The organism is Fibrobacter sp. UWB3 (genome assembly GCF_002210405.1).
Taxonomy (GTDB): domain Bacteria; phylum Fibrobacterota; class Fibrobacteria; order Fibrobacterales; family Fibrobacteraceae; genus Fibrobacter.
In genome coordinates this window covers 170,480-228,150 of sequence record NZ_MWQJ01000004.1, presented here as the reverse complement: position 1 = coordinate 228,150, position 57,671 = coordinate 170,480, and the positions used below count along the sequence as shown (strand labels likewise).

The 57,671-nt window shown below is 48.9% G+C and carries 48 protein-coding genes and 1 tRNA gene (2 of these 49 running past the window's edge); 13 read left to right on the top strand and 36 right to left on the bottom strand.

Features of this window, described 5'->3' with window-relative positions; all coding sequences use genetic code 11:
• A protein-coding gene (locus tag B7991_RS06695) for a histidine phosphatase family protein (protein WP_088630133.1) crosses the window boundary here: on the top strand, positions 1-2,191 show its 3' portion. Its footprint begins 275 nt before the window's first position; the window shows 2,191 of its 2,466 coding nt (coding positions 276-2,466); its start codon lies off the left edge, out of view; it ends in the stop codon at positions 2,189-2,191.
• A gap of 195 nt (positions 2,192-2,386) precedes the next feature.
• On the opposite strand, the gene B7991_RS06690 is transcribed toward B7991_RS06695, so the two are convergent.
• The 3 genes from B7991_RS06690 to dinD form a co-directional block, all read right to left on the bottom strand.
• The gene (locus tag B7991_RS06690) at positions 2,387-3,370 is read right to left on the bottom strand and encodes a MoxR family ATPase (RefSeq protein WP_088630132.1); all 984 of its coding nucleotides are present in this window, start codon (positions 3,368-3,370) and stop codon (positions 2,387-2,389) included.
• Positions 3,371-3,434: 64 nt separating this feature from the next.
• Positions 3,435-4,349 carry a hypothetical protein gene (locus tag B7991_RS06685; RefSeq protein ID WP_176421771.1) on the bottom strand — a complete coding sequence of 305 codons (915 nt, stop codon included), beginning with the start codon at positions 4,347-4,349 and terminating at the stop codon, positions 3,435-3,437.
• A 232-nt stretch (positions 4,350-4,581) separates the two neighbouring features.
• Positions 4,582-5,418: a DNA damage-inducible protein D gene (gene dinD, locus B7991_RS06680; protein ID WP_088630131.1), complete on the bottom strand. Its 837-nt coding sequence runs from the start codon at positions 5,416-5,418 to the stop codon at positions 4,582-4,584.
• 507 nt (positions 5,419-5,925) lie between these two features.
• Between dinD and B7991_RS06670 the strand changes: the two genes are divergently transcribed.
• On the top strand, positions 5,926-7,119 hold the full coding sequence (locus B7991_RS06670) for a YhcG family protein (protein WP_088630129.1): 1,194 nt from the start codon (positions 5,926-5,928) through the stop codon (positions 7,117-7,119).
• A 34-nt stretch (positions 7,120-7,153) separates the two neighbouring features.
• Here the strand turns inward: B7991_RS06670 and B7991_RS06665 are convergent, their stop codons facing one another.
• The 7 genes from B7991_RS06665 to B7991_RS06630 form a co-directional block, all read right to left on the bottom strand.
• Entirely contained in the window at positions 7,154-7,489 is a 336-nt protein-coding gene (locus tag B7991_RS06665; protein ID WP_088630128.1) for a TfoX/Sxy family protein, read from the bottom strand.
• Positions 7,490-7,500: 11 nt separating this feature from the next.
• Entirely contained in the window at positions 7,501-8,667 is a 1,167-nt protein-coding gene (locus tag B7991_RS06660) for a hypothetical protein (RefSeq protein WP_217898044.1), read from the bottom strand.
• A gap of 48 nt (positions 8,668-8,715) precedes the next feature.
• Positions 8,716-9,783, bottom strand: coding sequence for an acyltransferase (locus B7991_RS06655; RefSeq protein WP_088630126.1), 1,068 nt, complete (start codon positions 9,781-9,783; stop codon positions 8,716-8,718).
• A 21-nt stretch (positions 9,784-9,804) separates the two neighbouring features.
• Positions 9,805-10,449 (bottom strand): hypothetical protein, encoded by a 645-nt coding sequence (locus tag B7991_RS06650; protein ID WP_141099848.1) that lies wholly within the window; start codon positions 10,447-10,449, stop codon positions 9,805-9,807.
• 231 nt (positions 10,450-10,680) lie between these two features.
• Positions 10,681-11,697 carry a BatD family protein gene (locus tag B7991_RS06640; protein WP_088630123.1) on the bottom strand — a complete coding sequence of 339 codons (1,017 nt, stop codon included), beginning with the start codon at positions 11,695-11,697 and terminating at the stop codon, positions 10,681-10,683.
• A 78-nt stretch (positions 11,698-11,775) separates the two neighbouring features.
• On the bottom strand, positions 11,776-13,266 hold the full coding sequence (locus B7991_RS06635) for a glycosyl hydrolase family 8 (protein ID WP_088630122.1): 1,491 nt from the start codon (positions 13,264-13,266) through the stop codon (positions 11,776-11,778).
• A gap of 191 nt (positions 13,267-13,457) precedes the next feature.
• The gene (locus tag B7991_RS06630) at positions 13,458-14,411 is read right to left on the bottom strand and encodes a T9SS type A sorting domain-containing protein (protein WP_088630121.1); all 954 of its coding nucleotides are present in this window, start codon (positions 14,409-14,411) and stop codon (positions 13,458-13,460) included.
• Between the two features lie 429 nt (positions 14,412-14,840).
• Here B7991_RS06630 and B7991_RS06625 point away from each other — a divergent pair, with 429 nt between their 5' ends.
• Positions 14,841-17,084: a cellulase family glycosylhydrolase gene (locus tag B7991_RS06625; RefSeq protein ID WP_088630120.1), complete on the top strand. Its 2,244-nt coding sequence runs from the start codon at positions 14,841-14,843 to the stop codon at positions 17,082-17,084.
• 134 nt (positions 17,085-17,218) lie between these two features.
• Here the strand turns inward: B7991_RS06625 and B7991_RS06620 are convergent, their stop codons facing one another.
• The gene (locus B7991_RS06620; protein WP_088630119.1) at positions 17,219-18,955 is read right to left on the bottom strand and encodes a DUF4832 domain-containing protein; all 1,737 of its coding nucleotides are present in this window, start codon (positions 18,953-18,955) and stop codon (positions 17,219-17,221) included.
• A gap of 79 nt (positions 18,956-19,034) precedes the next feature.
• On the opposite strand from B7991_RS06620, the gene B7991_RS06615 reads away from it, so the two are divergent.
• Complete coding sequence (locus tag B7991_RS06615) at positions 19,035-20,654, top strand: FISUMP domain-containing protein (RefSeq protein WP_088630118.1); 1,620 nt, start codon at positions 19,035-19,037, stop codon at positions 20,652-20,654.
• Positions 20,655-20,877: 223 nt separating this feature from the next.
• Here the strand turns inward: B7991_RS06615 and B7991_RS06610 are convergent, their stop codons facing one another.
• From B7991_RS06610 to uvrC, 7 genes are all read right to left on the bottom strand, one after another.
• Complete coding sequence (locus B7991_RS06610; protein WP_014545945.1) at positions 20,878-21,687, bottom strand: ABC transporter ATP-binding protein; 810 nt, start codon at positions 21,685-21,687, stop codon at positions 20,878-20,880.
• Positions 21,677-22,675 carry an ABC transporter ATP-binding protein gene (locus B7991_RS06605; protein WP_085491708.1) on the bottom strand — a complete coding sequence of 333 codons (999 nt, stop codon included), beginning with the start codon at positions 22,673-22,675 and terminating at the stop codon, positions 21,677-21,679. Before B7991_RS06605 ends, B7991_RS06610 begins: the two co-directional genes overlap by 11 nt.
• Before the next feature lie 10 nt (positions 22,676-22,685).
• Positions 22,686-23,531, bottom strand: a complete 846-nt coding sequence (locus B7991_RS06600; RefSeq protein ID WP_073424752.1) for an ABC transporter permease — start codon at positions 23,529-23,531, stop codon at positions 22,686-22,688.
• A 2-nt stretch (positions 23,532-23,533) separates the two neighbouring features.
• Entirely contained in the window at positions 23,534-24,943 is a 1,410-nt protein-coding gene (locus B7991_RS06595; RefSeq protein ID WP_088630117.1) for an ABC transporter permease, read from the bottom strand.
• A gap of 17 nt (positions 24,944-24,960) precedes the next feature.
• Positions 24,961-26,778 carry an ABC transporter substrate-binding protein gene (locus B7991_RS06590; protein WP_088630116.1) on the bottom strand — a complete coding sequence of 606 codons (1,818 nt, stop codon included), beginning with the start codon at positions 26,776-26,778 and terminating at the stop codon, positions 24,961-24,963.
• A 408-nt stretch (positions 26,779-27,186) separates the two neighbouring features.
• On the bottom strand, positions 27,187-27,639 hold the full coding sequence (locus B7991_RS06585; RefSeq protein WP_088630115.1) for a hypothetical protein: 453 nt from the start codon (positions 27,637-27,639) through the stop codon (positions 27,187-27,189).
• Positions 27,640-27,699: 60 nt separating this feature from the next.
• Positions 27,700-29,574: an excinuclease ABC subunit UvrC gene (uvrC, locus tag B7991_RS06580; RefSeq protein WP_088630114.1), complete on the bottom strand. Its 1,875-nt coding sequence runs from the start codon at positions 29,572-29,574 to the stop codon at positions 27,700-27,702.
• A gap of 246 nt (positions 29,575-29,820) precedes the next feature.
• Between uvrC and B7991_RS06575 the strand changes: the two genes are divergently transcribed.
• The 3 genes from B7991_RS06575 (at position 29,821) to B7991_RS06565 (ending at position 32,423) form a co-directional block, all read left to right on the top strand.
• Positions 29,821-30,720 carry a glycosyl transferase family 2 gene (locus B7991_RS06575; RefSeq protein ID WP_088630113.1) on the top strand — a complete coding sequence of 300 codons (900 nt, stop codon included), beginning with the start codon at positions 29,821-29,823 and terminating at the stop codon, positions 30,718-30,720.
• A 45-nt stretch (positions 30,721-30,765) separates the two neighbouring features.
• On the top strand, positions 30,766-31,080 hold the full coding sequence (locus tag B7991_RS06570; protein WP_014545952.1) for a hypothetical protein: 315 nt from the start codon (positions 30,766-30,768) through the stop codon (positions 31,078-31,080).
• Positions 31,081-31,379: 299 nt separating this feature from the next.
• Positions 31,380-32,423, top strand: a complete 1,044-nt coding sequence (locus B7991_RS06565; protein ID WP_088630201.1) for a serine hydrolase — start codon at positions 31,380-31,382, stop codon at positions 32,421-32,423.
• Positions 32,424-32,559: 136 nt separating this feature from the next.
• On the opposite strand, the gene B7991_RS06560 is transcribed toward B7991_RS06565, so the two are convergent.
• The 12 genes from B7991_RS06560 to B7991_RS06505 form a co-directional block, all read right to left on the bottom strand.
• Positions 32,560-33,033 (bottom strand): TraR/DksA C4-type zinc finger protein, encoded by a 474-nt coding sequence (locus tag B7991_RS06560; RefSeq protein ID WP_088630112.1) that lies wholly within the window; start codon positions 33,031-33,033, stop codon positions 32,560-32,562.
• A 178-nt stretch (positions 33,034-33,211) separates the two neighbouring features.
• Positions 33,212-34,129, bottom strand: coding sequence for an MlaD family protein (locus tag B7991_RS06555; RefSeq protein ID WP_088630111.1), 918 nt, complete (start codon positions 34,127-34,129; stop codon positions 33,212-33,214).
• Positions 34,122-35,150 (bottom strand): HPr(Ser) kinase/phosphatase, encoded by a 1,029-nt coding sequence (gene hprK, locus B7991_RS06550; protein WP_073424744.1) that lies wholly within the window; start codon positions 35,148-35,150, stop codon positions 34,122-34,124. The genes B7991_RS06555 and hprK overlap by 8 nt, the downstream gene beginning before the upstream one ends.
• A complete protein-coding gene (raiA, locus tag B7991_RS06545; RefSeq protein ID WP_014545957.1) occupies positions 35,150-35,467 on the bottom strand; it encodes a ribosome-associated translation inhibitor RaiA in 318 nt (105 codons plus the stop codon). Before raiA ends, hprK begins: the two co-directional genes overlap by 1 nt.
• Positions 35,468-35,650: 183 nt before the next feature.
• Positions 35,651-37,282 (bottom strand): RNA polymerase factor sigma-54, encoded by a 1,632-nt coding sequence (gene rpoN / locus B7991_RS06540; protein ID WP_088630110.1) that lies wholly within the window; start codon positions 37,280-37,282, stop codon positions 35,651-35,653.
• Positions 37,283-37,290: 8 nt separating this feature from the next.
• On the bottom strand, positions 37,291-38,028 hold the full coding sequence (lptB, locus tag B7991_RS06535; protein WP_015731958.1) for an LPS export ABC transporter ATP-binding protein: 738 nt from the start codon (positions 38,026-38,028) through the stop codon (positions 37,291-37,293).
• On the bottom strand, positions 38,025-39,368 hold the full coding sequence (locus tag B7991_RS06530; RefSeq protein ID WP_088630109.1) for a hypothetical protein: 1,344 nt from the start codon (positions 39,366-39,368) through the stop codon (positions 38,025-38,027). The genes lptB and B7991_RS06530 overlap by 4 nt, the downstream gene beginning before the upstream one ends.
• Positions 39,368-40,147, bottom strand: coding sequence for an LPS export ABC transporter periplasmic protein LptC (lptC, locus tag B7991_RS06525; protein ID WP_254917872.1), 780 nt, complete (start codon positions 40,145-40,147; stop codon positions 39,368-39,370). The genes B7991_RS06530 and lptC overlap by 1 nt, the downstream gene beginning before the upstream one ends.
• A gap of 104 nt (positions 40,148-40,251) precedes the next feature.
• A complete protein-coding gene (locus tag B7991_RS06520) occupies positions 40,252-40,563 on the bottom strand; it encodes a helix-turn-helix transcriptional regulator (RefSeq protein ID WP_088630107.1) in 312 nt (103 codons plus the stop codon).
• A gap of 2 nt (positions 40,564-40,565) precedes the next feature.
• Positions 40,566-40,901, bottom strand: a complete 336-nt coding sequence (locus tag B7991_RS06515; RefSeq protein WP_088630106.1) for a type II toxin-antitoxin system RelE/ParE family toxin — start codon at positions 40,899-40,901, stop codon at positions 40,566-40,568.
• A 419-nt stretch (positions 40,902-41,320) separates the two neighbouring features.
• Complete coding sequence (locus B7991_RS06510; RefSeq protein WP_014545962.1) at positions 41,321-41,785, bottom strand: 2-oxoacid:acceptor oxidoreductase family protein; 465 nt, start codon at positions 41,783-41,785, stop codon at positions 41,321-41,323.
• 27 nt (positions 41,786-41,812) lie between these two features.
• A complete protein-coding gene (locus B7991_RS06505; protein ID WP_072829924.1) occupies positions 41,813-43,480 on the bottom strand; it encodes a thiamine pyrophosphate-dependent enzyme in 1,668 nt (555 codons plus the stop codon).
• 235 nt (positions 43,481-43,715) lie between these two features.
• Between B7991_RS06505 and B7991_RS06500 the strand changes: the two genes are divergently transcribed.
• Positions 43,716-44,201: a hypothetical protein gene (locus B7991_RS06500; protein WP_088630105.1), complete on the top strand. Its 486-nt coding sequence runs from the start codon at positions 43,716-43,718 to the stop codon at positions 44,199-44,201.
• Between the two features lie 42 nt (positions 44,202-44,243).
• Positions 44,244-45,422 (top strand): FprA family A-type flavoprotein, encoded by a 1,179-nt coding sequence (locus B7991_RS06495; protein WP_088630104.1) that lies wholly within the window; start codon positions 44,244-44,246, stop codon positions 45,420-45,422.
• Positions 45,423-45,697: 275 nt separating this feature from the next.
• On the opposite strand, the gene B7991_RS06490 is transcribed toward B7991_RS06495, so the two are convergent.
• Positions 45,698-46,045 (bottom strand): hypothetical protein, encoded by a 348-nt coding sequence (locus tag B7991_RS06490; RefSeq protein ID WP_088630103.1) that lies wholly within the window; start codon positions 46,043-46,045, stop codon positions 45,698-45,700.
• Between the two features lie 237 nt (positions 46,046-46,282).
• On the opposite strand from B7991_RS06490, the gene B7991_RS06485 reads away from it, so the two are divergent.
• Positions 46,283-47,875 (top strand): GGDEF domain-containing protein, encoded by a 1,593-nt coding sequence (locus tag B7991_RS06485; RefSeq protein WP_176421770.1) that lies wholly within the window; start codon positions 46,283-46,285, stop codon positions 47,873-47,875.
• Between the two features lie 81 nt (positions 47,876-47,956).
• Here B7991_RS06485 and B7991_RS06480 read toward each other — a convergent pair.
• Positions 47,957-48,045 (bottom strand) — tRNA-Ser (locus B7991_RS06480).
• A 177-nt stretch (positions 48,046-48,222) separates the two neighbouring features.
• Between B7991_RS06480 and B7991_RS06475 the strand changes: the two genes are divergently transcribed.
• From B7991_RS06475 to B7991_RS06465, 3 genes are all read left to right on the top strand, one after another.
• Entirely contained in the window at positions 48,223-51,642 is a 3,420-nt protein-coding gene (locus B7991_RS06475; RefSeq protein WP_088630101.1) for a transglycosylase domain-containing protein, read from the top strand.
• 162 nt (positions 51,643-51,804) lie between these two features.
• Positions 51,805-53,082, top strand: a complete 1,278-nt coding sequence (locus B7991_RS06470) for a hypothetical protein (RefSeq protein WP_088630100.1) — start codon at positions 51,805-51,807, stop codon at positions 53,080-53,082.
• On the top strand, positions 53,079-53,849 hold the full coding sequence (locus B7991_RS06465; protein WP_088630099.1) for a sulfite exporter TauE/SafE family protein: 771 nt from the start codon (positions 53,079-53,081) through the stop codon (positions 53,847-53,849). Before B7991_RS06470 ends, B7991_RS06465 begins: the two co-directional genes overlap by 4 nt.
• 12 nt (positions 53,850-53,861) lie before the next feature.
• Here the strand turns inward: B7991_RS06465 and B7991_RS06460 are convergent, their stop codons facing one another.
• The 4 genes from B7991_RS06460 to nhaA form a co-directional block, all read right to left on the bottom strand.
• Positions 53,862-55,115 (bottom strand): hypothetical protein, encoded by a 1,254-nt coding sequence (locus tag B7991_RS06460; RefSeq protein WP_217898043.1) that lies wholly within the window; start codon positions 55,113-55,115, stop codon positions 53,862-53,864.
• A gap of 39 nt (positions 55,116-55,154) precedes the next feature.
• Positions 55,155-56,099: a hypothetical protein gene (locus B7991_RS06455; RefSeq protein ID WP_088630097.1), complete on the bottom strand. Its 945-nt coding sequence runs from the start codon at positions 56,097-56,099 to the stop codon at positions 55,155-55,157.
• Between the two features lie 71 nt (positions 56,100-56,170).
• Positions 56,171-56,527 carry a GIY-YIG nuclease family protein gene (locus tag B7991_RS06450; RefSeq protein ID WP_254917871.1) on the bottom strand — a complete coding sequence of 119 codons (357 nt, stop codon included), beginning with the start codon at positions 56,525-56,527 and terminating at the stop codon, positions 56,171-56,173.
• Positions 56,528-56,615: 88 nt separating this feature from the next.
• Positions 56,616-57,671: the 3' portion of a Na+/H+ antiporter NhaA gene (nhaA, locus tag B7991_RS06445; RefSeq protein WP_254917870.1), read on the bottom strand. Its footprint extends 231 nt past the window's final position; 1,056 of the gene's 1,287 nt are visible here — the last part of the coding sequence; its start codon lies beyond the right edge, outside the window; the stop codon is at positions 56,616-56,618.

The following is a 57,671-nucleotide window of genomic DNA, read 5'->3' as shown; positions in this document are numbered from 1 at the left end:
CGGATTATCCTGCTACGTCACCGAAAACGAAGAAATCAACGGATACGACGTGTTCTGCGGCGATGAAAAAAACGGATCCATCGTAAACGGTAAAGATGGAGAAAAGGGGGCCGACGGCAAGGACGGTGATAAAGGCGAAAACGGGAAAGACGGCAAGGATGGTAAAGACGGAACGTCCTGCACGGTTGAAGTAAACGATGACATCGACGGTTTCGACGTCGTTTGCGCAGGCAAGAAGGTCGGCGAACTCCACAACGGCAAAGATGGTGAAAAGGGCGCTGACGGTACGAACGGCACCAATGGTAAGGACGGCAAGGATGGAACTTCCTGTACGGTTGAAGCAAACGATGACATCAACGGTTTCGACGTCATCTGCGGTGACAAGAAGGTCGGCGAACTCCGAAACGGTAAGGATGGTGAAAAGGGCGCTGACGGTACGAACGGTTCCAACGGCAAGGACGGTAAGGACGGAACTTCTTGCAGAGTTGAAGTAAACGATGACATCAACGGCTACGATGTCGTTTGCGCAGGCAAGAAGGTCGGCGAACTCCACAACGGCAAAGATGGTGAAAAGGGCGCTGACGGTACGAACGGCACCAACGGCAAGGATGGTAAAGACGGCTCTTCCTGCACGGTTGAAGTAAACGATGATATCAACGGTTTCGACGTCGTTTGCGCAGGCAAGAAGGTCGGCGAACTCCGAAACGGTAAGGACGGAGAAAAGGGCGCTGACGGTACGAACGGCACCAACGGCAAGGACGGTAAGGATGGAACTTCCTGCACGGTCGAAGTAAACGATGATATCGACGGTTACGACGTTGTTTGCGCAGGCAAGAAGGTTGGCGAACTCCGCAACGGTAAGGACGGAGAAAAGGGCGCTGACGGTACGAACGGTACCAACGGCAAGGACGGTAAGGATGGAACTTCCTGCACGGTCGAAGTAAACGATGATATCGACGGTTACGACGTTGTTTGCGCAGGCAAGAAGGTTGGCGAACTCCGCAACGGTAAGGACGGAGAAAAGGGCGCTGACGGTACGAACGGTACCAACGGCAAGGACGGTAAGGATGGAACTTCCTGCACGGTCGAAGTAAACGATGACATCAACGGCTACGACGTCGTTTGCGCAGGCAAGAAGGTCGGTGAACTCCGAAACGGTAAGGACGCAGTCCTTCCTTCCTCCAGCAGCATCGCTTCTTCAAGCAGTGCAGCACCTTCTAGCAGCAGCAAGGTTTCCTCTAGCAGCGCAACACCTTCTAGCAGTAGCGTTGCATCCTCCAGCAGCGATGCAGTTTCTAGCAGCAGTGAAATTTCCTCTAGTAGCGAAACCCCGTCCAGTTCCAGCGTCGAACAGCTCAGCGAAAAGTGCAAAACGCTCCGCGCCACAACGGACGTATTCAATTCCCTGTACGACGTTCTTGGTTGCACCCGCTCTGACGAAAAGGTAGCCATCATCCTGCGCCACGCCCAACGCGACATTCACAAATACGGCGATGACGATGGCCTCATCGAAGTCGGCAGACAGCAAGCAAAACAAGTCGGCGAGAAACTAAAGGAGCTCAAACTCGACGATTTCTATTATATGTACACGAACGTCAAGCGCACCGCAGAAACCGCACAAATCATCGCCATTAACAAAGGCGAAAACGTTTCGACAGACATCAACGACTGGCACAAACACAACATCGCAAACCTAACCGAAATCAACCAGAACCTGAAAGAATCTTGGTACGTCAAGCCCAATCAAAATGCAAGCAACTGCAAAGGTGGCGCTAGCTGGGGCTGGAGTTCTTACTCCAAAATCGCCTATCAAGAATATGACGACGACAACAACCGTCAAAACTGCGAAAACGCATTCTACCCCATCGACACAAGAATTGAAGCATTCATCGAAAACTACTTTACATACGAACAAATGCACAAGTACACTTTAGCCATTTCGCACGACCAATACCTCGTGCCATTCGTCATTACAATCAGCAACAAAAAAATCCACGATGACGTTAAAAATTCCAAATACGATCTCCGCTTCCACAAGCACGATCGCGACATTAACTGGCAACCAGATTTCAACTACTGGATCAACTACCTCACCGGTGTAGTCCTCATCGTTGATTCCGAAAACAACGTTATAAAGCTTCCCGTCAAAGCTCTCGACGACGGATTCCTGCGCAAATACGAAAATCCATAACATACAAGCTTCAAAGCCCCCGCTCGGGGGATTTTTTCGTAAGTACAAAAACAAAAAACAACGCCCCACAAGGCGTTGTTTTTCAATGTCAAAAAAGGAGATTCCCGCCTTTACGGCAGTTGCGCTTTTCAAGCGCACTGCCCGGCGGCTCGGTCATGGGCTTTCGAGCAAGCTCGACGCCCGCGACGCTCGCCTTTAAGGCACTTCCACAGAATCCAAAATCTTCTGCACGACGGTTTCGGCAGTGACTTCTTCTGCTTCAGCTTCGTAGCTCAGGATCACGCGGTGGCGGAGCACTTCCATTGCAACAGCCTTCACATCTTCCGGCGTCACGTAAGCGCGGCCCTGGATAAACGCATGAGCCTTCGAAGCCTGAGCAAGGCCAATAGAAGCACGCGGAGAAGCGCCCACTTCCACAAAGCCCACCAAGTCGCTACGCTTGATGCTACCCGGATCACGCGTTGCCAAGACCAGGTTCACGATGTATTCGCGCACACGTTCGTCCACATAAACCTGCTTCACGAGCTCGCGAGCCTTCAAGATATCGTCCTTCGTTGCAACAGCCTTCGGCTGGCGGAGTCCTGCACCCGAGACAGCATCGAGAATCTTCATTTCGTCAGCCTTGTTCGGGTAGCTCACCTTCACCTTCAAGAGGAAACGGTCCACCTGGGCTTCCGGCAGCGGATACGTACCTTCCTGTTCAATCGGGTTCTGCGTCGCAAGCACCAAGAACGGTTCGTCCAGCTTGAACGTTTCATCGCCAATCGTGATGTGGCGTTCCTGCATGGCTTCGAGCAAAGCACTCTGCACCTTTGACGGAGCACGGTTAATTTCATCAGCAAGCACAAGGTTCGTAAAGAGCGGGCCCTTGCGCGTTTCGAACTTTGCTTCGCGGGCGTTATAAATCGTCGTACCGAGCAAGTCTGCCGGCAGCAAATCAGGAGTAAACTGGATGCGCTTGAAGTCGAGCGAAACAGCATCGGCAAAAGCCTTCACCGCAGTCGTCTTGGCCAAGCCCGGGAGGCCTTCCAAAAGCACGTGGCCATCTGCCAAAATACCCGTCAGAATGCTTTCGACCATCGCCTTCTGACCAATCACCGTATCTTCAACTTCACGCAGCAAGTTCATGCAAAAAGAACTCTGCTGCTTCACCTTTTCCGAAAGTTCCTGAATATCCATTTATTTTACCTCTAAGTTTTCCACGCATTAAGATACTAAAATCTTTCAAAAAAAACAAATAAGATTAGTCTTCTTCGTCGCTTCGTCTGCTCTCATATTCTTCCAAAGATTCCAAATCACGAACTTTTCGCCGTTCTTCTGCCGCCTTTGTTTCCCTTTGCATTTTTTCTTGTTTTTCACTAGAAGATGCAATCGCCCTGGACGTACTTATAATACTTACCGTTATAGCAAACCTGTCCATATTTGAAATTTTTTCGTACTGTTCTGAATAGGAACTATATTCCCTCCGTTTATACGTCAAGTCTCTTCCATAACGGAATTCTACACCTATCCTTAGCGATTCATTGGGTATAAAAGAAATATATCCACCGCAACCAATTTCATCATAAAAAACCGGAGCCGATCGGCCTCTTCCAACAACCATAGCCCCCAATTGCGCCGTATTGGCTTCTCGCCCATTTCTGGACAAATGCTGAGTCAAACCTATTCGGAAATTATACCCGATTGGCAACTGTTCAATAAGCGATACACCTCCACCCCACTGCAAATACGCATGCTCCACCTTTTCCAATTGCCATACCCACAAGTTACTCCAACCCATTACACCGAAATAATCAGAGGCAAAGCCCGCCTGCACATAGGGCGTCAAAAAATCAAAACCAAAACCGTACTTGAAATACCCTTTATTTTTCTGAATAGAGAAGTTCGCCCCTATAGGCCACTCCTTGTTTTTATAATACCATTCGTCATGCCAATCATCCGACCGTTCCACTTCCTTAACGCCGTCTGCAACATAATTAACATACAATTCATCATCAACAAGATCTCCAAAAAAAGCCGAGACCGAAGCATTTGCCACAAAATTTCCGTCGCTCTTTTCCATAAACGTCGCTGCTGATGGCGGATGAATAATAGCAACGCTACACCCCGCAAGCATCGCCGTCACAATCAAAACAAGTAAACAAGCCAACCGATTCATCACGTATAAAATAGCTTTAATTCAAAAAGTTTCAACGTAATCCATCGTCAAATTTTAACCTCCCATCAGGCGATTTAAACAAGAAGGCGATTCCGCATACTTCGACTACGCTCAGCACAGGCTCCAGCAGGAATGACATTTGGGATGGGCATGACTATGCATAAAAAGACCATATTGCTGACGCCAGCAATATGGTTCACGCTATCATTTTCCCAGCGCCGGGAAAATGATATTACTTTTTCTTCTTTTGAACATGCAAAAGAAACCCATCAGTCCTTTTCAAACGACGCGCCACTTTCTTAACATCTTCACTTGCAGGCAAATTTTCGGGGACAATACCACGATCAAGAAGCATTTTGCGGACAGCGCGATTGTTATCCACATGTTCCTTCTCAATTTTCTTGTGTCCAAAAAGATTTTTTGTTTGAGTTTTGACAGAAGTCATTTCCGCAGCAAGATCCTTAGCCTTGATGCTTACCGTAGGCAAAAAATCCGCTAGCGGGCGACTCGCAGGAACATTATACTTACGCTTTAAGAGATTCGTATCAATGTTGAACAACGCCTGATCGCCCTTGGAACGGATAACGGCAAAGCCCTTGCTATCTACGCCTCGTTCAAATAATACTCCCGAGAGGACCTTTTCGGTAAGCGCAAGCTTCTCCCTCGCCTGCACACGTTCCAATTCGTGAATACGGTTTTCAACAATTTCCGCCACACGAGTCTGCACAGCAAAGTAATTCTGCGCAAAAGAAATTTCCGGCTTGCGAGAATCACCGTTTTGAGCAATCAAATAACAAGCGTAGCGAGTAAGCATATAGTCATCAACTTCACGTACTGCCCCCTTTGCAAGATGGATCATTTTCCCGGCGCCGGGAAAATGATCATCAACAATTTCGCCTGCATTTTTACAGGCATCCTTCGCCTTTTCAATAGCATTACTAAAACGCTCCCATTTAGTATATCCAAGTAACGTACTCAAGTCACGAGCACTCCAACATTCCACACCCTGATATTCGCAAGCAATAGCCTCGAACTTTTCGAACAGAGTCTTGATTTCTTCGGACTTCATTATAGCCTCCATGTAATCGTATTATACGACGCCGTTTTTGCGGCAAGTTTATGATTAGAGGCGTTCCTGCAAAATCAAATTATGATTAAAGCAAAAACGCACCTCGCCTTTGTATAGCGAGATGCGCAGTCATTAATGTATCATTTTTTTGTATATTCTTACATAGTAGCAGCAATTAATCCCGCTGACACCGAGAAATTGACGCCGTTGGCGTCCGTATCATAGTCTCGGTCATAGTTTCAAGCAAGCTTGAAACTGCGACTCTCGACTCAGTACTATTCAGGGCGGGAAGTTCAACTATCTGCTTGAGGTCGTCTTCCTTCGCGAAATCGACAACATTGCGAATCAAGACAGTTGCCCTGTGGGGAACCGGCCCCATGGCTATCAACGTAGAGCACCCCCATATTTTGTGGGATCATCAATCTGTCATTAACAGGTTTGTGAACCGGTGTTCTGCGCACTACATGCATATCTCCCGTTTGCGAACCGCAAAAACAGGAGCATATCATGGCTAAAAATATCGATTTCAACGGACTCTGTAACGCTATCGCGCAAATCGACGAAGCTTTCGTCGAAAACACCGCCAAGGCAATCAACAAGAACGTGACCGCCCGCAACTGGCTTACCGGCTACTACATTGTGCATTACGAGCAGAACGGCAACGACAGAGCAACGTACGGAGCTAAAACGCTCCAAAAACTAGCGGAACGACTGAACAAGAAATCTCTTTCTTACAGGAACTTGAAGCTTTATCGTCAATTCTACATGGAGTTCAAAAATTTGGCGCGTCCGGTTCTTGAATTCACGGCTTCAGAATTCGGCTCAAACAGGCTATTGATGACCGATTTGGGGGCCAATCTGGAAGCATTGCCCCCTGTGGATTCAGATTTGGCAAACGGCGTTTGCCAAATTGGGCAAACACTGTTTGCCCAATCTGAAAAAATCGAAATTTCGCCCGAAAAGCTTTTCGACCACCTATCATATTCACATTTCCTACTCATTATGGGTATCGAAAATCCACTGGGACGAGTTTTTTATGAACTGGAAACAATGAAGGGAGTCTGGTCTTTTCGTGAACTCAAGCGCCAAATCGACTCCAACTATTTCGAGCGCACAGCCCTGAGCAAGAACCCTGCAAAAATGAGCGCAATCGTCCAGTCCCGTATTGCCCAGACAGGACATTCCCCGACCTTAAAAGATTTGGTCAAGAGCCCGTATGTTTACGAATTTATCGGTCTCAACAACAAAGATGTTGTCGAAGAATCCGATTTGGAAAACGCATTGATGAACCATCTTGAAGAGTTCCTGTTGGAACTGGGCAATGGATTTTGTTTCGAGACACGTCAAAAGCGCATTCTCGTTGATGACGACTACTTTTTCTGCGACCTAGTCTTTTACCATAGGATTCTCAAATGCCATGTGTTAATTGACTTGAAAGCCACAAAAATCAAGTACGACGACATTGCTCAAATGAACCTGTACCTCGCCTATTACCGAAAGAATGTAATGGAAAAGGGAGACAATCCCCCTGTAGGAATTTTAATGTGTACAAAAGCTGGCAAAGAACTTGTGGAATACGCAACAGCGGGAATCGAGGAATCACTCTTTGTACAAAAATACAAGCTGAGTCTCCCTGCCAAAGATGAACTGACCCGATGGCTCAAAAAAGAAGTCAACGATAATCGCGACACTTCAAAATAAAAACCGACCATTTTCCCCACTCGGGAAAATGGTACTACTTTTTCTTTTTCGCAGCGGGCAATTCCGGGAGCATGGCGTCGAGCAATCGCATGAGCAAGCCGTTGTCTGCAATCTGTTCAGCAGAGACACGCAACATCGGCTTTGCTCCATCGTAGGGCAACTGCAATTTTGCATCCGGGAGCACAGCCTTCGCTGCAGCCACAGGCTTCACGAGCAAGCGATCATCGTAAATCCCGCCGAAAATTTTTCCGTCAGCGTAAAGGATATACTCGCCCATCATCTTGCGGGTCGTCACACGGAATCCGCCATCAAACAGTTCGCCATTGAACTGTGCCAAAACGTAATCACGGAATTTTTCAGAACTCGGCATATATTACCTTCTTACCAAAAATGAAAGCCTAATCCTACAAAGAACCGATGCTTAAACTTTTTATCCTTGCGAGTACTTTCACCAGTTACATCTTCAGTTTTCACAGTTCTTTCGCCATAGCTAGCCTCATACTTCATTTTCAAAGATAAATACGTTGCAACGTGAAATTTAGGATCAGGTCGACTTTCTAACCATCCACGAAATTCAAGTTGTCCGCCAGCCACAAACGCAGTACCGAATCCAACAAATGGAACCACCTTAAAGCGTGTCAATTCGAACGCATCAAAACCGAGATTCACATAAAATTCATTTTCATCATCCTCGGAGCCCATGAAATACGTTGGGATAATCAATATTCGCCAACGTTGAAGCGGAACCGCAAATTCCACGCCACTAGGCGAATACCAAGCTTCAAATCCAATTCCTCCAGTATAAAGCCTTCCAACAGTATAATCCAAACTTCCAGGAAGGTCACCAATCACATCCAGCAAATGCTGATGCACTTTTTTAACCCAAGAAATATAAGATGACTGTGGATAACTTTGTTCAAACTTTTCCATTTTTGCAGCCAGCTCTTTAAGATTATCCATATCAACACTAGGTCTGTAAAAATGAAAATCCGAAATACGAATCAAAAAGATTGATTCTTCTTGTATATTTTCAAGAATCGGTTTGTACACTACATGTCCATCTTCCCATGTTCTGACATGCGTCGCATTGAATTTATTCTTAACATCAAAATACGGCGAGAGTTCATATAAAATCATTGCAAAGTCTTGGAATTCCGTGCTACTTGCATCATTCATTGCTTTTTGAAGTTCGCGTTCCAAGACCTTTGAATTCGCAAAATTCATATTCTGGTCAAGGTATTCCAACAGCGAATCCGAAACAAAAGAATAACCCACTACATTATCGCGTTTTTCAAGTTCAACCACCCACAACGGGAACGCCAAATCATAACGCCCCACTAAAAAATAAGCTTCCATCGCTTCCAAGTTGTCAATCGCATATTCATCGGGCGATTTTTCCCTCAAAGAATCAATAATCGACACAACCCTAGACGAATCGCCATTTCTTAAAGATTCCAGCAACAAGTTTCTTGAGTTCTGAAACCATTCTTTATTTGCCGGGGAATAAAGCCTTTGCGGATCCGCAAAAGACAGTGCATCTAAAAGCAATATCAGCCCAATTAAAACTTTTAGTATACTCGGCACAAATCTTTTCCCTTATTCCATCAGCCGTTTTTTCAGCACCTTCGCACAGGGCTTTTCTACAAGTTCATGTAATACAATTGCCATAACCGCGCACAACGCGACCGACATTATAATTTGCAATACGTTGTTTTGAATACCGCACACTGCAAACAGCCAGTTTTCAATTTCAGTATTGAATGTCTGCGCCAAGAAAAACGCATAGCTCGCCGCACTCGCATAACGCAACACCGCAGACCCTTGCAATCTCGGAGACTTGAGCCCCGCTAGCGTTATAATCATAAAGGCAAACAGCGGAATCACAATCCAGTCGTAAAGCATGTAATTGCCCACGAAAACATTCAGCCGAACCGCAACTGAAATTTCAGCCACCAAAAGCACCGCCTCAGCGACAAAGACTTTCCAAGTCGCAAGGACTTTCGCCACACCAGCCTTTATCGGCAAAGAGCACAAAAGCACACCAATGAAAAATTCCAGCCCGCGGAAAAACGGATTGGAATAAATAGAATCCGTCTTGAACGTATGCACGACAAGCGGCGACCAGAACAAAATCGCCGTGCAAATTGCAAGCACAATCCACTTTGCACGAGTCGTCATCTGCTTTACGACTTCTTGCATCAGCGGGAAAGCCAAATACGCAAACAGCAAGCAAGAGATAAACCAAGTCCCGCCATTATGACTTACCGGGAACAGCGTCGAAAACACGCTTTGCAACCCAAGCAGTTCAATCGGCAACAGTACCAAATTCTGGAACGCCGATTCCTGCCCCAACGTCACGACATACAACACTGCCACAATCAAGTACAAGGGAAAAATTCCAAAAACGCGTTTCAGGTAAAAATTATTGATTGATGGAGCCTGCACAAAAGACTTGTCCTTGTACGTCAAGAACAGCACATAGCCCGAAAGCATAAAGAACGCCGTCATGAACACAGCACCCATCGAAACAAATCCCGTAAGCGCGCCAAAATCATTCCCATGGTGAATATTGCAATGGAACAGTAGCACCATCACGGCCGCCACAACCCGAAAGAGATCCAGCCCCGCCGCACGATGTGTGGCTTTTTCCTTATCAATAATCATACATCTAAATTATAGTTCAAATCAATTAAAGAATGCGTAATTCGTCATAAAATAAAAGCGATTTCTCGGTTCACCAATTTCTCGCCCGTAACGGAATTCAAAAGAAAAATCCTTATAAGTAAAGTACGCGCCAAAGCCAAATTCGTTATACGTACGCGTGGATAGGAAACCCAAGCCACCTAAATTTTCATCAACAGGATAGCCATTATTTGCAATATATTCACTGAACCCAACCTTAAATTCATCACAAACTGGAATTTCCTCTATCAACATTAAACCTCCAGAAAAGGGTGGGTCCTCTTTATCAGAACCCATACCACCCCATCCTTGCAATCCGATATACCGACTTCGAAAACCCATAATGTATCTGAAAGACATATTTTCAAACGAACCCCCAGCTACAAAATGGCTATATCTAAATAAAAGAGATAAATCTGAATTTGCAATATCTTCTTTATCATCGTAATCTTCATGAATATGAGAAGTACCTTTATAAATATCTCCTCTTCGAAGAGATGCTCCAACAATAAAAGAATTATTAAATTCGCCCTCTTTCATTTTCACATTCATAAACTGCGCGGCGGAAGGCGGATGGTTTGAACACCCCGCTAAAAGCAGAAGCAAGGCGACAACGCAAAAAACAAGCGAACAAAACTTTCGAATCATTTTATAAAGTTAAAATATTTCCGATAAATGCAAGAGCATTTTATCTGCTGATTTTATCCGCGCATCAGAATTTCCAGAATAAACGCATAATAAAATCACTGGACCCATTCGACTTCGAGGCTTTCGCCTCTCCACTCAGGGTGACACTTCCCTAACCACCAACCACTAAACACTGCGGCAAAGCAGCCTCTCTCGTCTGTAGGCTCAAAGAGCCGTTCTTTCGTCAAACCCTTACTCGTCCTCTTCCAGCCCCATAAGCTGCATGGCAAGTTTCCAAGTTTCCTTGTTTTCAAAGCTGTCGCGATTACCACCACCATAACGGGCATGAGCAAATTCTTCAATGAGGTGCTCCCAGCCTTCTAACGCGCCTTCTTTCACAAGGTTATCAAGATTGATGGATGAAGCCTCAGATTCGCTAGCGCCAAAGCGCAATGCGGCATAACTTTTGCAGGCCCCTTCCAATTCCAAGAGCCATTCGCGGCTATCAGCAACGTTCACACGCTGTTTCAAGACCATCATGCGTTCACGGATTGCAGACAATGCACCGTTCCATTTGGCAAGCTCAGCTTTTGCCTTTGCACGCTTGCGCATGCGCCACAACGCCGCCAAAAGCACACAAACGCCTACCACACCGCCTGCAATAAACGGCATCGCATTGAACGGAGCATCGACACGTATAGGCACGCTATCGCTACGCAAATCGAGCGACTGCCCCGTCGGAGTCGGAATTTCAAAACGCATCGCAGGGATGTTCAAGTTGCCCGTATCCTGCATAACGAGCTTGTAGTTGAACGTAATCTGCGCCATTTCCTTGCCATCTTTTACCGAGCGGCTAGATTCCTGCGACACGCCCAACTGCAAAATGCCCTTTGCATTTGCCGAACTCGTCGGCACCACGAGAATCGCGCTCCCGTTCACGCTCCACGAAACCGTCACCGGGAAGTTGATGGTATCGCCCACAGTCGCCGAAAGCGGCACACTCGTCGCATTCCCGGCACATTCAACATCACCCACATTTCCGGCGGTTATCGTAATCCCGAGCTGTTCAGCTGTCGGGAGTTGCATCATCGCAGCATTGGCATCTGCATCGCCACTAACGCTTGCACTATCCGGTTCCACCGTAAGAACATTCGTGGAACCCGCTGTCGGTACAGTGAGTAGCGAGTCTACACTTTCATGAGATTCTTTCGCCTTAGCCTCTTTAGCCTTGGCAGGCTTCGCAGTCTTAGAAATAGCGTTCTTCTTCATATCAAGGAATATACAAATATTACATAACAAAAAACTCCCGGAGGATTCCGGGAGTCATAGCAATTTATCAGATATTTATTACGGCATTGCAGCAGGGCGCAAGAACAAGCCGTTCAGCAAGCCAGAATACATTGTAAGCAAGATGTCGGCAAAGTAACTGCCGCCATTGTTCGAAGGCACTCTTGTATTCAAGCCAGTCGTGCAAGTATTAAACCATGCAGTATTGCCTGCGATACCCGTAGCGCACCATGCAGCGTACCACTGGCTCGACACAACCGTGTTCTTGGTATAGTCCTTGCCCAAAGAAAGATCCCATGAGTAGTTGACGGCCAGAGCCATGTCGTTCGGGTCATTTTTGGCCTTATCCTTGATAAAGTCGTTCAACTGTTTCAAGATTGCAGCTGCACGCGTATCCTGGTACCAGAAGTAATCCCAAGCAATTCGCCACGGGATACGAACAGATTCCTTGTTGAACGTATACCAGGTGTAGGTATTGGCATTCGTACCAGCAGCTCCGTTAGGCGGATTTGCAGCCGTTGCCGAAGCATCGCTCCAGTCCGGGAACACGCCGGTACCCTTGGACTGCACAAGCTGCATATAAGCGTACATGGCATCCAACACGCTCTTCCAGTCGTGCTGCGTGTCTACAGCGGCAAAGAGACGGAGAGCCACCGGAGAGAAGTAGCTCAAGTTGTAAACCGGTTTATCGCCCTTCCAGAAGTCTTCATCGCCCGAGTAAAGAAGCTTTGTCGTCGGATTGACTTCAGTATCCCAAATAGCGTTTATAAACGTCAATGCGTCCTGCAAGTACACCTGGATACCGGTTCTATAGTACATAAGAATCAATGCCGTTGCAATATCTTCATCGGCATCCGTTGCACTGGAATTGTCCACAGGACTCCAGTCGAACGACGGCGTAATCCACGGCATGAGCTTTCTGTTATGATTTTCTCTCATAGCCCTTGTGTAGTTCCACAAGCGGACAAACGCATCATCATCGTTATTGAAGTAAGCAAGGAGCATGCCGTAGCCAATACCTTCCGACACCGTGCAAGCGCGGAATTTCATGGTCATAACGGTAGCATCTTCCACAGTGCAGAAATTCTTGTAATAACCGCTCTGGTTCGACCAGATCACACGACCGGCCGGTACATAGGACGGCGTAAACACAATACTGAATTCACCTGCAAGCGACGGATAAACAGCCATTTCCGCTTCTTCGGTCGTGAAGTGAAAGCTCTTCCACAAGGCATAGTGGTTCACAGCGTAGTTGGCATTTGCCGTAGAGGCAAGAGCAGCATAATTTGAAGGAGTCGGAGTTGGGGATGCAGAGCTTGCCGGAGCAGAACTTGTCGGCACAGGGACAGCAGAGCTACTTACCGGAAGAGGAGTCACAGAAGAGCTCATCGGCAGCGGAATCACAGAAGAACTGCTCAGCGGAAACGGCTGTGCTGCAGAGCTTGTTGCCGGATTATTCTCCGGAGAAACCGGAGTGTCGTCGCCACCGCAGGCGCCCAGGAAAAAGGCCGAGCCTACAAAAGCAGGCAACAGGATTTTCTTGAAGATCATAAAAGCCTCTTTAAAAGATTGCCCCAAAATACGGGCTTGGTAAATGCCAAAGTAATATATATAAATATAGCTATTCGGGAAAACTTGAAAGAAAAAATCAAGTTTACCTGTGAGCACAAACACGAATGGTATTCATACAAGAAAAGGGCCGCTTGCGCGACCCTTCTCTAAAGTTTCGTTGAAATCCGAAATTACTTCAACACGATCTTGTTGGAGAAGTTGACGGACTTGCCAGCAACGCGAACCATGTAGACGCCTGCGTCGAGGTTAGCGAGGCTGAGTGCGCGAGAAGCGTCACCCGTTGCAACAACCTGACCCTGGAGGTTGAGAACTTCAGCAGTAGCGGCAGACTTGACGCCAGAGAAGCTGAGAGTACGGCCAGAGAGGATTGCCTTAACAGAGGAAGCTGCGCGGACAGACTTGATACCCGGAACAGCGTCGCAGGTAGCCGGGCATGTGCCAGCGTTCGGACCGATAGCGCAGATGTTGAAGTCATAGTTACCAGTAGCGTTCTGGATCTTGAACTTCACAGCAACGAGCTTCTTAGCAGCTTCAGCGCCAGAAACCTTCGTGGCACCCTTGTACCAAGACGGCTGCTTAAAGTCAGTCCATGCGAGAACCTTAGAAGTACCAGCAGCGGACTTGTTGAGGTTTGCAGCCGGGTTAGCGTAACCGATTTCAGCGTCGAAGCTACCGAGGCCAAGTTCGAGAGTCGGAGCAGCAGCAGAAGAATAAGTAATGCAAACGCCGCCCCAAGCAGTAGCGTCACCCGGTTCCGGATCGCCGTTAGCGCCTTCGCCAACAACGTTAAAGCCGATACCGACGAACGGCTGATAGGTCAAAGTACCCTTATCGAGGATAGCAGTACCGCAAACACCACCGCAAGCGAGAACGACCGGGTCAAGAGCGTCAGCGGAGTAGTCGTTTCCAGGAGGAACCTTCCATTCAACGCGAGACTTACCACCATCACCACCGTCGGCGTAGCTGAACCAGTAACCAGCAGTCTGAGAACCGTTATCAAGACCAGTCATGACCTGCGGTTCGCCAGCAGAGCCAAGCCATGTATCGAAGACACCGTCATCGAGGCCAGCGAAAGCTGCAGAGCCAGCGAGGAGGGCTGTAGCCAAAGTGAGTTTCTTATTCATAATTCTCTCTCTTTTTTTAACTGTTGTTGCCCAATAAGGGCGATTTGGACAACAATATATTTTTTTTTCTCCAAAAATGCCATACCTACGAGCCTTTGAAAAAAAAATTTACATAATAGGGTAAAGTCCGGTTTTTACGAGCAAAATGGCGGGTTGGCGGGCGATACGGTCACAAACAAACTTTAAACAGATTCTTTTCTGTGTCTTTTATCACATGAATTTTTACGCAACTTTTTTATTACGAAGCAACTATTTCATTCCTGCGTTCAGAAAGCTACATTATATATTGGGTGAAAAATCGGGGTAAAGGTGTACAATGGAGGCAAAGCAAACTGCCTTGTGTTCATTGGTAAACAAAAAATTAGCGTAAAATGTTTACTATCTTGAATTTATTAAGATAATTTTTGTCAAAACAAAAGGAAAACACTCATGAAATTGACAAAGCTACTGACAGGCATCTTGGCAGGCGCGGCTATATCCGCCTATGCTGATGCATCGACAGCAACCCCCAAGAAAGTCGGGCCGGTATCCTATTACGGAGCCCTCCACACCAGCGGCAGTAAAATCATTGGCGCAAAGAACAACCAACAGGTCATGCTTCGCGGTGTAAGCCTTTTCTGGTCCGATGCAACAGGTTTGTCCTATTACAACCCGGCCGTCATTTCATGGGCTGTAGACAATCTCAAAATTGACATGTTCCGCTATGCCATGGGTATTGAATATTACGATTCCAATGGCGGCACCAAGAACAAATTGGACGACCAGGTTTCCTACGCAAAGTCTCCAGAAGGTCAGCTTTCTACGATTGACCGCATGGTCCAGGCTGCAATCGAAAACGACGTTTACATCATTATCGACTGGCACAGCCACAGAGCCCACTTGGAAACATCCTTGGCAGCTACATTCTTCCAGTACATCTCCACAAAGTACAAGGATGTGCCGAACATCATTTATGAAATTTACAACGAACCGGTCAGCGGTAGTGGCGGAAGCTGGGATGCCATCAAGACCTACGCCAACCAGGTTGTCCCGGCAATCCGTGCCAACACCCAGAACTTGATTATCGTCGGTACGCCGAACTGGTCTCAGCATCCGGAACAGGGCGCACAGAGCCCGATCTCTTCGACGAACATCGCATACGTTTTGCACTTCTACGCAGCCACCCATTCCAAGGGCAGCTTCGGTGGACACGTCACGAGCGCACTCAGCGCAGGTTATCCGGTATTCATCTCTGAATGGGGAACCACCAATGCCGACGGTGACGGCGAACCGAACTCCAGCGCAACAAACGAATGGACCCAGTTTATGGACCAGAACATGATCCCGAACTGCAACTGGAGCTTGCGTCAGCAGACCAGTGACGTCGACCAGAAGAGCGAAAAGTCCGCTATCTTCGCAGGCAACAAGTCCCTCATCACTGCAGCAGCTCTCGACGCCGCAACTTACACTTCCTCGGGTAACATCATCAAGAGCTACCTCACCAAGAACGCACGTTCCTGGGCTGACTCCCTCGTCAAGGGCAAGAGCGGCAGCTGCGCATTCAAGGCCGTCACAGCAAAGCAGACCGAAGGTAAGATTTCCGGCGCACTCAAGTCCGGCTGTACTTACACCTCTAGCAACGAAAAGGTCGTCACCGTTTCTGGCAGCGACATCGTCATCAACGATTACGGTTACGCCATCTTGACTGGCAACGACGGTTCTCAGTCTGTCGTGACCATCTCCCAGGTTGCAGGTCAGAGCATCACGAACCTCGAAAACCTCTACTGCACATATTCCGGTACTTGCATGATCGGAACAACGTCCGGCAGAACGCTTGACTTCGATGATGACGGCAACAAAGACTACCTCCTCACGATGGAAGACAAGACGAACGAAGGTTCCAAGTTCACACTTACCTCTCTCGACCCGTCCATCGTTACCGTTAGCAAGAGCACCTGCAAAAACACCAACTGCTCTAACTCCCAGAAAAACCAGCAAGTTTGGATGTTGCACTTCCAGGGTTTCGGAAAAGCAAAGGTCGTGGCTACCGCAGCTGCAGTTACTGGCTTCCGCGCCATGCAGGATACATTTGAAATCGAATACAGAAAGGGTGAACAGCGCTTCGACAGCAGATTCAAGAACCAGAAGCTTGCATTTGGCGCAACCTCTACAACAGGCCTTGCCTCAACAACGCTTTCTATAAAGACCCCGATTACCTACACCTACAATGGACAGCCGACATCCCCGTACTTGACCCGCCAGGGTGAAGGCTATGTCGCCGGCACTCAAAATGCAGTCATTGCTGTTACCGCCAACGTTCCGGAAACAGACTTCTACGCAGCCGCTACTAGAACGGTCACGTTCATCATCGGCGACAGCGCTTCTGCAGTGAACCTGAAGGAATACAACGACTACGTCAATCCGTCTGAACCGATTTCCATCAAGCCGGTCAAGAAGATTACGAACAGTCTCCAGGCTAGCATGAAGGGTTCGACACTCCAGTTCACGACCAAGAACACGGGCCTCGTCAAGATTGACATCTACGATGCACTTGGCGCAAGCGTGAAGCAGATGTCCGATGTCTACAGCGCAGGCAGCCACGCCATCGATCTCAAGGGTCTCGCAAACGGCTCCTACACGCTCGTCGTTCGCCAGGGCAGCCAGAAGGCCTCCATCCGCTGGATGAACAAGTAATCGCTTAGATTCTTGAAAGTTTAAAAGCCGCAGCAAACTGCTGCGGCTTTTCTTTTTACAATGCTTCGGATTCTTCGTACGCTCCGCATACCCAGAACGACGCAAGAAACAAGTCCGGAAAGTTACGGTCTACATTACTGGATTCCCGCACCGTTCAAGCGGTATCGTTTGTCACCATTGTGAATAACGATGTTATTGCGGATACGTTGCACAAAGGGCGTATTTTGTTTTTCAGCATCACCTGTTCGCGAAAAGCGCGGGTCAATAGACTGTTCCCTATCATCTACAACAAAACTTCCGATTCGTACTCCTCCATATATAGCTCCTGCACGTAGCGAATCATTTGCAAAATGGATACAATCGCTAGAATTAGTTTCACTACAAACACGCAAGAAAATATCTAAGGGCCATCCTCTCCATTCCTTAAAAATTGGTACGTTCGCTTCAAATTCAATTTCATTATTCCCATCAAAAGTCATCACTGTATCGGCCCCCTTTATTTCGATTTTGCGGCTATACACTTTCATAAAATCAACAGAATCAGAAAGCGGAACATCATAAGTAATAACGGCCAAAGTATCCAGCATACCCTCTTGACGATAGCCGTTAACATATAGCGAAGCCTTCATCTTGCGCGTCAGGTTGCCGAAGCCCACATTCTGGATGCGCAGCTTAGCCTTGAAAGCGCCATCGGCACCGACCTTATCCGTAATCCAGGATTCGCGCAGCACAAAACGATAACCCAGATGGTCGTTGATGTACTTGAAACCTGTAAGCGAATCAATCTTTGCCGGGTCGTAATCAAAGTCTTTCTGCTTGAACGGAGTCTTTTTCCAGCTATTAATCAGGTTGTTGTTCCATTGAATGTTCAGATAGCTCGTATGCGTGCGGAAGCCCTCATAAGCGAGGAACTCCGGCGTATTGATGACTTGGTAGCCGTTCGCTGTGGAAAGCGCCTCGCCGCCGTATGGCGTGTTGATGCCGTACTTTTCGATCCAGGCAACGCCCTCTTCGCGACAGATGGATGTTTTGCAGTCTGCACCCCAGGTGCCATAATCGTATTGCGTTCCCAAATAGCCGTCGTTGAACATTCCAACGCGGTACATCGTATCGCCTTTGGCTTCTGCGATTTCTTTGAACTTTTCGCCATCGATATGGAAGTCTACACCCCAGTTGTCAAAGCCGAGGACTTTCGCCGAATAGTTCCCCGTGCGCGTAAGAATCTTGAGTTCTGGCGGTGTACTGCGGAGCATCAAGTTCGTCGCTTCGGCAACGCGGTCATAAGTGATACTCGTGTCAGAATGCATTTCGCCATAGGCGCCGTGCATGCCCATTTCAAGCGCGACAATCACATCGGTATTTTTCGAAAGCACAGGCGCCAACTGTTCCACATGGCGTAACACCCACTTGTGTTCCGGCGTCACATTGCTGCGGCCATTGTACCACGGATCATAACAGATGCGCACAATCACGTGCCCGCCATTTTTGCGGATATTGTCAAACGTCTGTTGTAGCACATTCAAGGCATCTTCCGTGAGGTCTTGGCTCTTGCCCCAAGTCGTATCCTTCTTGCCGCCCGTCGTATCGATCCCGAGCCAAGCCCGGCTACTGAATTCCGAAATCTCGGCGCGCAAGTGCAAAAGCTTGCTATATGGTTTTTCAATCGGCTTACCACCCGAGGGCTTTATATGCAACACCTGCGGCGTGTAGAATCCGCGATCGTAATTAGCAAGTGTACGCATGGCATCGGTCGTATCAATATTTTGCTTCACAAGACCCGCTGCAAAAACCGACGACGGCAAAAACGCAAGCGATAGGGTCGCCAATACGGTTCCCCTCAAGATGCCAAAATGAGTAGAAAGTAATGCCATAGAATTAATATATAATATTCATCGATTATGGTTCAATAAACTAAAAATTTCTACTTTATCTCCCCAAAGGAGATAATATATGAACAATTTCACAAAGGCCGCCGCCAGCCTAACAGTCTCGGCGCTATTTTCTTTAGCATTTACCGCCTGTAGTGATTCCACATCCGCAAACGATGAAATTTTTGCCAATATTTCATCCAGCTCTGATGAAATTGTAAATCCGGAAGTATCATCCTCCTCTGAAAAAGCGACAAGCAAGGAATCCTCGTCTTCTGAAAAGAGCAATTCTAAGGAATCCTCTTCATCGCAACAACAATTTTCGGAGTCTTCTTCGAGCAACACCCAGCAATCGAGCGGTGTCGAATCATCCTCTTCACAAGTTCCAGAATCCTCTTCGAGCGAAGGCATCAAGGCGCCCAGCGATTCCTTCACTGATGCCCGTGACGGCAAGACATACAAGCTCGCCAATATCGGTGGACAAGTCTGGATGGCCGAAGACTTGAGCTACGGAGATTCCAGCCTTTACACCTTCGAAAACGCACTGGATGTATGCCCGGAAGGGTTCCACCTTCCCTCGCTCAAGGAACTTAATGCACTTGTCAATTTTGTTGGCGGTGCCGAAGTCGCCGCTCAAAAGCTAAAAAGCACAACCGGCTGGCCCAACGACGAACAGGGAAACTGGAATGGAACAGACGACTACGGGTTTAACGCAAAGCCAGTCCTTACCGGAGACGGCACGGGCACCGACGAAAACTTTTGGAGTTCCACAAGAAATTCCAGAGATTACAAAACGGGAGACTTTCTAAAACTCAATCCCCACCCGTCATCTAACAAGAAAACAAACAACTCGGGATATTTCTGCAACAGCAAAGTAAACGACCCTTCAAAGCTCGCCTGCTTTGCCAACGCAGATCCAAGCACCAAGCTTTCGATCCGATGCCTGAGCAATATCGAAGATTGCGGCGGGAAAACGATTGACAACACAAAGCAGTTCTGCCAGGACGGCATTGCCTACGATATCTGCCGCGGCCGCACCTATGACGGCACAAAGTACGAATGCAAGGACAATACGCTCTACGAAAAATCAAGCGGAAAAGTCTTTAAATATTCGTGGTTCCTGCTCAATCCAGAAAAAACGTATGGAACGATCCAGGACGAAAGAGACGGGCAATACTACAAGACCATCGATATCGATGGAGTCGTCTGGTTTGCAGAAAACCTGAACTACGCCAGCGAAGGCTCTGTCTGCCCCGCCAATGACGAAAAATACTGCGACATTTACGGAAGAATGTACACGGTAGTACAAGCCCTGAACGGAGACACGATCGACTTCAACAAAAAGCAGGGTCTGTGCCCCAAGGGAACGCATCTGCCACTTTCAACGGAATACAGATTGCTGTGGGAAAAATACAAGTTCAATGAGCTGTTCACGGCTTATACCGCCTACTTCGAAAACGATGATTTCTACGACGACTTCAAAAAGCTGAACAACGCAAGCGGTCTTGGAATGCTCGAAAATGGCGCTTACGACTCCAAGAGTCAAACATGGATCAACATCAACAGACTAACCCGAAACATCGGTTCTGACTTTGACCACTACCATTATTACCGCTGGTCCGGTAATGGAATCGATGAATATTATCCCGGTCCGGCTCGCAATGACGTCGATTACGGGGCAATCCGCTGTGTCGTAGACTAAACAGATATTGCAAATTCACAGGAAAGCCTGACGTAAAAAACGTCAGGCTTTTTTATATAAAAGAAAAGCCGCAGCGGTTGCTGCGGCTTTTCGAATTGCACAAAAGGCGCCCCCGGAACGGCGTCCGGGGTGACATTTGCATTAGTTGCGTTCTTCGAACGCAGTAATCTTCGGCTCGGTCATAAAAACAAGCAAGCTTGTTTTCGCGACTCTCGCCTTTCGATTACTTCTTAGAACGATGGCTGTTCTTGATCCATTCAGTCTTGTGGACTTCCGGAATGTCATCGAGCAAGCGGAGCGTATGCGGTTCGTTCGTGTTGTCGAGCACTTCAGCAGGAGTACCCTGGTTCACGATCTTACCGTCGTGCATGATGAAGATACGGTCAGAAACGTAGTTTGCAAGACCGATATCGTGGGTCACGAACACCACGGTCATCTTCAGCTCGTCTTTCAACTTGCGGAGGTAATCGAGGATGTTAGCACGAACGCAGGCGTCCACCATGGAGGTAGCTTCGTCAGCAATGAGGACCTTCGGACGGAGCGCGAAGATACGGGCGAGAAGCATACGCTGCATCTGACCACCGGAGAGTTCGAACGGATACTTGCCTTCGATATCTGCCGGAGCGACGTTAACGGCCTTGAGACCTTCGTCAACGCGGCGACGGACTTCTTCCTTGGACGGCTTGTCCTTGAGGATGTTGAGAGCGTCTTCGAGCTGGCTACGGATTGTGAAGAACTGGTTAAAGCAGCCAAACGGGTCCTGGAAAACGGACTGGACTTCGTTCCAGTGGTCCTTCAGGTTCTTGATCGGCTTGTCGCGATAGAGGAACTGACCGCGAGTCGGCTGGTAAAGACCGAGCATGATCTTAGCAAGCACGGACTTACCGCAACCAGAACCACCCACGATGGAGATGAATTCTTCGTCATAGATGTCAAAGGAAACATCCTTAACAGCAGTCTTCAAGCTCTTGCCGGCACCGAAATCCTTGCTGATGCGCTTGGCAGAAAAAACAATGGGCTTATCACTTTGCATAATCGCACCTCACGTCACGATCGCCGACAATGCGGAGATTCTGGGTATTCTTCTTGCAGTCCGGGCATGCCTTGCTGCAACGCGGAGCGAAGCGGCAGCCCACAATCTTGTTCTTGAGGCTAGGAGGAGCACCTTCAATAGCCACCGGATGACGGCCACGCTGGCTTGCCTCGGTACTGAGCATAGCGCCCATCAAAGCCTGCGTATACGGATGACGCGGGTCCTTGACGACCTGTTCTGCAGTACCCTTTTCCACGATTTCACCTGCATACATGATGGCGATGTTGTCTGCCACGTGGTAGAGGAGCGGAAGCTCGTGGGTAATGAAGATCATCGATTGGAAGATGCCCTTGTCGAGCAAGTCGAAGATCATCTTGATCACTTCCTTCTGCGTGGAAACGTCCAAAGCAGAAGTCGGTTCGTCAGCAATCACCATCTTCGGGAGAAGAATCGTAGAGATTGCAATCACGCAACGCTGGCGTTCACCTGCAGTGAGGTTGATCGGGAAGGAATTGAGCACGCGCTTGGTGTCCATGCCGATACGGTCGAAGTGAGCATAGACGCGATCGTAGATCTGCTTGGAATCGAGCTTCTCACCCGGCTTCAAGTGAGCCTTGAGCACGTCGGCTGCGATATCCTTGATCTTGCGAACCGGGTTCAATGCGTTGAATGCGCCCTGCGGAATCATGGAAACCTGCTGAGCGAGGACATTCGCACGAACATCTTCGATGGAGCGGTTCATGAGGGATTCCATCTTGTCGCCGTTCTTGACGCGAACGTCACCCGTTTCCGGGTAAAGCGGCGGGATGCACATGCCCATGAGACCAGAAACGAGCGTAGACTTACCGCAACCAGATTCACCGGCGATACCGAGAATTTCCCCCTGCTTCATGGAGAAGGACACGTCTGTTACAGCGTGAGTCTTGTCTCCAAAACGGCCGAGGTAATAAAGACCCAAGTGGTCAACTTCAAAAACATTTTCAGACATTTTTTACCTCTTACTTGCGCAGGCGCGGGTTGAAGACGCCTTCCATGGAAGTGTTGATCAGGTAGAGAGCAAACACCGTGAGGGTAACGACGATCGTTGCCGGGATGAATGCAATCCAGATGGAGTCGGAAAGAGCACCGTTATCCTTAGCCTGGTTCAAGATGATGCCGAGGCTGGTGGAATCAACAGGGCCAAGACCGATCATGGAGATGGAAGCTTCGGAAAGAATACCGGAAGACACCTGCATGATGAACACCATGAACACGTACGAGAGCAAGTACGGAAGCACATGCTTGATCACAATCGTGAGAGTCGATGCACCGTTGAGGCGGGCAAGGGCGATGTGGTCGCGGCTACGGAGAGAAGATGCCTGGGCACGAACGGCACGGGCAGACCAGCTCCAAGCGGTAAGACCGATAATGAGACCAATCAAGGTGAGGGAACGGCCATCCTTAACAGCGGAGCTGATAAGAACGAGAATCACGAACTGCGGGATAACGATGAAGATGTTGGTGAGCATGTTCAATACTTCATCAACCCAGCCACCGCGGAAACCGCCGAACAAGCCGATAAGCACACCGATAGTCGTAGCAATGATACCTGCAACGAAGCCCACATAGAGAGAGCTGCGAAGGCCAGCGATCAAGAGGGACACGTAGTCACGGCCGAGGTGGTCCGTGCCGAGCCAGTGAGCAGAGCTAGAACCTGCATACGGGCCAGCGACGATGTCACGAGCGTGAGTGTCTACGTTGTAGAAAAGAGGTCCAAAGATGGCGATGAGGAGCGTGAGCACAAAGATGGACACGCCAATCACGAACATCGGGGACTTGAGAAGGTTTCTTAAAAGCTTACCCATGATTACTTACCTCCCATCTGGAGACCGGCCTTGACACGCGGGTCAAAGACAGCGATCAAAACGTCAACTGCAAAGTTTGCAACGAGAACGCAGGTAGAAATCATCAAGGTGCAACCCTGGATCGTTGCGTAGTCGTTCTTCTGAATGGCATTGAGCATTGCCATACCGAGACCCGGATAAGAGAAGATCATTTCGGTAATGAGAGCGCCACCCACCATGGCACCGAGGCTCTGGGCAAGACCAGTGAGCTGCGGGAGCATAGCGTTGCGGAACACATAGCTAATAATCTTGCCTTCGCGGAGGCCGAGCCACTTAGCATACTTCATGTAGTCTGTACCGAGTTCGTAAATGGACATGGAACGCATACCCGTTGCCTGACCAGAGAGAAGAATCGGGAACACAGAGAAGAACGGGAGCACGTAGTACCAGCTGACGCTCTTGAAGCAGGACCAGCTGAACGTGAGTTCCGGAATATCCGGGCTGTAAGCGCCCATAGCCGGGAACCAGCCGAGCGTGATGGAGAAGAATGCGACCAAGAGCATACCGAACACGAAGAACGGCACACCGTTGAGGAACATGGCGCACGGGAAGAATACCTTGTCAAAAATGCCGCGCTTGTAAGCAGCGAAAGCACCGAGAAGGTTACCCACGATCCAGCCGAGAAGAATCGTCGGAGCCTGGATAGCGAGCGTCCACGGGAGGGACTTCTTGATAACGTTCGTCACCGGTTCATTGTTCTGGTAAGAGAGACCGAGGTCACCGTGGAACACCTTGCCGATATAGCTAAAGAACTGAGAAACAGCGGAAGAGAGCTTCGGGTCGGTCTTCATGACCGGCTGATCGACCATGACGGTATCGATGCGTTCAGCCTGAACAGTTTCCATGACAGGGACCTTTTCGACTGCAGCGACAGCCTTAGCAGCCTTGCCCTTCTTGGCCTTGACCTTCTTAGCCTTCTTGGCTTTCTTGCCCTTCTTGCCCTTGTGGTCGGCAGGAGCCTTTTCAACAAAAACCGGATTGCCAGCTTCGTCGAGCTTCTGGCGTTCGACCATCACCGGATTGCCGGCTTCGTCAACAACCTTCACGACGTTCACGACCGGCTGGCCGTTTTCGTCGAGCTTCGGAACCTTCTGCATGATAACGTTGCCGTTAGCATCAGTTTCAGGTTCGTAAATGACGTTGCCGTTCTTGTCCAATTCGGCCATACCGAAGGAAACAAGGAGTTCAGCCTTTTTCTTCTGAGCTTCAGTCGGAGAAAGGCCCTTACCGGCTTGACCCATGATGATGTCAACCGGGTTGTTGTCGCCGAGACGCGGCAACGCGAAGTTGAGTGCCACTGCGCAGACGAAGGTCAACAAGTACCAGAACGCCTTCTGCAGGACATAACGTAGCATAGGATATTGTTTAAGCATTGGTAGTCCTTTATCCTTTATTTAGCAAGCTTCAAATTCCAAAGGGTCTTGGTACCCGAGGCCACCCACGGAAGCTGAGCAGGAGCGTACGGGTTTTCAGCAGTCGGCCAGTTCGTCCAGACGCGGTCGCTGAATTCATAGAACTGTTCCGGCAAGTAAACCAGCGGAATGGACGGCTGGTCTTCCATGAAGATCTTGTTGAGTTCGCGGTAAGCAGTTGCGATAGAATCAGCATTCTTCATGAGCGGAATAGCATTGAGGAGCTTGTCGACTTCCGGACGGAAACCTTCGGTACCCGGCTGGTTGTAACGACCGATGTTCACGCCAGCCCAGGCGCCAAGCGGCTGCCAATCGCGGCTTGACATGATTTCGTTGAAGCGGCTCCACGGAAGAGACGGAGTCACGTCAGCAACAGGCTTGTGCATGATGAGGTCGAAGTTACCGAGACCCATGGCCGGCCAGTAAGAACCGCCATCCACGAAGCCTTCACGAATATCGATACCAGCCTTGCGCATACCTTCGACAGCGATAGTCACCATAGCTTCCCAGTCGGTCCAGCCGTTCGGGCTCGTGATGTACATCGTCGGGATCTTTTCGCCCTTGGCATTTTCCATGTGGTCGAGCGTACCGTCGTCATTCCAGACAGACTTGTAGCCAGCTTCAGAAAGCATCTGCTTCACCGTTTCGACGCGTTCCTTTTCGTCCGTGATGGTGAGCTTGACACCATACTTAGCGAGGTCTTCGTCGCTGATGTACTTGCCTTCGAGGTTAGTCGGCATGATAAGGCCCGGCTTGATCTGGTCCGTGTAATCGGACACAGCGAACTTGCGGAGAGCCATGTAGTCAATAGCGGTTGCAAGAGCACGGCGGAAGCGCTTGTCGTTAAGCGGTTCCTTCATCGTGTTGATGATGAGCATCGGCATTGCGCCCGGCAAGAAGTAAGGCGGTTCGTTGAGCCATGTGTGTACGCCGGCACCAGCCTTGCGGTTGATACGCGGGATGTAGCTCTGGGATGCGTCGAGGTTGCCGCTACGCATTGCGATGGTGTTATGTTCGTTGTTCTTGTAAATCGGGTGAACGATATACTTCGGAGCAGGGAGCTGACCATTATGGAGAGCGGCGTTGCCCCAGTAGTCATCGCGACGTTCAAGAATAATCTTGTTCGGGTCGGCGCTGCGGAGAGCGTACGGGCCGGAAACGACCGGGTTCTGGTCCATCGGAAGCTTCTTGACTTCGTCCTTGGAGCCGAGCTTTTCGATGAGCGGTTCAAACACGTGAGCCGGGACAATACGGATGGCCTGCAACAAGTCCATCACAGAAAGCGGGTTGTTGCGCTGCTTCTTGTTGATAAGGAAAGCAACTCGTTCCACCTCACCTGCCGGTTCGGATTTAATGGTATCAACATGGATTGCGGAAATCTGTTCGCTAGTGTTGATGGAACCCATCGTGTAGATGAACTTCACGTCACGAGAAGTGACCTTTTCACCATCGCTCCACTTTGCAGCCGGATTCAAGTCAACGACGATAGAGTCGTTGTTCTTGCTCACGAGCGAGCCGAGGAGGGATTCAATTTCACCCGTCAAGGAGTTGTAGGTGAGAAGCGGTTCGTACATCAAGTTGAAACGACCACTCACAGGCCAGGTAGTCATCCAGCTTTCTGCAAGGGGGTTGAACGTACCAGGAGCATCATTCTGCTGCCCAGACAAATAGAGCGTTTCCTGACGCGGCAAGGAACCGCTGGCAAGCTCGTCTTGCGATGAGCTACCGCACCCAAAAAGTGCGCCAGTTGCCGAAAGCACCAAGGCCGTTCTAGCAATCGATTTCAATCCAATCATTTGAGTCCTCTTAGAATAGGGCCTTTGCAGGGGCCCCTTTTAATTGAAAATTCAAATCTAATATAGATTATTCCAATTCAAAATTATTTTCGAAAGAAATAAAAAAGCCTTGATGATTTCTCAAATCGGATTAAGAAATTTTTACATTTATAAATGTTTACTTAACAAGGGCTAACGCCCTTTAATCCCTTATAAAAACATCATGCGGGCGGGGCCCCAGCTCAGAGTTGCGAAGGCCGCACGGGCCCCTCCCTGCACCCTCCCCATCCTTGGCCGACGCTCTTATTCTCACAACAAAAAACACTTATCGTTCTTTAACTATTCTTCGCGCTTTATCCACTAATAAAAAGCCACAAACAATGTTTATACATCATTTGTGGCCACTTATCACAATTCTATAAAATGATACTAGAATTTATTAACCTTAAAAGTTTCTCTAGGTGGAACATCTGTCGTTTTTGACGAAAAATCATAATACAAGCCAGTTCCATCTGATTTAATAACAATGGAATAATTTCCCCAATCCCATCTTAAATTTAATCCAGCTCTATAACAAATTGCTAATTCGCCTCGAGTTCCTCCCTCATATAACACAAATCCAATATTAGGCTCATCTCTAAAATAGCCTACCTGAAAACGAACTTTACTTGAGCCACCATACTTGTCTATAGCATACCACCGTTCAACCCCACCTAATTCACTTTCAGAAATAACTTTTCCACTTAAAACTAATTGTCTATCACGTGGAGCATCTTCAATATATTTTTTTGGAGGTTCTGTATTTTGAGGCTGCGACACATTATGATTCAACGCACAACCAGCCATTATCATAAATGCACAAAACAGAAGCCCTAATTTCATGATTCACCTCTAATATTATCCAATTTTCAAAAACATCATAAATTTAAATAATCAAGTTAATTAAGTCAAATTGCCATCTTCAGCGGTATCGCCGGCGGCGCAGTATTCAGCGACTTGTTCACGGAGCTTTGTGCCGCGGACTTTTCCAAGCAAATCGACGATGTCTTCGAGCGGGGCGTCCATAAACGCTTCGGCGCTCTTGTACTTGCTCAGAATCTTGATGCGGGTTTCGTGACCGACGCCCGGCATCTTGAGCCATTCGACTTCGAGATCTTTTTTGCGTTTGCTGCGCTGGTACGTAATGGCAAATCGGTGCGCCTCGTCGCGAGCATTCTGCAAAAGCTTTAGCGCGGGACTCGTGCGGTGCAGCACGATGCTTTTGCGGTCATCGGGGAACACGATTTCTTCAAGGCGCTTTGCAAGCCCGATCAGCGGCAAGTCCTTATCGTGACCAAGCTCCTTTAAAATCTGCATCGTAGCATCAACTTGGCCTTTACCGCCATCGCACACCCACAAGTCGGGCATCGGAATTCCTTCTTCTTCTAGACGGCGGATGCGGCGGGTCATCACTTCGCGCATGCTTGCAAAGTCATCGATCCCCGTCACCGTCTTGATGATAAACTTGCGGTAATTGCTCTTGTCGGGTCGCCCGTTCTTGAACGCCACAAGGCTTGCAACCGTATTCGTACCGGACAAATGCGAAATATCCACGCACTCGATGCGGAACGGCGTCTTCTTTAAGCCAAGAACTTTTTGCAATTCAAAAACGCTGCTGTCGATTTCGCTGTACTTCTGCACTTCGGCGCGCATTTCCACGAGAATCATGTCGGCATTCGCCGAGGCGAGTTTCAAGAATCCGAGTTTTTCACCGCGCTGCGGATTCGTGAGCACAACCTTGTGCGTTGTCTTGGACGCAAGCGCCTGTTCAATAGATTCTCGCTCCGCCATGTCCGTCGGGAGTGGCACATCCGTTGCAATTTCACCCGGAATAAATTCCACGTCCATGTACCATTGCACCACCATCTGGCGGAAAATTTCCGTCTCATCATCTTCGAGCTTGCATTCTAGGCGATAGTGGCGGCGCCCGCAAAGCACACCGTTGCGGTACTCGAAAATCACGGCGGCAGCCATCGTGCCGTTACGCTTGAGCGAAAGCACGTCCACGCAGAGGCTCGCATCGGAAACGTCCGTTTTCTGGTGCGCACTCGTCGCCTTGAGCGCCTGAATCGCATCACGCTTTTTCGCCGCCGTCTCAAAATCCATGCGTTCGCTCGCCTCGAGCATTTCGCGTTCCCAAAGATCAATCAGGTCATCGCGCTTGCCGCCCAAAAGCATCTGCGTCTGCGCAACTTTCTTCTGGTATTCTTCACGCGTCACAAGCCCTGCACACGGTGCGCCACAACGCCCGATGTGGTAATTGAGGCAAGGTCGCACCGGCCGATTGAGTGGCAACTTCAGTTTGCATTCGCGAATCTGGAACAGTCTCGCCGCAATATCCTGCAGCTGGCGAATCATGCGCGAACTCATATAAGGCCCGTAATATAGGCAGCCATCCTTCTTGACCGAACGGCTCAGAAACAGCCTCGGGAAAGGTTCATTCACAGAGAACGCGAGATACGGAAAATGCTTATCGTCCTTGAGCAATACGTTGTACTTAGGCGTATGCTTTCGGATGAGGTTTGCTTCCAGGATGAGCGCTTCGGTTTCGCTCTCCGTGATAATCCACTCGATGTCGCGGATATACGGGAGCATGAGCGTCGCCGCACGGTGGCCAGCATGGTCGCTGCCGTCAAAGTAGCTCGACACGCGGTTCTTCAGGACCTTCGCCTTCCCTATATATATAATCTTCCCCTGGGCATTCTTCATGATGTACACCCCAGGTAGCAGAGGGAGTTCCGCCAGTCGTCGCTCAATGTGTTCACTTACTGGAATCATGTAAATTCAAATCTATTTAATTTTTTATATTGTCGCGCCCCAATAAAAACAAGCAATTCCTTTTTATCAATTATGAAATGGAGATCCCCGAATAAATCGGGGATGACAGCATAAAAGTCAGGAGACGGCAAAGCAAAAAAAATCTACAATACAAAGGTCATTTTACATTTTATCATACTCTAGTTACAAGAAAATTTTATATATCTTACATAGTAAGTTTCGCACCCCGCCAAATATGGAGAAATAATGAATTTCGAAAACATGAACTTGTTGTCGCAGAAGGTTGAAAGCGTCCTCGGAACAGTACGCGCCCTGCGTGAAGAAAACGCCAAACTCAAACAGCTTCTCGAAAGCAAAGACGCCCAGGCTGAAGACCAGAAAAACCTATTGGACTCTGCCAACGCAAAGATCGCCGACTACGAAGCCGCCCTCAATGCAAGAGCCAACCAGGCAGCCGCACAGGACGAAGCCATCAACGAAAAGAATGGCATTATCGACAACTTGAACGCCCAAATCAATGAAAAGAATGGTATCATTGACGCCCTTAACGGCCAGGTCGCCGAAAAGAATGGCATCATCGACACTCTCAACGGTCAGGTCGCTGAAAAGGACAACGCCATCAATTCTTTGAACGGACAAGTTAACGAAAAGAATGGCATTATCGATTCCTTGAACGGCCAGATCAACGAAAAGAACGGTATTATCGACGCCCTTAACGGCCAAGTTGCCGAAAAGAACGGCATCATCGATTCCCTCAACGGCCAAGTCGCCGAAAAGAACAACATCATTGATTCCCTCAACGGCCAGATCGCCGAAAAGAACGGCATCATCGATTCTCTTAACGGCCAGATGGACGAAAAGAACAACATCATTGATTGCCTCAACGGTCAGGTCGCCGAAAAGAACGACATCATCGACAATCTGAACAACCAGGTCCAGAACCAGGGCAACGAAATTTCCGAAGCCCAGAGCAAGTTCCAGCAGCTCCTTTCTACGATCGAAAACGAACTCGGTACCGAAATCAACATCAACAACGAGCCGGCAGCAGAACAAGCACCTGCTGAACAGGCAGAAAACAAACCGCAAGATGAAAACCCTGACCTGTTCGCGAGCAATGGAGGCTCGCAACCCGGTTTTTTCGGCTAAGGTGGTTGTTGGATAACGATCCATTCGGCGTAGGAATGAAATAATATGGCAAACGAGACACTTAGATCAGTCAGCATTAACGTCGCTCAAGAACGCATCCACATCCGCACAGACTTGCCCGATACGGACTTGAAGGAAATCGTCGATTTCATCGAAAGTCGTCTCGATAATTCCTCGAAATTTAAACTGGAACTGAAGAAGCAGCTGTGCCTACTGGCTGTGGAGCTCACTTCCGAGATTGTCGAGCTGCGCAAGCAATTGCGCAAGGCCAAAACATACCACGACTTGATGGATAAGGACCTTAGGGAACTTTCGCTCCAGTTGGACGAGGGCCTCCCTAAAGCCGACAACCAAGTTTAAGCCAATCCGGATACATTTAATACACATACGAAATCTCGGTATTTTTGCCGAGATTTTTTTGTGTTTTTCCCTTGTTTTTAGCCCTCAAGAAACATATATTATACGTGGGCATCCCACGGATTTTACACCCGATCTAACAGGAATAAATCAGCTCGTTGCTCTTGTGGTTCAGTTTAGGCGCGCATCGACGCGAAAAACAAATCCCCGAGGCGCTGCTATCATTGTAAAATAGTAGTTTCGAGTGTTCGTACCGTAGGAGATGCCCTTTTTTTATTGTGGCAAAATTTGCCGGGGCGAAAATGGAGATCTCCGAAAAACTATCCGAACTTTTAGAAAAAGCAGAATCTGAAGATATTTTTGACAAGGCCGTCGTTGGCTATTTGCTCCCAGACGGCTCAAGCCACACCGTTACGCTCAACACCCCCGAAGACACCGTTTTCGACATCGCATCGCTCACGAAGGTCTGCCCCACCTCGACACTTGCACTCTCGTACATTCTCGAAGGCAAGCTCTCCATTGATGCCAAAGTCATCGACTTTATCCCGGAACTCAAGACAAACTACCGCGACGAGATCTACGTTTCGCACTTGCTCACGCACAGCCTCGATTACCGCGTACCGATGAAGACATTGCGAACGCTCTCGCCCGAAGGAATCCTGAACGCCCTTTACACGTACCAGTTTTCTGCCGCTCCGGGAACCATCTTTAATTACGGGAACCCCGCAAGCGTGCTGCTCGGCATTTTGTTGCAGAGACTTACAGGCAAGAACTTACAGGAACAAGGTAACGAGCGATTCTTTACGCCGCTCGGCATGACACGCTCGGGCTACAACCCACTCACGCGCGTTCCGAAATCAGAAATTGCCGCAACCGAGCTTTGCGAATTTCGCCATCGAGAAATCCAGGGCGAAGTCCACGACGAAAGCGCCTGGGTTCTGCAAAAGCTTTTCCCCGTCGGGAGTGCCGGCATGTTCAGTTGCGTCCCCGACCTTCTGAAGTTCGTGAAGATGATTCTGATGGACGGCAAGTTCGAGGACAAGCAAATCGCCCCTGCCGGAATCTTGGACATCGTAAGCCACAACGCCCTCGCCGATAGCGTCGGAGCAGAAACAGCCCTCGGCTGGGAGCTGAACGCGAGCAAGTTTATGGGCACAAAGGTCTCTCCGCAAGCATTCGGCAAGACGGGATTTACGGGTGCAAGCATCGTCGCCGACCCGGACAAGGGAGGCGCCATCATTCTCCTCAGCAACTTCACCTATCCACATCGCGAACCAAACGCCGACAGAATTCACGCATTCCGCGCCACGCTTGCGGACGCGTTCTTCGGCGCGATTTCTGGATAAAAGGAGAAGCCCGCTCGGTGGCGGGCTTGACAAGAATGCAAAAACGGCCCGCGATGCGGGTCGTTTTCGTTCAAAGGGGGATTCCCGCTTACTTCGACTGCGCTCAGCACAGGCTCCGGCGGGAATGACAAGTTTATTAGCGGCCGGAAGCCTTGCGGAGCATTTCCTTGCGCTGAGCTTCAGCAAACATCTTGGCCATTTCCATGCGGTTGTCAAGGATCTCCTTTTTCTTGGTTTCTTCCTTGCAGTTCACGCACTTGGTAGCAGTCGGTACGGCCATAAGTCTCGCCTTCGGAATCAGCTGTCCACAAATCTTGCAAACGCCAAAAGTTCCATTCTTGATGCGCTTAAGAGCTTCTTCCAAATAAACGAGGTACTTGCCTTCGCGGGCAGCCAATGAAAGGTTGGTTTCGAGCGAGTTGATATCCGTTGCAGAATCTGCACCTTCGGAATCGCCACCGTCACCGGACTGATTCTTCTGGTCCAAGAACACGTTAGCCTTTTCGGAATCGCTCTGGGCGGTCACAAGCTCGCGTCTCTTCTCCAAAAGCATATCTTCAAAGAACTTAAGATCAGCATCGCTCATCTTTACGGGTTTCTTCTCAGCCATATTAAACTCCTTCTTTGTGAGTTACACTGTGATAAGCACCGCTTTAAATTATCTTTTTTTTACAAAAAAGAACAATTAAAATATTATTTTTCAAAAAAAATGTTGATAAATCGGTAAAAAAAGGAGTTGTCCGCTCGGAGGCGGACATGACAAGACTTAAAAAACGTTCAAAAGCCTACTAGAATATATCTACGTTGAGCTTGAGGCCGTCTTTTTTGACACCGCTGAGCATGGCGTCAAAGTCTTTTTGCAATAAATCCAAGTTCTTATTCAATTTCGAGGACTCGTCGCGGAACATCTTGACAGTTCCATCGCTTTCATCAAACTTGGAGACAACATCAAGCGCAGCTGCCTTCGAAGCGTCAATACGGTCCATCAGTGCACGCACGCGGTCTATAGTTTCGTTCGCTTTTGCAGCCGTTTCGCCACCACGGTCCGAAAGTTCCTGCAACGAACGTTCCAGTTTTTCACCCGCTTCGCGGTAACCGTCGAGCAGTTCATCCACCATGGATTTCCACTTACGGATATCGGCTTTCGTCACGCGAATGAGTTTCTTGGCTTTCTTGCCGACACGGTCCATACGCTGACCCGTCTCGCCCACCGTCAACGAATCTGCAAATTCAGTAACCATCTGCTTGATATCGCCAATATCCTTGAACACGGCGGTCAAGTTTTTCGAAATCCCGGAAGTACCCTCGTCGTAAAGACCGCTGACAGTATCGCCATCGGCCACAAGCTTGCTAGAGTTACCGGTGATGATGCTCATTTCGCGCTCGCCCATGAGGCCTGCAGTCACGAGGCGGAATTCAGAGTTCACAGGAATCTTCGCATCGGCAAGTACACGGGCAGAAACATAGACCGCTTCGTCCGTAAGCTTCACATCGACAATCTCGCCCATAGCAATGCCACGGACGCGCACAAGGTTCCCCGGAGAAAGTGTACCGATCGTTTCGTATTTTACGACAAACGTATAACGCTTGTGGTACGGGCTAGACGGATGGAAATAATAAGCCGCCAGCCCACACGAGACCACGATAACGATAAAAATAAGACTTGCTACAAAATTTTTCTTGATTTTAAACAGCAAACTATTCATAGAAAGACCAGTTCTGCGGATTAAAATCTAGCAAATCATCCGTATATTCACCCTTCGCCTTCGCCTTAATCTTCTGCATCAAGGACTCATTGAAGTCCCGAGCCACGTTTTGCCCGCTCATTTTCATGAGGACATTCATGGCAATCACTTCAGAAATCACGGTCATGTTCTTGCCGGGTGCCACAGGCAATACCACTTTCGGGATATTCACGCCCATGACGTTCTCTTCCATTTCGTTGAGGCCGGTGCGTTCGTACGAAACATCTTGACGCCACTGCTGGAGTTCGACAATCATTTCGATTTTCTTGACTTTACGAATGGCATGAATACCGAACATCGAACGAATGTCCAAAATGCCCACACCGCGAATTTCCATGTGATGACGGATCAGCGGATCCGGGCGTCCAATAATGGAGTTTCCGACATGGCTAATGTGAACAACATCATCTGCCACCATGCGGTGCCCGCTTTCGACAAGGTCAAGTACACATTCGGACTTACCGACGTTACTATCGCCCACGTAGAGCATGCCCACGCCATAGACGTCCACGAGGCTTCCGTGAATCACGGCATGCGGAGCAAAGAATTCATCGAGAATTCTCTGGCCCATCTTGAAAAATTCAAACGTGTGAAGCGTTGTCGAGAACAGCGGAATATGCAAGCGGTTGCACATTGCCTTGAGTTCATCATGCGGAGTCTGCGCATGCGTCACGACCCACATCGGCGCACGGAATACAGACAAATTTTCAAATATTTTCGTTCGCGCTTCTGGTCCAACCGATTCCAGGTAATTCCATTCCGTATGGCCAATCACCTGAATCTGCTGCGAACTATAAACTTTGGTATAACCAGCCATGGCAAGGCCAGGGCGGTGAATTCCGCTTTCTTCGATGCAGGAGTTCATGTCCTCATCGGGGCAATGTTGCACCATCTGCAAATCTTTGCCGTAGCGGATAAAAAAGTCCCGCACCGGGTAGCGTTCCCGGTGCAGGATCTTGATGTCATTTAATCTATCAGCCATTAGGTGAGTTCAGAAACCGGCTGAGATCTGTGATCGTTCTGCTTGTCGTTGGCCTTCTTGAGCTGGACCTTGATACGTTCAAGCGTTACGTCAACGGCCTTGCCCATGTTTTCTTCGTCGGCAGAAGCGACAATGACGGAACCTGTGATGTTGACAGAAATTTCGCAATGACGCTGGTGTTCAACTTCGTGGTCGAGAATTACAGAGGCGCTAGTGATATTCGGGTAAAATTTGGCCAACTTATCCATTTCTTCCTGAATACGGTCCTGAAGACCTGCCGATGCGTTAAAATGACGAGCAGAAAACTGAATATCCATGATAAACCTCCGTATGTTAATGTTAAGATATATTTACGTTCAAAAACTCTTTGGAACTTCCGTTCCGCAATTAAAGTATATACATCTTTTTATTTCAAAAGTCCACAACTAAATTGGATTTTGCAAAAAAAATCGTTCCATCTTGGAATATTTGCTATGACAAATAGCCCAAAATCATGATTTTTAGCGTTTTCTTTGGTTCTTGGGCAAAATCTTGAGCTCTTTTTCGCGATATTTGGCGACTGTACGGCGAGCCACCTTGATTCCCTGCTTCAAAAGCTCGTCGCTGATGTCCTGATCGGAGAGCGGAGAGGACTTGTCTTCTTCGTCAATGAGCGTCTTGATGGCATCGATAATCTGCGCAGAACCCACTTCTTCGGCATCCGGGGCTGTGCCCTGCTTCACACCAGACGTAAAGAATTGTTTAAGTTCATACATGCCGTAAGGCGTTTCCACATACTTCTGGTCGGTCGCGCGCTGCACCGTGCTCACCGCCAAATGGACATCGTCGGCCACATCCTGGAGGATCATCGGCTTGAGGAACGCAGGGCCGTTTTCGAAGAACCCGCGCTGGCGCTTGACAATCGCGCGCATCACAAGTTCAATCGTCGAGAAGCGGTTATCGACCGCCTTGATGAGGTCCGTCGCCTTCGCTAGCTGCGCCTTCACGTATTCCTTATCCTGCTTTGATGCAGACGGGTCCGTGAGAATCGCCTTGTACGTCTGGTTGATGCGGAGTGACTTCTGCATCTTGGTCTTAAAACAGACGACTTCGTAATTGCCTTTCTTTTCGACAACCTTCAAATCCGCATTGATGATGTGCGAATACGAATGCGAAAGCTGGAAGCCCGGGTGCGGGCGCAAACGCGAGAGACTTGCGACAGCCGTCTTGACTTCGTCGGCGGAAACGTTCAATGCCTTTGCAATTTTTGCATAGCGGAGTTGCAAGAGGTTCTCGTATTCTTCTTCGAGAATGCGGATGGCAAGGCTCGGGAAATTCGAAATTGCGTATGCCTGGATCAAGAAGCATTCACGCTGGTCGCGGGCACCAATGCCGCTCGGCTTGAAGGACTGCAAAACGTGAACCGCTTCGCGCACCGGGAGGCTTGCGTCTTCGAGCTTGAATTCCCCACGGAGCACGCGTTCAATCTCGTCGATGTACTTGTCGTCCGACTGGACAATCATCGCTTCGGATTCATTGTCGCGGTTTGCATCGCAAAGGAATCCATCGTCGTTAATGGAGTTGATGAGGTACTGGACCAGCTTGCGAAAATGATCTTCAGTCACGCCGTTTTCTTGCAACTGTTCCTGCAATTCACGGGTGCCGTTCCAAAGTCGGAGCTGGTCTTCGAGCTGTTCCTGCAAGCTCTTGCCCACGTCCTTGATCGGGCGGTCCCAATCTTCGTCCGGGTCCTTCCCGCCAGAATTCAAATCGTTAAAGGGAGCGTCATCGTACGATGTGCCATCACCCAAATAGCTATCCCAGTTCACATCCGAAGATTCGCCATCGAGGTAGCTGCTATCGACATCGGCGGTATCGTCCAAAGAACCGCGAGCCATGTCCTCGATATCATCAGGGAATTCATCTGAATCTGCACGCGGATCGAGTTCTTCCGGGTCCTTGTCGACGGGAACTTCCTGATCGTCAAAGTCGCCATCGTCCACTTCCAAGAGCGGGTTGACTTCGACTTCTTCCTTGATGGCGGTTTCCAGTTCCTGCGAAGTTTTCTGAAGCATCTTCACAGACTGGAGAAGCGCAGGAGATAGTGTTTGCTCCTGCGTCTGTCCGATATTTGCCTGCATTCCAAGATTCATAAAAACTCCTAATCCAAGCGGAAAGAATCACCGAGATAAATACGACGTGCTTCAGGGTCTTCGGCCAAGTGTTGCGAAGAACCTTCCGTGAGCACCTGGCTCTTGTACATAATGTAAGCGCGGTCCGTAATCGAAAGCGTTTCGCGCACGTTATGGTCAGTAATGAGAACACCCATGCCGCGGTCCTTGAGTTCCGAAATGATGGACTGGATGTCGGCAACGGCAATCGGGTCAATGCCCGCAAACGGTTCATCGAGCAAGAGGAACGAGGGGTCACTTGCAAGTGCACGAGCAATTTCCAGACGGCGGCGTTCGCCACCGGAGCAACTCATGGATTTCGTCTTGCGGATGTGCGTAATCTTGAATTCTTCGAGGAGCTGTTCCAACTTCTTTTTGCGCTCGGCACGCTTCATGTCTTGCGTTTCGAGAATCGCCATGATGTTATCTTCAACGGAGAGTTTGCGGAAGATGGACGCTTCTTGCGGAAGGTAACCCACGCCGAGGCGGGCACGCTTGTACATCGGCTTGTCCGTCATCTCGATATCGTCCAAAAAGATGTGACCTGCATCCGGGCGGACCATGCCCACAATCATGTAGAACGTGGTCGTCTTGCCGGCACCGTTCGGACCGAGGAGCCCGACAATTTCGCCCTGCGAAACTTGAATGGAGACATCGCTCACCACCTGGCGGTGACCATAAATCTTGCGCAGCTTGTCGGTGCGTATCGTGCTAACCAAATTTTTCACTGTGCTTCCTCCGTTTTCGCAGTTTCATCCGTCGGCTTTCCTTTTTCTTTCCGGCGGTTGAAAAGACTTCTCAACTTTTTGTCGTTCGCTGATTTCTTTATCGTCGTCGAATCGCTTTTAGTCAAATTCTTCTTTGAACTTTTTTCTTTTGCAGCAAGAGAATCAAGCCTTGCGAGCGAATCCTTCTTGGCGTTTTCCTTGATGCGGTTCGCCTTTTCCAAGTCGATAAATCGCCCACTGGCGTTCGTCTTGCGGCCCAAGAGCTTGAGCGACTTCACGGCGTTCTTCTGGGCGTCGAACAAAATGTGAATCGTGTCGCCCGTCGCTTCGTTCTTGCCAGAGACAGTCCTATCCTTTTTCACGTAGAAGTATGTGCTCTGAGCCTTGCCCGAAACAATTGCGCGATCCATGCGGCCCTTTTTAAAATACAAATCGAGGCGGTCGCCGTCCATCAAATTGCGGTAATCCTTCAAGTCCGTCTCGTAAAAAAATCCCTTGGCGTTTACGTTCACGTAAAGGCGTTCAATTTTACCCTTTTTGAATTCGCAGTAGAGCGTGTCACCGAAGGCTTCGGTCACGTTGCCGGGATTGCCGCGCTTCGGGGCTTCATTCTGGACGCCATGAGCATTGCGGATCACGAGTGCGGACTTGAGCATCTTGCCGGTTTCATCGAGCACGAGGAAAATGGAATCGCCCGTGAGGTGGTAATTTTTCATATCGCAAGTCGGGTGGCCCTTCATGCTGAGCCAATTGTCTTTGCGATTAAAGTAACCCGTATCGCAAGTGACCACGAGATCTTTCTGCGTGAGCTTCACATCTTGATAAGCTTGTGCAAAGCTGTTCTTCTTGTCGAAAATGAGGGAGCGCGATGAAATCGTCACAGTATCGATCGTTCCATTCTTCTGCTTTTCGTACTGATAAAGTCTCGGCGACATCGGAATTGAAACGATGTCTTCTTTGCGGTCGTACTTGAGGTACTGACCGGTCATGAGGTAACTGCCTGCGGAATCGCCAGCGCTCACTTCGCCGGAGGCAATCGCAATTTCGCTTTTTCTTTGATAAGAGCCGTTCCTTGCGCGCACGAATCCGGACGGATGCGTGAAGAGGAACCCGCCGCCACATTCAACCGTTTCGGTATTGCGGTTCCAAGAAGCGCGCTGCGTCTTGAAAGCAACGCTGTCGTGAACAAAGTGGACGTTGCCGGTCAAGAGGAGAGTTCCACGCTTGCGGGACACGTCGAGGTTGTCGGCGTGGTACATGATGAGCGGCGAGGACTGCGCAAATGCGAGAGTAGAAGCAAGGAAGGTCGCGGCGACGAAGAGGAATGCGCGGAAATTCATCACGGTTTCCCTGCCTTTGGCTTGGGCGGGAGACCGCGTGGCGGAGCCTTTCTAGACGGTGACGATGCGGGCTTTGACGCCTGCGATGACGATGACGACGGATTGCTCAGACGTTCTGCCTCAGCCTGTCGTTTGTCTTCATCCTTCATGCGCTTTGCCGCATCTTGGAAAATACCCGTCACGTTAGAAAGGATTTTCCAGTTATCGAACTGCGCATCGCTTTCAAAACCAACGCCTTGCAACACGTCGCCATCTTCGGACACAACGCGCACATAGCTTGCGGTTCTGACCAAATTATCCTTCTTGTTCCAGAGGAGCGAATCAGCACGGACCGAGGCGCCCTTGGGAGTCAGCGCATAAACGTGACCGTAAGCGTAAACGTACGTGAACGTCATGTCGAGACTGCCGGAGTCCGCACGCAAGAACGCCACGCGTTCGCCGATGGAATCGTAAATGTCCACGAACACCGGACGCACCGTTACAATTTCCTTGTCGGCCCAGCGTTCCAGATAAGCGGTTTTCAGACGCCAGTTCAGCACGCCCTTGTCGTAGCTGTCGAGAAGCGTCGTATCCGTAAAGAGCATCTGCGGGCGCTCGACGCGAATCCAAGGCTTGGGTTCCTCGATTTCTTCGCAACCGAGCAAAAATGCAGCTAGAACGGCACACGCGAAAACGCCCCACAAGCGAGAAGCTTTGCGGGATGCGCGGGATGCTTTACGAGATGCCGCCGGGCAAGATGCCGGAGCAAACGCATTTTGGACATTCTGAATATTCTGCAAAAATTGTGCCACAAACACAAATTACAAATATAAAAGCACGTTATTTAAGGTTTTCACGGAAATTTGAGGGAATTTGGGCGTATTTCTTGGAGAGAAGGAGATTATCACGCTGAAAGAGTTTTGAGCAGCTCTTTCTTAGTTGCCCCCAAAGCAAAAAACAACTTAATCATCAACTCAAGCGATACACTCGCATCCGCATGTTCCACTTTTGCATAACGAGATTGACTTGTTTTTGCAATAACCGCAGCGGACACTTGCGTTTCACCAAGTTTTTTCCTTTTAGCAATGAGAGCTTTTGCCAAAGCAACTTTCATCTCAACAATAGCCATTTCGGCTGGATTCAAGTCGAGGAATTCATCCACATCGCCAACGACCCAGCCCTTCTTCTGCAATCTTTCTTTTTTCGCTTGATCCATATTTAATTCTCCATATCATAAAATTTCAAACGCTTTTGACAAAGGCTTATCACCTCATCAGGAGTTTTATTCGTTTTCTTTTCAGTCCACAAAATCACAACAATTGCATCCGCATCTACACGATAAAACAACCTCCAAATTTTATTTTCGTCTTGAATTCGCAACTCGTGACAATGAACTCCAATTGACTGCATCGGACGACTTTGTGGCAAAGACAGATTCACCCCCGATTGCAACAATCGCAACAAATATCCAATTTCTATCCTCGCTTTCTGTGACAATGGTGGAGTTTTCGGCAGTGCATGCAACCAAACTAAAGGTTTATGTTTCGTACTCATAAAATATATATCAGATTTGACATAATGTCAATAGTTTAAAATTAATGGGACATTATGCATTTGCAAAATTTATGCCAAAACAAAAATCGTCAATTTTGATTAAAAATCGTCAATTTTTCTCAAATAAAAAAGTGATTAATCGATTAAATCACTGATTAATCAGCTTTTCCGCCCCCCCCAAAAAATCGTCTTATAACTTTTGTACATTCAAGATAGAATACAGAAAAAAGGACTGCTCACGCAGTCCTTTTGAAATGTTACTGGATCCTTCACTTCGTTCAGGATGACGAGTGAAAGCGGCGTCAGGATGACGAAGGTGCAAAGGTCAAGATGACGCTATAAAAAGAAGACCCCGGCACAGTGGCCGGGGCGACATTGTAAAGGGGATTCCCGCTCGGTGGCGGGAATGACAATGCTAATTAGCCTTCGCGGCCAAGCATGAAGGCCTTCTTGTTGCCTTCGTGGAACTTTTCGGCGAAGAGTTTGTTCAAAGCGACCATCCACTGATCGACAGTGAAGTCGAAGTACTTGGAGAGCTTGCCGAGCATGGCGACGTTCAAAGCTTTCACGTTTTCGAGCTTGGAGACATCGATGTCAGCCGGCGTGAGGAGCACGCCACCCTGCTTCATGTAGGCTTCGTTCACCACAACCTGCGTTTCGTCAAAGACGACGAGGTAATCGGCTTCGCCGCACGGAATCATCGGGGACTGCACTTCTTCATCTTTTGCAAAGCGCACGTCAGAAGCGATGGAACCGCCGCGCTGGCTCATGCCATGGACTTCGGCCTTCTTCACGTCGTAACCTTGTTCGAAAACGAGTTCGGCCATCACGTCACTAGCCTTGATAACGCCTGTGCCACCGAGGCCTGCAAATTTAACGTTCATTACGCTCATAATTATTCAACCTCTCTATTAAAAGTTATTGTTCTTCTTGGCAGCGGCTTCTGCTTCGGCCAAAGCCTTTTCGGCCTTTTCCTTGTTTGCCTTGTCCCAGGCAAGGATGCTCTTGAGGGCGAGAATGCAGGGGCTCTTTGCAACGATAAGCGTGAGTTCGTCCTTTTCGAGGGATTCCTTCACGAGACGCTTGAATTCTTCCGGTTCCTTGACCTGGTTCACTTCGTAGACGTTGTCGAAACCGGCGACCTTTGCGACTTCCTTGTAGTCAATCTTATAGGCCGGGCTGTGGTCGAGGTGACGGCCCGTACCCGGGTGTTCCTGCTGACCGGTCATAGCGGTAATGCTGTTGTCGAGAATGATGACGACGTGGCCCGTTTCCGGGCGGTTGTAACCCGCTTCCACAAGGCCGGTGATGCCGCTGTGAACAAACGTAGAGTCGCCAATCACGGAGACAACGCGCTTTGCCTGTTCGCGCGGGAGCACGTTGCGGAGACCAATACCCATACCGATTGCGGCACCCATGTCAATCATGTAGTCCATGGCGCTGATCGGCGGGAGAGCGGCGAGCGTGTAGCAGCCGATGTCACCGGAAACGATGCAGTCGAGTTCCTTGAGAACTGCAAAGGAGCTGCGGTGCGGGCAGCCCGGGCAGAGCATAGGCGGCTTACCCTTGACCGGAACCGGATCCGGGTTCTTGTCGCCTGCGATAATGCGGCGGACGCGGTTCACGTCGAGTTCACCAAAGCGGAAAATCGGGTCAAACTTGCTTTCGCACTGGATGCCAGCGGCCTTGATGTTTTCAGCAAGCCACGGGTCGTTTTCTTCGATGACCATGAGGCGCTTGCCTTCGAACTTCTTCGCAAAATCCTTGATGAGCTGCATCGGCAGCGGATAAGTCATACCGAGCTTGAGGATGCTTGCTTCCGGGGCGGCTTCGCGGACGTGGTGGTAGCTGATGCCGCTCACGATGATACCGAAGTCAGCACTGCGCATTTCGACCTTGTTCGGGCCTTCGGCAACGTTCCAGGCTTCCATTTCGTCCATCTTGGCGCGGAGGCGACGGCCAGCCGGCTTCGAGAAGCCAGGCACCATCACGTGCTGGGCGATGTTGCGTTCAAAGTTCGGCACCATTGCCGGGAGTTCTTCCTTCGGCACGACGATGGACTTGGAATGGTCCACGCGGGTGGTCATGCGGAGGATGACAGGAATCTTGAACTTTTCGCTCGTCTGCATGGCAATGCGGAAGAAATCGTAGGCTTCCTGGGAGTTGGACGGTTCGAACATCGGGCAAACGGATGCCTTCGCGTGGTTACGCGTATCCTGTTCGTTCTGGGAGCTGCCCTGACCCGGGTCATCGGCAACAATCCAAACCATGCCGCCATCGACACCCGTGTAAGTTGCGGTATAGAGAACATCACTTGCCACATTCAAGCCAACCATCTTCATGGTGACAACACTGCGGGCGTGTCCAAAAGCGGCACCGAGAGCGACTTCGGCAGCGACCTTTTCGTTCGGAGCCCACTGGGCATAGCCACCCAGTTCAGAGTAATCTTCCAAGATTTCGGTGGACGGAGTTCCCGGATAACCTGCGGCAAGCTGCACATTGCAATGACGCATGGAAAGGGAAATGGCTTCGTTGCCCGAAATCAGCATCTTTTTCGCATTTGGATCAAAAGCTGGCATGATATTCCTTTTTTGTTTTAATCGTTTTTTAAACGAACTGCAATATAGAAAAAAGGATTGCGCGGGATCCTCGCCGATCCTTGCAACAACACGTTTGGACTACATTTTCGTATTTATCAGTCGTAATCCAACACATCGATGTACTATCTAGCAGCCATTAAACAAAAAATCTACGAATCGACACACTCAGCAAAATTGGTCTCGACCACTTCCTTTTTTGCTATATTACAACCAAATGAATAATGAAAGAAAAACATTCTACACCTTTGCTGTTTTTGCAGCACTATTCCTCACCGGATGTGCCTCTATCCTACATTCGACTTTCCATCTACAGCAAATCACAGTCGTAGCCGATGACGATGACGCATACGATTTCTATGTAAACGGGAATCTTAAATGCGAAAATACAAATGTGTGCGATTTCTACCGCACCACAGGTTCGCTATGTCGGTTGACCATCGAAGCAATGCGCGACAATGTTGTCTTGGGCGTAGAGAAATATGGCTACTGGGAAGAGCCAAACTTCATTAGCCGGATGTTTCAGAAAGACGATTCTGATAAATACAAGTGCCCAGAAAACCTCTTCAACGGAGCTCATGCGGTCGTAAAAATCGATCAAGAAACCAAGAAACGCATGAATGCCGCTAGGGAGAGGGCATGGCTAAAAAAGTCCGAAACCCAGTGGGAAACATCCCCTCTCCGCTCAAATTCTGCAGAATAGAGTTCAATAAATACTATTATTCCAAAAAAAATTGGAGGTTTCATGATTGTTTCAGATTTTAGCGAAAGCATTAAGTTCGTTGGAGTGGATGACCGTGAGATTGATTTGTTTGAAGGTCAGTACAAGGTTCCTGACGGAGTTTCGTACAATTCCTACGTGATTTTTGACGAGAAGATTGCCATCACGGATTCCGTGGACGCATACAAAGTAAACGAATGGTTGACAAATGTTGAAAATGCGTTGCAGGGCAAAACGCCTGACTACCTAATTGTCCACCATTTGGAACCCGACCACGCCGGCGGCTTTCTTGAATTTATCAAGAAGTACCCGGACGCAACCATCGCCGCATCCGCAAAGGCGCTTGCATTCATTCCGCAGTTCGTCAAGCTTCCGGAAGGCACAAAGACGCTCACGCTCAAGGATGGCGACACGCTTTCGCTCGGCAAGCACACGCTAAAGTTTATCGCAGCTCCGATGGTCCACTGGCCCGAAGTCTTGCTCAGCTACGACGAATCCGAAAAGATTCTGTTCTCGGCAGACGCATTCGGCACATTCGGACTTTCTGGCAAACTCGGCGAAGACTGGGTGAGCGAAGCAAGACGTTACTACATCAACATCGTCGGGAAATACGGTATGCAGGTGCAGGGCGTTTTGAAGAAGCTCGCCGGTATCGAAGTCAAGACGATTTGCCCGTTGCACGGCCCCGTTCTTACAGACAATTTAAGTTTCTACATTGACAAGTACAACACCTGGAGCAGCTATGCGCCTGAAACACAAGGAGTATTTGTCGCTTACGCAGGCGTTTACGGCCACACGGCAGAAGCCGCAAAGAAGCTCGCGGAATCGCTCCGCGAAAAAGGCGTTGATGTAACGATTATGGATTTGGCACGCACGTACTCTTCGGAGACGGTCGCACAGGCATTCCGCTACAGTCATCTCGCCGTATGCGCAACAACGCTTGACGCAGGGCTCTTCCCCGCTGCCGAAAAGTTCCTCACGCACATCAAGGCGAAAAACTACTGCAACCGCAAAGTCGGCATTGTCGAAAACGGCACATGGGCACCGATGGCAGCCAAGAAAATGCACGAGATTCTTGACACGCTCAAGAACGTGACATTCTGCGAAACGACGGTCACGCTGAAGTCCGCACTCGACGAGACTTCTGCCGCAAAACTCGAAGAACTCGCTGTAGAATTCGCGAAGGATTTAGGGAAAGCGTAGTAGACGATAAAGGAGATGCCCTGTCGAAGCAGGGCATGACAGAATCCATGCAAAAAAAGTCGGCGGACGCTGACTTTTTCGTTTAGAAAATGTCACTGGATCCTTCAACCCTTACGGGTTTCAGGATGACGAGGTGAAAACGGGTTTCAGGATGACAAGTATGGAGGTTCCGGCTTACTTCGACTCCGCTCAGCACAGGCTCTGGCCGGAATGACACTAAAAAAGGTGACCCCGGAATGGGATCCGGGGTGACAAGCGCGAGGAGCGTTCACCAGTTACTTCTTGCTGGCGAGTTCCTCTTCGAGTTTCTTGTTGCGGCTGTCCTGCATTTCGCAGACATTTTTAAGGTTGTTGATTTCGGCGTTCTGCTTAGCCACCTGTTCTTTGAGGTCTTCGCACTTTGCAGCAAAGGTCTGCTCGGATTCAATGCGGCTATTCAATTCCTTGCGGAGACTGTCCACAGAATTGCGGAGCTTTTCGACGGCATCGTCAGCATCCTTGATGACCGGATTATCACAGGCTTCGTTTTCGTTGCAAGAACAGCATTTAAAAAACTTCTTTGTAATGGCAACAGTCGCTGCGGCACCGAGAATGGCACCGACTAAAAAGCTATTCGTCTTCATAGTCTAACTCCTTGTAATCAAATCCACCTAATAATATCCATTAAAAAAACGGGAAAGTCAAGATTTTTTTAGAAAAAAGGAGATTCCCGCTCGTCCCCGTCAAGCGAGGACAGGTAGGCGGGAATGACAGACGAGAAGAAAACGGGAATGACTAGCGAGAAAGCCGGTGTGACGAGAAGAAAACTTGCAAAATCAGTACAAAAATCTTATATTAATTTAAAATACTTCAAGGTGTATATGGTTGATCCTCTTTATTCCGTGCTAGCTTTTACCTGTGCGTTCGTCTTGCTGATTTTCAAGAATCAGTTTAGAATCGTATTGGACAAAAGCGAAAAAACAGACAAGGATTTCTTGTACCTTGCCAACTGGGTGATTGTATTTTGCCTCCAGGACGGTATCTGGGGGATTTTCGGCTGCGGAGCTATCAAGAACAACTTCCTGCTTTTCCTGTCATCCTCGTTTTTCCATGCGGCAGCCGCTGTCATGGCCTTTATCTGGCTCAACTACATATTGAATTTCATCAACATCGAGCGCGAAAAGGCTATTCCCGCCAAGATATTGTCCCTAGCGCTAGTCATATTCCAGCTAATCCTTCTTTTGATGAATTTCAGGTCAAGTTTTCTTTTCGGCATCAGCGACGAGGGCACCTACATCGTCATGAACGGGAGAAACCTGCTATATTACAGCCAATATTTCACATTCTTCGTCATTGCAATTTTTCTGGTTTACAAAACAGCGAGCGCAAAAAAGACAAGCGCCCGCAAACACTATGCCGCAGGGTTCCTGTTTATTTCGGCACCGGTCCTGTGCGGTTTTCTGCAAAGGGAATTTCCATTTTCTCCGTGTGATTCCATCGGATCCATGCTCGGCTGCTGCACCATCTATGCATTTTTCATCTCGAAAATTAGCCGCAACAGGGACTTGTCGCAAAAGGCGGTCATCATCGCAGGGCTTTCTTCGGACTACGACGTGGTCGTGTACGTCAATATTCCCAAGAACCAAGCCAAGTTCTACCAGATCAGCGAAAAGTTTACCCCGCTCCTGTGGGAAGGTCGCAATTCCACCAACCCCAAGGATTTCGACAACTTTATGAAGCGCATTTACGTCCCCAACGAATTTAGCGAATTTATCGAAAAATCGACAATTGACAAGTGCATCGAACTTTTACAGAGTGCCCCCTATTATACCATCCCATTCCTCGCAAGCATCAACGGACAGATTGAGCATTACCGCCTGAAAATCGCAAGCGACAAAAGCAACGCCCAGGGGTTCATTATCGGCATTATCAACGTCGAAGAGGAACATCGTCTAGAAGAAACCGCACAACGCTTGAGAAAGGATCTCCAGCATACAAAGCTCATTGCGAACAAAGACCCGCTCACAGGAGTCGGGAGCGCCGCCGCGTTCAAGGCGAAATGCGAACTAATCGACAACGAAATCAAGGCCAAGGACAAAATAAAATTCGCGCTTGTAGAATGCGACGTCAACGACCTGAAGGTTATCAACGATACGTTCGGGCACGACATGGGCGATGAATATCTCAAGAACTGCAGCAAGGTTTTCTGCGATATTTTCAAGCACAGCCCGGTTTTCCGCATCGGCGGTGATGAATTTGTCATCATCCTTTTCGGCGAACAGTACGAAAAACGCGCAGAACTTTTTGAAAAGCTGAAATCATCCGTGAACCGCAAGCCAGACGCCCCGAAGGAGAGCATTTCGTTTGCGGCAGGCATGGCAGATTACAGCAGCAAAATTGACGAATGCGTTAAGGACGTGCTCAAGAGGGCCGACACGTTCATGTATATAAATAAAGGGAAGTTTAAGAATTAACGGATTTGTGCAGGGAGCTCTCCGCCTCCGCGGAGAGAAGACACGAAAAAACCCCGGGTCTTTCGACTCGGGGCTTTTCAGCGGGAAGAGCGAGATTCGAACTCGCGATAGGATTTAGTCCTATACGTCCTTAGCAGGGACGCGCCTTCGGCCAACTCGGCCATCTTCCCATCTTGGGGACACTAATTTTAACAAAATTTCAGCAAAATTTCAAGGGGTAACAGCCAAATTCATTGATTTTCCACAAAAAAAGGCCTATTTTTTACATATTACGGGCTCCCAGGCAGGCCACCCCTTCAAAACTTTTATATCTTGTAAGTCGTTAATAGTCAATAATTTACGGAAACATGAACAAGTTTGTCAAAATCATCGTCGCCATCTTCCTTGTAGCCTTGATTTGCTACATCCCCTTTTATATAGTCGTGTTCAAGATCCTCCCCGAACGCGACCCGGACAACCAATTCAACCGCGCCAATATTTTGCAGGTGCTCTCCGGCGAAACCCGCGTCTTCTATGAAGACGGCGAAAACCTGCTCGGAGCATTCTTTGACGCGAACCACCGCGTGTACGTACCCTACGGCGATATTCCGGTCAACTTGATCAACGCCCTTATCGCCGCCGAAGACTCCCGTTACTGGACCCACAACGGTTACGACCTCAAGGGTTTCATGCGCGCCATGGTCAATAACATCAAATCAGGGCGTGTCAGCCAGGGCGGATCCTCACTCACGCAGCAAGCGGTCAAGAACATTTTTGGTCGCGAAGAGCGTAGCGTCAAGGAAAAACTCAAGGAATTTTTGAACGCGCTCCGCATGGAGAAGCATTTTACCAAGGAAGACATCCTGGAATTTTACCTGAATCAGTTCCACGTTTCGGGTACGGGCAAGGGTGTGGCTATCGCAGCCCAGTACTTCTTTAACAAGGAACTCAAGGACTTGACGCTTGCCGAATGCGCATTCATCGCAGGCTCGGTGAAGGGACCGTTCAACTACGATCCGTTCATCCAGCGCACCGAAGAACGCAGGCAAAAGGCAATCGAACGCGGCGAGACACGACTCCGCTACGTGCTCGGACGCATGGTCGAAGAAGGCTACATCGAGCAGGCCGACATGGATGCAGCCACCGCAAAGCCCTTGGAATTCAACCACGGCAACTTCCGCTTCACAATGAGCACGACGCTCGAACGCTTGGAAGAACGCCTCGACAGCGACTTTTTCCACGAACTTTTCCAAAAGGAAGGCATCGAAGACTGGCGCAAAGCTCAGCTCGAAATCACGACAACTTTGAACGCCAAGTCGCAGGACGCCGCCAAACGCGCATTGCAGACAAACATCAGCAACTTGCAATTACAGCTCGGTGGCTTTGTACTCCCGAAGGCGCAATTTGCAAACCGCGCCCGCACCGCTCGCAAGGGCGATTACCTCTACGGCGCCGTGGATAGCGTTTTCTACGATACAACCGGCAGGCTGCAATCGCTCAAGTTGAACTTCGGACAGCTCAAGGGCATTGTCACGGAGCAATCCGTGAATGACTTTGCCAAGCTCGCCGGTGGCGATGTGAACAAGATTCTCGCGACCCAGCTCAAGCCGGGCGCCATTCTCCTCGTGAGCATTATTGACGAAACCCCGATTGACGGTTATGCCCAGTGCAAGATTGAAACGGAACCGGTGCTGCAAGGCGCACTCGTCGCCATCCAGAACGGCAAGGTACTCGCGAGCCAAGGCGGATTCCACAACACGGGATTTGACCGTAGCTTCAAGGCACTCCGCCAACTCGGTTCTAGCTGGAAGCCGATTCTTTATGCTCTCGCCCTCAAGTACCACTGGAACTACCTCGACAATCTTGAAAACGAATTCAACGCTTTCCAGTACGGGAACCAGTTCTACTTCCCGCGCCCGGACCACAAGAACAAGGGTGACGTTGTCAGCATTGCATGGGCCGCTACGCGTTCCGAAAACATCGCAAGTATTTGGCTTTTGGAACACCTGTTGGACAAGCTCTCGGACAAGGAATTCGAAGACGTGGCCCGTGAAAACGGCTTTGCCCGCAATCCGGATGAAGAACGCATCAAGTTCGTGGAACGTTTGCGCGACAAGTTCGGCCTCATGATGAAGGAAGACGTCAAGCGCGAAATCGAATTCACGAAGGCACGCGATGCGCTCGTGGAACGTTATATGAACGACGGCAAGGTATTGCAGGCCCGCGCCGTGCAGAACTTGCGCTACGGCACGTTTACGGACATTGGTTTGAAACAAGCGAAGCGCGATCCGAAAATCACGAAGTACGTGAACCACAACTTCAAGCGTTACTCTGAAATCTGGCGCGCCCGCGAAATACAGGAACTCGACCCGGATGAATCGACAAAGCTCTTGCCGCTCGATTCCGTACAGCTGATTGAAAACTTTACGCTTGCCGACTTTAAACGTTTGAACGCCATGATTGAACCGGTCGATAGCGATGCAGATTACTTTGACATGGCTCATCTGCGTTACTGGCCGGATTACCGCCGTGCGCTTGCGATGGCCGACTACGCCCGCTTCGCAAACGAAATCGGCATCCACCAAAAATTGCAGAAAGTGTTCAGTATGCCACTCGGCGTGAACGACATTACTCTTGCCGAAATCACGACCGCCTACCAGACGCTCCTCACAGGCAAGATTTTCAAATGCAAGGACGCTAACTGGACCGAAGCCTGCTTTATCAAGGAAATCAAGAACCGCGACGGCCGTACGATTTTCAGGAACAAAATGGAATCGATGACGGTGCTTGACGATACCGTGACAACGCAGATGGGCGTGATGTTGCGCTCCGTGTTCACAAACGGTACGGCACACAGCCAGCTCACCGCACTGAGCGTCAAGAATCCAGATGGGGCCTCAAAGCTCCGTTACCCGGTAATGGGCAAGACGGGTACGACAAACGATTACCGCAACGTGGCATTCCTTGGTGCGCTCCCGACGTACGTCAAGGAAAAGAACGGCATTGCACTGGATTCCGTGATTGCCATTGGTAGCTATGTGGGCTTTGACGACAACAAGCCTTTGAAATCGGGACGCACGCGTATTGCAGGCGCCTCGGGTGGTTTGCCACAATGGGCTTCGTTTGCGAAGGAAGAAATCGACATTCTCGGCATTCCGAAGCAAATCGACTTCCTAGACATTTCGATGATCGCCACGGGCGAAGTGCCGCTGATGCTGACAAACGAACGTGGAGAACTCACGGTGGACCCGATGACCGGTGAAGCTTTGGTGAACGGCGAAAAAGGCCGCCCGCTCCCGTGGCTCGATGTGCCAGGATTCACACCACCGCAAGTGCAAAAGATAGCCGCCGAAACAATTGCAAAATCTGGAATTGTCGTGAGCTTGCCGATGCCGCAGACAACACCGAGTAACGCACAGCCGGGTGCAGCAGGCGCCGAGAACGCAACGCCAACGGCCGCACCGCAAACGCAAGCAAGCGCTACGACGCCGGCCGAGACCGCACAAAATGCAACAGCGCAAGCTGGGACAGCGCCAATCACAAGTGCGCCGAAGCCGCAGCAAGTCATCCCTGCTGATGCAAGGCCAGTTTCAGAAGTCATGAAGGCAGATTCCATCAAGAAGGCAACGGAAGCCGCAAAGCAGATTCCGCTTGATCCGCAGCAGACGTTCACACCAGTTCAGCCGCCAAAACCGCAGGCAGCCATGCCCAAGGATGATGACTGGGATTTGCCCGAAAACTTCAGCAGCAAAAATGCATTCGTACCCATCGAAGCCGATGCTGAGTAACAATTAGTTATCAGCTGTTGGTCATTAGTCAATAGCTAAGCAGCTGAAGCCATCACGGCTTCTAACAACTAATGACCAATGACTATTGACTGCACTAGGTTTTACACATTCTAATTATTATCTTTGATAACGCAGGAATATTGAACTTTTTCGGAGTGTTTCATGTCTAAATCAACGGTTTTCGTTCAGGCAGCCACATTCGCCGCAGCGTTCTCGCTCACCGCATGCATCGGGACAAGTCAATGCCCATCTCCAGACGTAAAGCCCACAGAAACTCCGTTCACTAAAGTCATCGGGCAAGATACAGTCCAGTCTGCAGAAACGCAGACCGGCAAGTATTCCGAGATGCAGGTCGTCACCGGCGATAGCGCTTCGCAGATTCTCGACCAATTCAAGCTCTCAACGCCCGACCAAATTTTGACTCCGGAACAGACGCCGACCATTCTCGTACAAACTCGAGTCGATACGGTCTTGATGATGTTGCCGCCATGCGACAAGACGCATTTTTCGCATTGCACACTCGAAACGACGATGGACCCGTACAAGGCATTCCCAGCACTCGCCAATTACGTCTTTAGTTACGCCGACACTCTCAGCCGCGCAGGCCAAACGGACTCCGCCTCCGTCATCTTGAACAGCTTCTCGACTATGGCTCCGATGTGGGAAAAATGGCAAGCGCATTCAGACACGCTCCGCAAAGCTTTCGGCAAGCGCCGCGAAGAAAAGGCAAAAGAATTTGAGTCAATGGCACTCCAGATTCAGAACATGAACCGCGTGCAAGCCTCATACAGCATGGTCGCCGAAACCGCAGACAGTTTGATTGCGCAGCTCGCTCCGGGAGACTCACTTGCAAACTGGGCTAAAGACCAAAAGAAAATCGCTTATACGAACACACTCAAGAAAGCATCGAAAGAATTTAACGAAATCAAGGTTCTCGCCGACGAAAAGGCACAATTCGCCGAAGCCCGTAAGCAGACCGAAACATTCCGCATCCGCTACCGCGATTTCGAAGACACACTCCATGTGCAGGCATTCCTGAATCATGTTGACGAACTTGAAAAGGCTACCGATTCCGAGACCGCCAAAATGTGGGAAAAGCAAGACCCTGAAAAGGCGCTCGCCCAGGCCGACACGCTCATCGCAAACGAGAAGTTCGACAAGGCAAAAGATTTGCTCAACAAGCTCAAGACGAGCAAACTCCGCAAAGAAGCAAACGAAAAGTACATCGTCCTTGCCGATGCCTACTGCAACAAACAGCGCAAAACAACATCGCAGATTTTTGCCAAGTCCTTGAAGCAAACGGACGAAGAAAAGAAAAAGAAATTGCTGAACGACGCCATCGCTCCACTCGACAAATGCCTTGCGGAATTCCCGGAAACAACGCAGCGCGAAAAAGTCGAAAGCAACAGAAAGTTTATTGAAAAGGAACTCGCCAAGTGACAGACTGGTGGAATTACGCCCAGTACCCGGCGTTCTTTATTTTGGGTGCAGTCGTAAGCCTTATCAACAGCATCGCAGGCGGAGGATCTACACTTAGCCTCCCCATCATGATTTTCCTTGGGCTCCCCGCGACCGTCGCCAACGGCACGAACCGCATCGGACTCATCATCGGGAATTTCAGCAGCGCCTACAATCTTGCGCGTCACGGCTACCTGAACAAGAAGATATTCTTCCAGCTACTGCTGCCGACATTCTTCGGCGCACTCCTTGGCGCATGCTTCTTGGTCCGCATTGGAGACAAGCTCTTCCAGGCAATTCTCGCCGTCGTGATTTGCCTTGTGGTCATCATGAGCAACTTGCGCAAGGACATTCTCGGAAAGCCTCCCGAGAACCCGCCCGAAAAACTCACCGTCAAAGGCGCCATCGGATTTTTCGCCATCGCTGTCTATGGATGCATTGTGCAGGTGGGCGTTGGGTTCGTGCAAATATTTGGACTCACGCGGTACACCGGACTAGACCCAATTCACGTGAACGCCGTCAAGAATGCACTTACGAACGTGTTCCTGATCGTAAGCACAGTGGCACTCGGCATCGCAGGGAAAATTGACTGGCCAATAGCGATTATCATGGCCGCAGGCGCATGGCTCGGCGGCTACCTCGGCAGTTTCACGCAACGCAAAAAAGGCAACAAGTTCATCCAGCGATTCATCAGCATTTGCAGCATCGGCATGGCAATCGCGCTCGTGGTGGACTTGGTGATGAAATAAGTATTTTTCTCATCAATCAAGGAATTTCCGAACATTTCGATTTATATCAACATCAATTGTATAAAAAATAGAATCGGATCTATTTGAATAAAGATTATTTTCAGTATATAAATTTTTCCTTACACCAAGTAAACTATCTCGGAAGAGTGCATAAAACTGTAATTTGGGGGTAACGAACTTTTTTAAAATCAAATCTCCCCTAGCCTTGGTCGTTTCCACCATCCCTGACAATTCATAATAAGCAGAATCAACCTTTCTAAACTCGCAATCATCGCATAATTCAATAATAGGAATGAAATTATTTTTCCACACATCCACAATCTTTATTTGTTTCATACTATAAATAGGATTCATTGTTTTTATATAAAAATAAGATAATCCATTGCCCAAATACAATAATTCAAAGGATATACCCTTTTCTCGACAAAAAGAAAACTCACCTTCATAAACCCGATGTTCAGACGAACTATTTCCACGATAGAATTTTGACTCTATCACTTTTTTCGCCTCACGTTCATTATAACCAACATCCTCTCTATGAAATGATACGATCACAGTATCATAGTAGGGAACTTTTAAACTATATGTTGATTTTGCAATCTCATTCGCTTCTTCTCCAATTAAGATAATAGAATCCTTTTCAAACCAATTTGACAAAATTTTTTTTTGAATATTTTTAGGGAAAATTTCCTTAATTCTTTTAATTGGAGTAGAAAAGGGAATATCATCAACAATCCCAGCCTTGGCACTATCTTGTAATATAATATTTTTAAAATTCACAAACTTATAGCAAACATTTCCATAAATTAACGGTGCAGAATCTTTTTGAAAATACTTTTCATTTAAACGTTTTTCCACACATGCCGCAACAGCCGCTTCATTAGACACATTTGCAGCTAGATGAAATTCTTTTTCATCTGAATAAAAAAAAGTCATTTGCTCTTTTAGATTTTCATTTTTCAAGTAATTACAATAAACTAGCACAGCCGTACATAAAAGTATTTCAAAAGCAAAAAAAATAAGTATAAAATTTTTCATGAAGCCATTTCTATGAATCACAACATACCCCTTGCAATTTGTAACATTCAACAATGATTTATTGAAATATAAATTTTTTTTCAACAGCAAAAAAAGATCCATAAATTTAAGATTCTTTTTTTGAACTTTCCCACCCTTGCTTTTCACAACGGAGCCTTGCATCGCAGACTTTAAGCGATTCGCCAAGCCCAAAAACCAACGCTTCATCAGCATTTGCAGCATCGGCATGGCAATCGCGCTTGTTGTTGACCTAGTGATGAAATAACTCTAGCTCACCGGATTTCTGTGACTTTCGAAGAGTTGCCGTAGATTCACGGCATCTCTTTTTTCTTGTTCCGTTTTGAGGTCTTCCATGATTTGTGCGAAATAAGCGGCGCGCCCTGTATCTTTTGCAAGGAAGGCGTCTTCGTAACTGTCTTGAGCTACTGCAATTACTTCTGGATTAAAGTTGGGCATAAACCCATACTTTTTACAAGCAGCAATCATATCGTCATCGTTTATGCTGCTGTAGTCAAAATTCGTGCGCTTAAGGAGCATGACCATATCGCCAACGATTTCGATGAGCACATTTTCAGAAGATGAAAAACGCGACCGTAAAAAACTGCAATATACAGCCACATCGTACATCTTTTTGTACATAAAATAATCTTTCAAAAAGCGGAAGCAATGGATCATATCGCTAGAGCGATACGTGTACTTCATGGCAGAAACGATTTCCTTGAGCAAGTTCTCCCAACGGCCTTCGGCACTGCAAAGCATCGCATACAAGATCCTGCATTTTGCAGAAGTCGGATTCCACTGGACCGCTTCGGTGACGCCCTTCAACGCCGTAGAGTAGTCGCCCAAATCCAATGCAGCAAGCGCATATTGGCGGTAAATCCAGTCCATCGGGCAGACGACGCTGACGTTCTTTACCTGTTGCGACGGGTTCTGGTAAAAATGCTGATAAAGCACCCATTCCATTTCGTCCGAAATAGCGACATAGCAAACATCATCGCTAGACACAAATGGATGTTCTTTAAGCACCTGCATTAGCGGTTCAAGAATTTTGAGAGACTTTTCGTAATCCTCATTCTTATACGCATCTAGGGACAAACTCAAAATTTCCATCACGCCTTTTCGACCGCCAACATCTTCGAGTTTCTTGCTCATGATGGCGGACTTTATTTGGAAGAGGTCTTCCTGATTTTTGGCGTCTTCGATAGATAACATACATAAATAATGTACATTCATTAGCCGTTTAAAACAATAGCATTCATCGGCAACACCAAACGCATTAGCACTTAAGCGTTGGTTTTTGCTTTGCGAATTTTCGATTTCTGTTTCCGACGTTTCTTTTTCGGCTTTAGGCGTTCGCCAAGGCCTGCTCGCAGTTCACCTTCTAATGCAGAATCACCCGCAGCAAGGAGTTCCTTTTGCGGGCGTTTGAGCTTTTTAATGCGAGCCTCTAGGCGGAGCGCTTCTTCGCGAGTTTCAAGTTCGAATGTTTGTAAAATGCATTCCGGCGGGAACGCTTTGGTAAACCTCGCGCCACGCCCACTGCAATGCTCTTCATAGCGGGCGTTGACATCCACGGCATAGCCCGTGTAAATGCGGTCACCCTTGCAACGGAGCATATAGACGTAGTGAGCTTTGGTCATTACCGTATATGGAGATGCCGGCATGCTTCGACTACGCTCAGCACAGGCTGCGGCCGGCATGACATTCCTAAGTTCTAAACTCCACCAACTATTCTTTCTTAGATACGATACTCATGTAAATGGTACCGAGGATGGCGGCACTAAAGCTTCCAAGGAGGATACCAAGCTTTGCAGAATCCTTGTTTGCACCGTCCTCAAAAGCAAGGCCAGTGACAAAGAGAGCCATCGTAAATCCGATACCGGCAAGCATGCCACCACCCCAAAGGACCTTCCAGGAGTAGCTCGGCTTCTTGGAAACGCCAATCTTCACAGAGAGGAGGCTGAAGAGGAAAATACCAATCGGCTTACCGAAGATGAGAGCGAGAGCCACAGCACCAAGCACAGGCACGTCAAGGCCACCGAGCTTGATTTCGACACCGGCATTTGCAAGCGCAAAAATCGGCATGATGCCAAAGTTTACCCAAGGCACAAGCATCTTGTACAAACGTTCCTGCAAGGAGACACTTTCGCTTGCCCCGCGCTTGAGCATCGTAAATACTTCATATTGTTCGTTGCGGTCCTTCGTCTCGCCCGAAAGCACGTTGCCTACGCCACTTGCAAACTGGGCCACCACGCCTTTCGCCACCACGGCCTTTGCGGGCACGGAGAGGCCAAGGAGCACGCCAGCAATCGTCGGGTGCACACCGGACTTGACAAAGAACGCCCACACGGCAATACCCGTGAAATGGAGCAGCAGCATGTTGCGCACGCCAATGCGGAAGAACACGTTGAACAAGGCAAGGAGCACAAAAGCCATTCCAAGAGCACTAAAGTTGATGCCGTCGCCGCTCGGGTAGCCAATCGCAATCACTAGAATCGCGCCGATATCGTCCGCAATAGCAAGGGTCAAAATCATCACGCGGAGCGCATGCGGCACCTTCTTGCCGAGAATCGCCATGCAGCCCACCACAAACGCGATATCCGTCGCCGTCGGGATTCCCCAGCCATGTGACGTACCCTGAGGGCAGAGCGTGAGGTAGATAAGCGCCGGGAAAAGCATACCGCCAGCAGCCGCGATAATCGGGAGGCTTGCCGCCTTCGGGTCGCGCAGTTCGCCGTAGGTCATTTCGCCTTTGACTTCAAGTCCGATATTGAAGAAGAATAT

Coding starts and splice junctions, on each gene's coding strand:
- B7991_RS06690 (WP_088630132.1), bottom strand. CDS start 3,370: ATGGATATTCAGGAACTTTCGGAAAAGGTGAAGCAGCAGAGTTCTTTT.
- B7991_RS06685 (WP_176421771.1), bottom strand. CDS start 4,349: ATGAATCGGTTGGCTTGTTTACTTGTTTTGATTGTGACGGCGATGCTT.
- dinD (WP_088630131.1), bottom strand. CDS start 5,418: ATGAAGTCCGAAGAAATCAAGACTCTGTTCGAAAAGTTCGAGGCTATT.
- B7991_RS06670 (WP_088630129.1), top strand. CDS start 5,926: ATGGCTAAAAATATCGATTTCAACGGACTCTGTAACGCTATCGCGCAA.
- B7991_RS06665 (WP_088630128.1), bottom strand. CDS start 7,489: ATGCCGAGTTCTGAAAAATTCCGTGATTACGTTTTGGCACAGTTCAAT.
- B7991_RS06655 (WP_088630126.1), bottom strand. CDS start 9,783: ATGATTATTGATAAGGAAAAAGCCACACATCGTGCGGCGGGGCTGGAT.
- B7991_RS06650 (WP_141099848.1), bottom strand. CDS start 10,449: ATGATTCGAAAGTTTTGTTCGCTTGTTTTTTGCGTTGTCGCCTTGCTT.
- B7991_RS06640 (WP_088630123.1), bottom strand. CDS start 11,697: ATGAAGAAGAACGCTATTTCTAAGACTGCGAAGCCTGCCAAGGCTAAA.
- B7991_RS06635 (WP_088630122.1), bottom strand. CDS start 13,266: ATGATCTTCAAGAAAATCCTGTTGCCTGCTTTTGTAGGCTCGGCCTTT.
- B7991_RS06630 (WP_088630121.1), bottom strand. CDS start 14,411: ATGAATAAGAAACTCACTTTGGCTACAGCCCTCCTCGCTGGCTCTGCA.
- B7991_RS06625 (WP_088630120.1), top strand. CDS start 14,841: ATGAAATTGACAAAGCTACTGACAGGCATCTTGGCAGGCGCGGCTATA.
- B7991_RS06620 (WP_088630119.1), bottom strand. CDS start 18,955: ATGGCATTACTTTCTACTCATTTTGGCATCTTGAGGGGAACCGTATTG.
- B7991_RS06615 (WP_088630118.1), top strand. CDS start 19,035: ATGAACAATTTCACAAAGGCCGCCGCCAGCCTAACAGTCTCGGCGCTA.
- B7991_RS06610 (WP_014545945.1), bottom strand. CDS start 21,687: ATGCAAAGTGATAAGCCCATTGTTTTTTCTGCCAAGCGCATCAGCAAG.
- B7991_RS06605 (WP_085491708.1), bottom strand. CDS start 22,675: ATGTCTGAAAATGTTTTTGAAGTTGACCACTTGGGTCTTTATTACCTC.
- B7991_RS06600 (WP_073424752.1), bottom strand. CDS start 23,531: ATGGGTAAGCTTTTAAGAAACCTTCTCAAGTCCCCGATGTTCGTGATT.
- B7991_RS06595 (WP_088630117.1), bottom strand. CDS start 24,943: ATGCTTAAACAATATCCTATGCTACGTTATGTCCTGCAGAAGGCGTTC.
- B7991_RS06590 (WP_088630116.1), bottom strand. CDS start 26,778: ATGATTGGATTGAAATCGATTGCTAGAACGGCCTTGGTGCTTTCGGCA.
- B7991_RS06585 (WP_088630115.1), bottom strand. CDS start 27,639: ATGAAATTAGGGCTTCTGTTTTGTGCATTTATGATAATGGCTGGTTGT.
- uvrC (WP_088630114.1), bottom strand. CDS start 29,574: ATGATTCCAGTAAGTGAACACATTGAGCGACGACTGGCGGAACTCCCT.
- B7991_RS06575 (WP_088630113.1), top strand. CDS start 29,821: ATGAATTTCGAAAACATGAACTTGTTGTCGCAGAAGGTTGAAAGCGTC.
- B7991_RS06570 (WP_014545952.1), top strand. CDS start 30,766: ATGGCAAACGAGACACTTAGATCAGTCAGCATTAACGTCGCTCAAGAA.
- B7991_RS06565 (WP_088630201.1), top strand. CDS start 31,380: ATGGAGATCTCCGAAAAACTATCCGAACTTTTAGAAAAAGCAGAATCT.
- B7991_RS06560 (WP_088630112.1), bottom strand. CDS start 33,033: ATGGCTGAGAAGAAACCCGTAAAGATGAGCGATGCTGATCTTAAGTTC.
- B7991_RS06555 (WP_088630111.1), bottom strand. CDS start 34,129: ATGAATAGTTTGCTGTTTAAAATCAAGAAAAATTTTGTAGCAAGTCTT.
- hprK (WP_073424744.1), bottom strand. CDS start 35,150: ATGGCTGATAGATTAAATGACATCAAGATCCTGCACCGGGAACGCTAC.
- raiA (WP_014545957.1), bottom strand. CDS start 35,467: ATGGATATTCAGTTTTCTGCTCGTCATTTTAACGCATCGGCAGGTCTT.
- rpoN (WP_088630110.1), bottom strand. CDS start 37,282: ATGAATCTTGGAATGCAGGCAAATATCGGACAGACGCAGGAGCAAACA.
- B7991_RS06530 (WP_088630109.1), bottom strand. CDS start 39,368: ATGAATTTCCGCGCATTCCTCTTCGTCGCCGCGACCTTCCTTGCTTCT.
- B7991_RS06520 (WP_088630107.1), bottom strand. CDS start 40,563: ATGGATCAAGCGAAAAAAGAAAGATTGCAGAAGAAGGGCTGGGTCGTT.
- B7991_RS06515 (WP_088630106.1), bottom strand. CDS start 40,901: ATGAGTACGAAACATAAACCTTTAGTTTGGTTGCATGCACTGCCGAAA.
- B7991_RS06510 (WP_014545962.1), bottom strand. CDS start 41,785: ATGAACGTTAAATTTGCAGGCCTCGGTGGCACAGGCGTTATCAAGGCT.
- B7991_RS06505 (WP_072829924.1), bottom strand. CDS start 43,480: ATGCCAGCTTTTGATCCAAATGCGAAAAAGATGCTGATTTCGGGCAAC.
- B7991_RS06500 (WP_088630105.1), top strand. CDS start 43,716: ATGAATAATGAAAGAAAAACATTCTACACCTTTGCTGTTTTTGCAGCA.
- B7991_RS06495 (WP_088630104.1), top strand. CDS start 44,244: ATGATTGTTTCAGATTTTAGCGAAAGCATTAAGTTCGTTGGAGTGGAT.
- B7991_RS06490 (WP_088630103.1), bottom strand. CDS start 46,045: ATGAAGACGAATAGCTTTTTAGTCGGTGCCATTCTCGGTGCCGCAGCG.
- B7991_RS06485 (WP_176421770.1), top strand. CDS start 46,283: ATGGTTGATCCTCTTTATTCCGTGCTAGCTTTTACCTGTGCGTTCGTC.
- B7991_RS06475 (WP_088630101.1), top strand. CDS start 48,223: ATGAACAAGTTTGTCAAAATCATCGTCGCCATCTTCCTTGTAGCCTTG.
- B7991_RS06470 (WP_088630100.1), top strand. CDS start 51,805: ATGTCTAAATCAACGGTTTTCGTTCAGGCAGCCACATTCGCCGCAGCG.
- B7991_RS06460 (WP_217898043.1), bottom strand. CDS start 55,115: ATGCCGATGCTGCAAATGCTGATGAAGCGTTGGTTTTTGGGCTTGGCG.
- B7991_RS06455 (WP_088630097.1), bottom strand. CDS start 56,099: ATGTTATCTATCGAAGACGCCAAAAATCAGGAAGACCTCTTCCAAATA.
- B7991_RS06450 (WP_254917871.1), bottom strand. CDS start 56,527: ATGACCAAAGCTCACTACGTCTATATGCTCCGTTGCAAGGGTGACCGC.